The organism is Flavobacterium sp. HJ-32-4, assembly GCF_022532105.1.
GTDB lineage: Bacteria > Bacteroidota > Bacteroidia > Flavobacteriales > Flavobacteriaceae > Flavobacterium.
Map to the genome: position 1 here is coordinate 288,358 of NZ_CP092832.1, position 57,671 is coordinate 346,028.

Genomic DNA, 57,671 nt, shown 5'->3' on the forward strand with positions numbered 1-57,671 from the left:
CGATGACCTGGCGCGGTTCCAGCGACGACAACATCGTCCGGGCGATGCCGGCACCAATGCCCGAAACGGAGAGCAGCAACCGGAAAATCTCGCGTTCCGACTTCTCCATAAAGCCGAAAAGTGTATGCGCGTCCTCCTTCACCTGGAGGTGCGTATACAACTTGACGTTCTCGTGGGAAGGGAGCAGGGAAAATGTATGGAGCGAAATGTGAACCTCGTAGCCCACCCCACCGCAGTCGATTATGACCATAGTGGGCGATTTCTCTACCATCCGCCCCTGTAACTGTGCAATCATCAGGTGTTAAGTAAAGGCCAAATGTAACAAAAAACTTTGACTTGCATTTGGCATCAGCCTTCGGCCATCCGGCGGCGTTTTTCCTTTTCCTGCGCATCGACCACAGCGACTGCCGCCATGTTCACCATCTCTTCGACACTGGCACCCAACTGGAAAATGTGTACCGGTCGGTCCATCCCCATAATGATAGGTCCGACGGAATCGACGTGGTACAATTCCTTCAGCATCTTATAGTTGATATTTGCCGACTCTAAGTTCGGGAAAATGAGGGTGTTGACCTTCTTACCCGCCAGTTTTGAAAACGGGAACTTCTTGCCGAGCATTTCCGGGTTGAGGGCAAAGTCGGCCTGTATCTCACCGTCTACAATCATATCCGGATAGTATTTATGGAGGTATTCGACTGCCTGGCGCACCTTGGCGGCACTTGGGTCGGTTGACGAACCGAAGTTTGAGAACGATACCATGGCGATTACGGGCTGCATACCGAACATCTTCACCGTTTTGGCCGTCATCAGCGCGATTTTCGCGAGGTCATCGGCTGACGGATCGGGGTTGATCGCGGTATCCGACAGGAACATCGGCCCCCGGTTGGTCATCATCATGTTCGTGGTGGCGAAGAGAGAAATGCCGGGTGCTTTATCGATCAACTGCATCATCGGCTTGATGACCGACGGGTAGTTGCGGGAATACCCGGTGACCAGTGCATCGGCATCGCCGAGGTTAACCATCATGGCCGCGAAATAATTGCGTTCGCGCATCCATTTTTGGGCGTCGAGCAGGGAAATGCCGCGGCGTTGGCGCGACTTCCAGTAAATGTCGGCGTATTTCAGGCGGGTGGCGTCTTCCTCTTTGGTTTTGGGATCGAGGATTGGCACTTCGGAATCGAAACCGAGTTCTTCCTTCAGTTCCAGGATGGTGTCGCGGTTCCCCAGCAAAATAGGCAAGCCGATCCCTTCTTCGTGGACGATTTGCGCTGCTTTGAGTACGTCGAGCTGGTCGGCTTCCGCGAACACGATACGCTTCGGATCCATTTTGGCGCGGTTGGTCAGCAAACGCACCATTTTGTTGTCGGAGCCGAGTCGTTCCAACAGTTCCTCTTCATACCGCTCCCAATCGTGGATAGGGTGCGTGGCGACACCTGATTCCATTGCCGCTCTTGCCACGGCGGGCGCCACGGTAGAGATCAGGCGTGGATCGAAGGGTTTTGGGATGATATACTCACGTCCGAAGATGAGTTTGGTTTCGCCGTAGGCAATGTTCACCTGCTCCGGAACCGATTCTTTTGCCAGGGCAGCCAGGGCTTTCACCGCCGCCATCTTCATTTCTTCGTTGATCTTGGTCGCGCGAACGTCGAGGGCGCCTCTGAAAATGTAGGGGAAGCCTAATACGTTGTTCACCTGGTTAGGATGGTCGCTGCGTCCGGTGGCCATGATGATGTCGTCGCGGGTGGCGATGGCCAGGTCATAATCGATTTCCGGCACGGGGTTGGCCATGGCGAACACGATTGGATTGGCGGCCATTCCCAACAGCATTTCCGGCGTGAGGATGTTCCCGGCGGAAAGGCCAAGGAATACATCAGCCCCTTCCAACGCTTCCGACAGGGTGATACCGGCCTGGGTGGTCGCGTAGCGCCGTTGCAGGTCGGAAAGGTCGAGACGGTCGTTTGACAACAGTCCGTCTTTATCAAACATGATGATATTCTCAAGTTTCACGCCCAGCAGCACATAGAGATTGGCGCAGGCGAGTGCGGCGGAACCGGCGCCCGATACGACGATGCGCACCTTCGAAATGTCTTTATCCGCCAATTCGAGGGCGTTCAACAGCGCAGCCGACGAGATGATCGCGGTTCCGTGCTGGTCGTCGTGCATGACCGGAATGTTGAGTTCTTCGATGAGGCGTTTCTCGATGACGAACGATTCGGGTGCTTTGATATCTTCGAGGTTGATGCCCCCGAAGGTGGGTGCGATGTTTTTTACGGTTTGGATAAACTCTTCGATATCCTTCGTTCCCACTTCGATGTCAAAGACGTCGATATCGGCGAATATTTTGAATAAAAGCGCTTTTCCCTCCATCACCGGCTTCGACGCTTCGGGCCCGATGTCGCCGAGTCCGAGTACGGCCGTACCGTTGGATATGACGGCTACGAGGTTGCCTTTTGAGGTGTATTTGTAGACATTGTTGACGTCTTTTGCGATTTCCAGGCACGGCTCGGCTACTCCCGGTGAATAGGCGAGCGACAGGTCACGCTGGGTTGCGTATTTTTTCGTCGGGACAACCTGTATTTTACCCGGCTTGGGTTTGGCATGGTAAAGAAGGGCTTCACGCCTCCTGTTGGACTTCTTCATAAAAACGGTTTTTTTCCGGAAGTACAAAGGTAGGTTTTCAGGTCGGAACTCACGACGGTAAAACGATGCGAAATCGATTTTTGGGTGGGGCGGGTATTAGTGGTTGGTGGTCGGTGGTCAGTGAGGGGAATCGCTTTCGTACCCGAGGACTCTTTTACTCAGTTACTGTGGTACTCAGGGACTCACGGACTCACGGACTTAGGGACTTAGGGACTGACGGACTCCTTCCCAAAAAACCTTCACCCCTTTCCCCTGGATAAAGATGTATTCGTTTCCCGTTCGCTGGGAGTAATGATGGGTTCTGTCGTGCGTTGAGATATAAGTACATATTATATAAATACGCTATAAACACGACATATATACGACATATATACGACATAAATATGCTATAAAGGGGTAGATGACCCGTCCTAAAGCATCCTTTATCCCCAAAAACACATCGCGAGGACCGCTTAAAGCAATCTCTGGCTCCGACTGAAGAGGTTCTTGGTTTCGGGTTTTGGGTTGTGTTTTGAGTTGGGGTGTATCGCGAAATGATTGGCCCTATAGTGGGCATTGTACTTGCTAATTGGTTCTCGGTTGGGGTGGCCTTGGCCAAGAAACCCGTCATTTTTTAGCAGACAGTCCTAACACACGGAGGACCGAGCCTATTGTCTGTCATTACGGCTTAGCTACCCGGCCTGAAGGTTCAACGGGGTATGTTTTTTAGTTGTGAATCGAGCCTGCCGATGGATCGGATTTGGGCGATATTGTTTGACAAATCAACACATCTGGCACATTACCTACTGTTTGTAAAGTGTATACTAAAAATACTTATTTATGTCCATAACCTAGATCCAACACCTCCCACCTAATTGAAGTCAAACCTATAAATTCGCTTGAAGTCCCAGTAAGCGCCGTTGATCGGAAAACTCTTTTTTAGATAGCGGCCCATTCAGTTTTTGGTTCTGGGTGTCTATGATCCAGTAGACTTTTGATAAAGAGAAAATCTTCTTTTGGATGGGATTATTGGCAATTATGCTATCCGCAATTTTGCGTGCAATCCTCTTATCTTTAGCGGAATTCGCCAGAGACACGCCCTTGGACTTAAATATCCTATACAACGTGCTATCGCCCACAATGGCCTTTCGCTCTGAATTGTACTTACTGTCAAGAGAATCGTGGAAGTAAAAATTATAGAAGTAGTAACGGCTACTCAAGTCGTCTGCAAATAGATCAGAATATAGGAATCGATGTGGCTTCTGAAGAACTAAAATGTAATGATCCTCCACTTTATAGCGTATGATATCCGGATATATAGTCTGAGGTCCAAATATCATATGGTATCTTCTTCCCTCTGAGGCATAAGAGTATCCTCCAGGCAAATCGACATCATAATCAGACATGTTACAGGCCCCACACATTAGTGCAGTGATAGTGTATAAATAAAGGACTTTCTTATTCATATTGAAATTTTCCATTCGTTGCGCGTGCGCGTTAGCAGTCCAAATCGAATTAGAATGCGCTCCTATGTTTCAGTGTAAATCCCGATGGCGCGGATTTCCTTCGGCAGTCGCTGCGCTCGTGTGCAATCCGTGCCTGCTCTACCAATCCAAGTGCTTACATAACTAACTCCAAAACCGTTAGCTCAAACCCATTCGACAGCAACGCGTAATTCCCTGCCGAACTAAAGTACTAAACCACGGGCACGGATTGCAAATCCGCCGTTACCATTTTGTTGAGATAACTTCTTACGTTACCTAACCTTCTTTTGTCTTGACACAAACCGAGGATCAAGCAAATAATCTATCGCTGCAAATTATTGGCCGGGCCCGAAGGTTCAGCAAAGCTAAAAGAAGCAAAAAGTCAAGCGCTTGGTTCGTTCGGCGACCCGCCTATCCCTTGTTCCGGAAATAAAATAAACCCGCTGGCGCTCAGACAGTATTTTATTTCTTCGGAACTGCAGGATGGCTGCTGCCCGCCTGCCACGAACCTATGCGCAAGTCTACGCATTGGCTATGTTTACTAATTTCAAATTTAGGGGTTACGAATGAAAGCCGGAGCAAGCCTTTTCAGACAGAAATACAAAATCTCAGGAAAAAACACTCTTATTGTAATGAACGAAATGCGGTTGCAAGATAGTCAGCAGCATCTTTGCAGTCGTTGAAAGACAAAGTTGCTATGTTGACACGTATAAATTTGCGAGTTAAAATGTTTTGGTTTTTACCATAGAATGCGCCATCGGGGGTTAGCCACATATGCTTGTATCTAATTACTATGAAAACTCACTATTTTGCAAAAAAATTATATATCCCAATATCGTTTAATCACTGCCACAATTAAAGCGATGATACCAATTATTATCATCACGAGTAGTCTGTAGAATCTTGAATTAGAATAAAAGTCATACACAGTTTTCGTTGGTTTGGGTCGAAATTGCGAAAGCAGAAACAAAGCTACTGCAATCAATAAAATAATAATAACCGAATAATAAACCATATTAATTAGAGACAGACGATTTAACTGCGTCATTACAAATTCCAAACACTTGGTCGTTTACGAATTGTTCTCGTGTGGTAAACTGCCCTGACATTCCAAGCCCTTCGCCAGCTGCTGTAAAAGCAAAATCTACGGCAAAACGTTTAGCCGAAAACGATCCTTCACAAAGAGCATTGAAATGCTCAAATGCTGCGCCGCCTAACGACGCATAGCGGCCCGCCGCCATCATACCCACTCCAAATTCTGATAAAATTCCCGTCTGCGCCAAGACAAAGCCAGTACGTTGCATCCAAGCTCCTGCAAAACTCAATGCCTCGGGTTTTTACCATAGAATGCGCCATCGGGGTTCATCTGTATAACTTTCCAGACATTAAGACAAAATTGCTCCCATTTTGATTCTGTTTCTTAGTGCCGAACATGATGGTGTCGTTTTTTACATCTGCCTTATTTACCCCCATTTCCAAACCTCCGACATCATCCACCAGAAAAAAAACGAATTTCGTCGCCCTGACTTTTCCCGTTATTTTTTTCCCGGACTTCAATTCCCGGATATAGGTATTTCCCTCAAAAAGGATCGTGCAGTTTTGATCTTCGTACTCCCGCTCAAAGTGCATAACGTATCTACCTGTAAACGAATTCTCCTGACTGATGGTAAATAACAGAAAGATGTGTATCAGAACTCTCATCATAAATGATTTCTTTGGGTAAAAAGAGATATTATAAAAGCTAAAACTAAGCCTGCTATTATAAAAGCTAAACAGTAAAATCGAGAGTTATGATAAAAACTGTCAAAATCAGAACCTTTTTTAAATTTAAACTTTTTTAAGAAAAAGACACTTATAATAACAATCACCAGAAGGCACCCGGCCCAAGTTAGTTTTTCATCAAAATAGTTCATAATCGCTAATTAATTGGCCCCGATGGCCCGGACGTCCCGTCCGTGCCTTAAAATAAATCCAGACCCATTTCTTCAAATTCATTTTCGGGTCGGGCATAATTTCGGGCTGAGCTAAAGTAGTACTCTTCCGGGCACAAAACGGTTTTCTCCCTAATAGGATTGTTGTGAACGTAGTTGATCTTCTGTAATGAACGTATTACGGTAGATTACTTCGGCGTGGTTCCCGTCCTGTCCTACTTTGTATGTTTAGTTTCTTTTCAAATGGGCACAGGCCTTTTGGAAAAGTTCAAGCATCCACTCCCGCCTGCTTTCAGATCTGTCGATGACGTTCTTCAAAATCATCTTTGACGTAAAGGTCTTGAAATCGCGAATAACCTCAGACAAGGGCTGTTCACCCGCTGCTTTACAGAGGATGTGTATATGACTCGACATGATGACATAGGCGTATATTTCAAGCCCTTTTGCTTTTTGGCAATGATCAAGCGATTTTACGATAAGCTCTTTCTGCTCCAATCTCAACAGCACGTCGACCCATGCGATCGCCGTTATCGTGATAAAGAATGATTCGCCGGTGGTTATGGCTTTGTATTTTGTTGACATGCTTAAAAATAAAAAATCGTAATGTGATGGCATTACGGTTTTTCCGTATTTCAGAGGGCACGGACGGGACGTCCGCGCCATCGGGTTATATCAACATATCAGTGCATCACCCTAATTAATCCTTTTCAATTTGCCTGAATATAAAATTAAATCATCTTCATCTGCGGCACCGTGTTTCTTCGTACGAAAATAAAAGGCGTCCTTGCCTATGTCTTCTTTTTTGAACTCCATTTCTAAGTCGGAATTTTTGTCTTGAAGTATGACTAAATCTTCTTTGAAAAAAATCTGCCCTCTTACTTTTTTACCATCGCTTCGGCACCTAATATATTTAACATCATTAAATGTAATCGTTCCGTTTTGACCGCTATATTCCCGTTCAAACTCAATTTTGAAACTTCCTGTCATGCTTTGAGTCTGTTTTGAAACAAACGACATAAAAACAATTGTAATTACTAACCATTTCATTTGCTTAAAAATATTTCATTAACAAAATCACTATTACTGCCAATATCACGATAAAGGGGCGTAGCGTATACATTTTATCTTTATCGTTTAGCTCTTGCCAGTTTTTGAAGTTCCTTTTGCTTGTCCAGAAACTGATGAACAAAGCTATGATTAATATGGCTATTGTTGATGGTATATTCATATTAGTCTCTGTATGGCCCGGCTTTTGCACTCCTCATTTCATCGAGTAGGTGATCTGTGCCCATCGTACCAAGATTAAACAGTTCCCCCGCCGCTGGAGCGCCCAGACTCTTAAAAGCAGCGTTACATCTTAGAGGAATTACTTGAACTGCGATTTTCGTAATAACTTTTTCAGCAGTAAGAGTTCCTTTATTAGCATCATCAGCTAAATCCATTACCGTACCGGTCGTTGACACGTATCCCCCAATAGTTATTAGACCAACCCCTAAAGGGGCGCCAACTCCCGAAAGCACCAATAAGGACCCCATAACCACGGCGGCATCGCCCGAATTAGAAAAAAGTGGCGCCAATTGAGACAATGCACTCTGATTTGCATTAATAGTCGCGTAGCCGTTAACCATGTAAGGTTGTTCAGCAGGATTTATTGGTGCACTCCCATTAACAGTATAATTTCCGTCCGCTTGGAGTTGGATTTTGTCTCCGTTGAGTTTATTGGTAGCACTGGCGTCCGAAACGACTCTTTTTACATCTGTGTAACCTTTTGCATTTGCTTGTTCAACTGTTTTTACTTCAGGATCATAGGTAATGCTTTGTTTTCCGTCGTTGGTTTTATATTCGATCCGATCATCATTATCCCCTTCTCCCACCTTCTGATCGTCATCTCCAAATCCGTCTCCTCTATTTTTTGAGGCAATAATCTCCAGTCTTGTCATGTTATCGGCATACGGATGGGCACGCATTCCGTCGGGGTCTACGAAACGTAGCGGGCCGTTATAACAATAGTTATAAGGCGTCCATCGCCGTGAGGTTTCCGCTAACGGATCCATATTCATCCACCTTCCCAACGCTGCATCGTAATTCCGTGCGCCATAATCATAAAAATTCAGGCCAAGTTCATCCTGAAATTCCTTCCCATTGTATTTATACTGATACCCCAACCGTACCACCGGCGCCAATACAATCAAATTCCCACCTGTTTCATCGCGGTCGTAATCTACTTTGTCCGTGTTATAGTTCTCGTGTTTGAGACCAAAAGGGTAGTAATTGTTTTCCTCCATGATCGTCAACGCCTGCGTACTTTTATCCCAGGTGTAGCTCAGGCGGTTGTTGCCCAGGTGGTCGGTGTAGTTGTAGACGTAGTTGAACGCGCTTTCGGTGTGTTTCACATAGCCTTCCGAAGTGGGGAAAAACGACAGTTCGCCATCCTGGTATTGGAAGCCGTTCAGGTAGTCGGTTTTCGTAGTGGTAGAAGCATTGCTGTCAATGACCGTCTTTTGCAGCTTTGTGCCGCTGCCATCGTAAAGTCTAAGGAGCTTATGGCGGGCACGGATTGCAAATCCGCGCCATCCGGTTTTGACTTATGAATATGTTCAGGCCCTGTATTTGTTGGGATGGCCGATGGTGTTTTAGTAAATCAACACATCTGGTACATTACCCATAAACTATTTATTACCTGTTGAAAGATAGGATTTTAAACTAGAATCAAAATCACTATACATACCGGAATGCAACTTATAGCGCCATCCCGTGAGCGTTGAATTGGCATAAAAAGTATCGCGGGAAACAACGAATGCGTACTTATAAATTCCAAACTTCCTCTTATCGACATCTAGTTCAGGGCATTTGACCAATGAATCCTTAATCAATGAGAGTTGACCTATCAACAAATTCCTGTTCCGGATTCTCAGTTTCTTAATCCTTTTATTTCCGTTAAAAAAGTCGTCCATCCTAAATGCGAATACGTCATCTTCACCTAACCGCGGATCAGATTTATATATCATAATCGGCTTACTGCATGAACTACAGAAAAACAGCACAATGGCAGCCAGTTTCAAAATAAATTTTTTCATACTATTTGTTTATTCTCCATGTAAAAGCGGAATCGGGCCAAAGGGTCGCGTAGTAGTAACGCCTTGAGTAGTATAAGGCACAATTCCATAATTTGTGCGAGCGTCCTCTCGTAAGTTGGTGCTTACCCGATTAGCGAGCATGGTAGTATGCTGCTCTTCAGCATTAGTAAAGCTAAAATCCTGACCATAGTCACTAACTATTTGACCTTGAGTGGTAATATCATTTACGCGTGTTCTCCACTGTGGATCATAAAACTTGTTAAACTGATGAATAAGTTCGTGACTCAGTGCATTGGAAGGTGAGTTATATCCAAAATTTGCTGTCGGTTCATCCTTTGAGTCTTTACCATATTTATTATTGATGTCGGTAAAAAATGCAATTCCCATATTTGGATTAAAAGTTATCTTGTTTTTTTTATAATCAATTTTCGTATCGCTCCCCTTGCAAATTTTTACTGTATTTTCTTTGTCATTAACAAGCTCTTCCAAAATATTGACTTTCTTCGCATTTTCCCCCTCTCCAATAGTAATTTCCATTGCCTTAGAAGAATACAGATAATCTAAAGCTCTGAATGTTTCTCGTTGAAAATCATTTTTTATTTTGTCGTAATCTCTGTTTTCTTCATATGTGTATACATGTCCACCTACTTTGATTCTCTTACCATCAGGATCAATGAAATATACAGGGTTATCAACAGCATATGCGTAAGTTGAAAACCTCCTTGATTTCTCCGCCAAAGGGTCAATATTCATCCACCTCCCCAAAGCCGCATCATAATTCCTTGCCCCATAATCGTAGAAGTTAAGCCCCAACTCATCCTGCCAATCCTTCCCATTGTATTTATACTGATACCCCAACCGTACCACCGGCGCCAATACAATCAAATTCCCGCCTGTTTCGTCGCGGCACTATCTATGACACAAATAACTCAATATCCTGTATTGTTTGTTTTATAATCGGCACAAGACGTTCATTATCAATGGAATTTAGGGCCTGCAATACACGACTTTTTTCCAAATACTTGTGTATCCGTGCAATATCTCCAAATCCGTTTATGGCCGCTTTCGAAACCCAAAAATCTCTGTGATTGCAAAAACGTAGACATAACTCTTGCAACCATTGACCATCATCTATTCCGTTTACAGCTCCGATGATTGCGCTTACAACCTCTTCATTGCTGCCGTTGGCTAATATTTTCTCAACCTCTTCTTTGGTGTCGAAAAAAAAAGATTCGTATTCCATTTACAAAATTTTACCTTTCTTGTTCACGAGCTTTGATTTTATTAGGACATTCTTCATTTCTTGCGTGAGTTCGTCCCAAGTTCGTACGTGCCCATGGAACTTATTCTTTGAATGCTCATCAAAAATATTGAATTCTTGATTTTCCTTATCCACCCCTATCCGTCGAGTGGTTTCTCCTGGTAGTTCAATAGAATTGTCCAGAACTTCCTGGGGATTTCTGGGAGCAGCAGACGCCTCTCCCCGTTTGGTGCGACCATGCTTAGGATTATCCTCATATACGCGTTTGACAACGGTTTCTTCGATCGATTTTTCCTCAAGTTTGTTATCTCTAACCCTCAATTTTTCCTCCATACCGTACAACCGAAGCAAGTCGCCGGTATTTTCAGGATGGTTTGAAAAATCAGACGTCATGGTGTCCGATAACAGAAGTACTCCCCAACCTAACACTCTACCGACAACACCCAGAAAAGCACTTCCGGCTCCATGTCCAGCAGTCTTTGCTCCGTTTTCTGCTACGGTGGTTGCTGTTTGCTGAACTACTCTAGGCATTGCTGTAACGATGTAACCATTGGTTGTTCGTCTTTCTACCTTTATAGGTTCATGAGCAGCTCTATCTTTACCTTGCGTTTCCTTGCCTTCCAGTCCCTCTAACTCTATTTTCCAAACAGGATTATTATGTGCGACTTGATAAGTTGAAATTGACATAAACTCTTCTGCAATTGGATCAACATCAAAGAAACGTGCAAGAGCATAATCATAATTTCTGTGTCTAAAGGAATCCCAATTTAGTCCGAGCTCGTCCTGTCGCTCTTGTCCCAAAAACTTATACTGATACCCCAACCGCACCACCGGCGCCAACACAATCAAATTCCCGCCTGTTTCGTCGCGGTCGTAATCTACTTTGTCCGTGTTATAATTCTCGTGTTTCAGGCCGAACGGATAGTAGTTGTTTTCCTCCATGATTGTCAACGCCTGCGTACTTTTATCCAAGGTGTAGCTCAGGCGGTTGTTGCCCAGGTGGTCGGTGTAGTTGTAGACGTAGTTGAACGCGCTTTCGGTATGTTTCACATACCCTTCTGAAGTGGGGAAAAACGACAGTTCGCCATCCTGGTATTGGAAGCCGTTCAGGTAGTCGGTTTTCGTAGTGGTAGAAGCATTGCTGTCAATGACCGTCTTTTGCAGCTTTGCGCCGCTGCCATCGTAAAGATACGAAATTACCCCGCCGTTGTCGAAGGTGATTGTTACGGGCAGATTGAGGTGGTTGTACGTAATGGCTGCAATGCCTTTGTTGGCATCGGTTGTCATATTGCCGTAGGCATCGAAGCCATATTCAACCGAGCTGTGTGCCCCGTCTTTAAACCCGTTGCTGAAACCGGTGGCGTCTTCTACCGCGCGGAGTTGGTTGGTGTTGGCTTCATACAGGTAGGTCAGGTCATCAATTGGCAAGGCAAGCTGGTCGTCGGCATCGCGGTAGCCGTTGCGGTCGAGCGAGAGGATGTTGCCGTTGCGGTCGTAGCGCAGTCTTTCGTTGTAGGCATTGGTCACGGGGCTGACGGTGTTTTCCGGCCGGATATAGGTGGCCCCTAGCAGGCGGTTCATCCCGTCATAGCGATACCCATATTCGCGGAGCACGTTGTCGCTGGCCGAGCGCCAGTAGGTTTCGGAGATGTTGCCGTTGTAGAGTGGTTTCTGTCCGTAATCGTTTCCATAGTCGGTACCCGGTTGGTTGTAATTGATATGAAAGGAAAACAGGTCGCTGCCCAGACTCGCCACATCATTTATGTCGGTCATCCAACCGCGGATGTTGTAGCGGTAGGTCTGGGCTACCCCACTGCGACTGGGACTGCGACTGAAGAGGGCGTTCCGGCGCCCACTGCCTACTGCCACTGCCCACTGCTTACTACAACGGCGCCGTCGGGCTATCCGTTACAAGTCCTCGCTCGTGCCTCGCTGTGGGCTTTCCACTGCTATCCCTAACGCAACGGTTCTTCTATCAACTGCAATCGTCTTGAGAACGTTTGTGCATTCTTATTATGGGCTTCACCCACACATCTGTAACACCAAGTCAAATCTGAGGTCATTTTTCTGGTTGTAAGCGTTTAAAAATAAGAAAACAGCCTTCGGGCTGTTTCTGTTTTTGAGGTGTGAATTTACCCAGACACCGTATTTGTTGGGTTGGACGTTTGTTTTTTGGAAATCCAACACATCTGGTACATTACCAGTTTATCATTTCTGGTCAGTTATGTAAAAACCCCTTTGGGAACACGTGATCGCGTTCTCACAAAGGGGTTTATGCAAATGTAGAAATATTTGTTAAATTAACAAATTAAGCTAGGTATTCTTGAAACTACGTGAAATAGAATAGCTCAATTATCATCTGATTGTTCTTTTGCCATCTAATCCAACCCGTTTCAGGGTTTGCATCCCCACCCCATTTGACCTGTAACCAATCGCCATCAATTTTTACAGGCATATAAAACTCTTCCTTATCATACGGAAGGGCCGCCGCGTTGTCGGATGCTTCCTTCTTAATTGGATTCTTTGCCGAGTTAAACTCAACTGAGAAAGCTGTTAGAATATGTTCTGCTTTTGTTTGAAATTTAAAATTAGAATCATCAAGCCTGATGTACTTTATATCCTGCGTTTTTTCATTGGAGATAACCTTGTATCCTTTGTCAGTCTTTCCGACACATCGAAATACCAAAAGATAGTAGTCAGGGTGCCAAGCAAAGGGCTCGATGGTTGTTAACGGCTTGGCAAAAGAAAAAGTTGAAACATTCTGATTTGAATCGTAGAGACTAAATATTTGACTATTACCCGTCTTCTCTTTGGAAACTACAAAACCGATGAAATCCGACTCTGATTTGTTTTCAAGTAAAGGGGCGATAACGTCAGCTGTCTTAGTTTTCGCAACCGTTTGTGTTGTTTCTTCGATTTTCGTCTTCTCTTTTGTCGTGCAAAAACAAAGCGGCATCATAAGAAGGGTGGTAAATATTCTAAACGTTTTCATAATTAAAAGCCTGATATTAATGATGGGAATGATGATGCTCTCGATGTCGGTGCGGATGGACTATATTTCCAATTCATAGATTTATATTCTAAGCCAATATGCCCATGGTCATTGTGTCCACCTACTTTTGTGACACCCGAAATACTGCCTGTCGTGCCTTGATAATTTTTAGTGAATCCATAGGTTTTTGCTGTTTCATAAACTAAGGTATTATTTGTCGAGCTAAAATTCGAATCCGTCATCGCTGTTTGGCTTTGGAAACTATTTCCATCAGTACCAATGTATCGGAAATCGACATTGGTACCACTTTGTTTGCCATTGTGTCCATGTCCCGCATGATGCTTACTTCCTGGCTGCCACGGGTCGGAACCATTAGAGGACGACATATCGCCCAAAGATATAGTAATACCACTTTCACGAAGTGTACTAATTACGCCAAATAGGGCTGCTGCTGCTTCAGGTTTCAAATAGTGGTCGCCTTGCCCAACTTCTTCAGCTGGTGCGGTTGAAGTCCCACCTTTATCTACGCCCCCATATCTTGAGTAGCCATCACCACTTGCAGGAAAGTTGACTAATCCTGCATCATTTTTCTCTAAGGTTGCCTCCAAGGTGTAGGTGCCGTCACTATTTTGTGTGTAAAAGCTATCGGTGGCATCATCAGTCTTCACTGTAGTTATCGAACCGTCATCATCAATATAATGATTATCTGGCGGGGTCGCCGACATCCCATCAGGGTCAATAAAGTAAACAGGATTGTCCATTGCATAAGCGTATGTTGACCATCGTCTACTTTGCTCCGCCAACGGGTCAATATTCATCCATCTACCAAGTGCAGGGTCATAATTCCTCGCTCCGTAATCGTAGAAGTTAAGCCCCACCTCATCCTGCCACTCTTTCCCATTGTACTTATACTGATACCCCAACCGTACCACCGGTGCCAATACAATCAAATTCCCGCCTGTTTCGTCGCGGTCGTAATCCACTTTGTCCGTGTTATAATTCTCGTGTTTCAGGCCAAAGGGATAATAGTTGTTTTCCTCCATGATCGTCAACGCCTGCGTACTTTTATCTAAGGTATAGCTCAGGCGGTTGTTGCCGAGGTGGTCGGTGTAGTTGTAGACGTAGTTGAACGCGCTTTCGGTGTGTTTCACATAGCCTTCCGAAGTGGGGAAAAACGACAGTTCGCCATCCTGGTATTGGAAGCCGTTCAGGTAGTCGGTTTTCGTAGTGGTAGAAGCATTGCTGTCAATGACCGTCTTTTGCAGCTTTGTGCCGCTGCCATCGTAAAGATACGAAATTACCCCGCCGTTGTCGAAGGTGATCGTGACGGGCAGATTGAGGTGGTTGTAGGTAATGGCTGCAATGCCTTTGTTGGCATCGGTTGTCATATTGCCATAAGCATCGAAGCCATATTCGACCGAGCTGTGCGCCCCGTCTTTAAACCCGTTGCTGAAACCGGTGGCGTCTTCTACCGCGCGGAGTTGGTTGGTGTTGGCTTCATACAGGTAGGTCAGGTCGTCAATCGGCAAGGCAAGCTGGTCGTCGGCGTCGCGGTAGCCGTTGCGGTCGAGCGAAAGGATGTTGCCGTTGCGGTCGTAGCGCAGTCTTTCGTTGTAGGCATTGGTCACGGGGCTGACAGTGTTTTCCGGCCGGATATAGGTGGCCCCTAGCAGGCGGTTCATCTCGTCGTACTTATATCCGTATTCCCTTAATACGTTGTCGCTGGCCGAACGCCAGTAGGTTTCCGATATATTGCCGTTATAGAGCGGTTTCTGTCCGTAATCGTTTCCATAGTCGGTACCCGGTTGGTTGTAATTGATATGAAAGGAAAACAGGTCGCTGCCCAGGCTGGCCACATCGTTGATATCGGTCATCCACCCGCGGATGTTGTAGCGGTAGTCGACGGTTTGGTAGGGTGCGCCGTTATAACTGTTGCCTCCTACTTGTTTGCTCACCAATTGCCCGAGGGCATCGTATTGACTTTCAGAAAGCGTTTCGGTGTTCATCGCGTCAATGGTGTGGGTATGCCGGAAGGGGCGTTCCTGAGCCGTGTAGGTGATGGTATCGGTGACCGTCAGCGTCAGGTCATTGCCCTCCCGCTGGTGTTGGGTGCGGGTGTAGCGGGGTTTTCCGGTAAAGTCGAGCTTCGTCGAGACCGTTTGCACCCCGCCCAGGAAATTCGTTGCCTCCGTGCGCACTACGCGGCCTTTGGTGTCGTAAAAGGTGGTGGCCTCATGACCGTCCTGTTGGCTGGGGTCGGTGAGCACGCGGTTCCACGTATGGGTCGCGAGTCCCTTCACGTTGGTAGCCACCGACTGCGCTTCCACCGACGTCGGAGGCGTTGCCGCATTCGGGTAGTCGTAGTCGTCGTAATGCTGCACCGTCAGCAGTTCCATGGTCGTAGGGGCACTCAGCGAGGTGTAGCCCTGTACGGTTCCATATTTGTCACGCGACTCAAACAGTTGGGTGTTGCTACGCTGGTTGCCGACCCCTACCCGGGCGTGGGGCCAGTCGTTGAGCGTTTCCAGTTGCCAGCCGGTATAGGCCACCCGGCCAAAAGGGTCGTATTTGGTGATGAGCCATCCCTGGGTGCCTCCATCAAATGGGTTTAGCGCAGGCCCTGTGGCGATCACCCGATCCAGTTTGTCGTACGCCAAATATTCCCATTGTTTACCGGGGAGTTTTTTGGCTGCCAACCGGTTGCGGTGGTCGTAGGCATATTGGTAGCCGTATCCGTTCAATTTATCGTTTGACAGGCTCGTTGCTGCCATCGGTGGAATCACGTAACTGAGGTTCCCGAACTGGTCGTAGACGTAGTAAGTGTCGTTGCTATCGTGATCCGACTTGACCCAAATACGTTTGAGTACGATCCGGCCTTCTTTGTCTTTGAATTCTACCGTGGAACCGTCTTCTTCGGTAGGATTGGCACCGGAATTCTCGTCATAGGTAATGGTTTTGTAGAGTTGGCCCGCTGCATAGAAGCCATTGTTGGTCAGTGTGGGTTCGTAGTACTCTTTGGCCCCTGACCACACGGCGTTTGCGGAGAACCATTTCACTTCGTTTGCGGCGTTGGTCTGGTAGTCAAACTTGATTTCATGTCCGCTACCCAATGCCCAGGCATCGCCGGGGGCCGCCTGTTTGAGAACGCGGTTGAGCGGAGAGGCTTCGAACAACTTTTCGCTGAACGGATTCGACTGGCTGTAGGCCGTTGCGTAATAAGACAAAGCATCGGAACGCACCGTGTCAGGATCTATGAATGCCTGGTTATCCTGTTGGGTTGGTAATGGCAGCCATTCCTCGGTTTGTCTTCCAAAACCATCATAGCGGATAGGAGTTACCAAGTCTTTTCCGTCACCCGACATACGGCCCGCGATCTGTTCGATCGGGCGGCCGAGTCCGTCGAGGTAGGTGACGTTAATCTGCGCTTCCTCTGCGGTGGGATTGGCGATAGGGGTGGTCGTCGCCACTTTGTAGGTTTTGGTTTTCACCCAGTTGGGGAATCCGTAGTAGTATTCATTTTCGGATAGGATGTTGCCCTCGTGGTCCTGCACCTGTGACAGCCGTCCGAACGAATCGTAGATGTAACGGGTGGTGTAGCCCCTTGGGTCGGTAATGGTGCTGACCCCCACGCCTGGTTTGTAGGTGAGGGTGGTGACCATGGCATTGGCCATCGAAGCATCGGCACGGAGGGCATCAAGCGCGCTGCCGATAGTGACAGGCGTCGCGTTTTCGATGGCGGTGATCAGGTTAGAAGGAATGTCCTGATAGGCCATGTTGTCGATTTTAGCGACGGGGTAGGCTTTGTTGTAGCCGTAGAGGTAGGTGATTTTGGCACCGCCTTCCATTTGAACTTCCTGTATCGCCCCGGTGTCCAAATCCACTCTATTGAACGAAATCCTTTGTTCGATGTCCTGACTTCCCTTTGCAACCCCAACCTTTTCCGTTGCTATTACATTGCTACCATAATCTTTATACAGTGTTCTCTGTCGGGATAAAAGTTGTCCGTTTCGAAATACATCAGTTTGAATCTGCTCCGATATCCGATATTGCGCATTTGCCTTCATCATGTTCAAGGCGGTCATTGACGCAGTTGAAAACGCCGGTCCAGGGATTGTGAGCGCTGACGTGACATTAGATGGATAATAATAATCTGTTTTCAATACATTGCCTGTATCCAAAGTCGTTTCGATACTCTTTGGCCGTCTATTGACTGCATAATAGTCATAGTCCGTTGATATTGTTAGCTGGTTTGCGGGGGTATTGATGCCTGTGTAAAAGTACTTTTTCTCGACCGTGGATGACAGCTTCGCCCAACCGTACACTTTTTCGATCGGCCACATATTTATATAATGGGAAGGGTAGCCACAGCAGAAAATTTTGAAATCAAAATGCAGACAGTTGCAATTAGTTATTGGAACCAACTTCTGTTGGTCTTGATCCCACACCCAAGGAATCGTCGGCAAAGGGGAGTTGGTACCCGCTGAACATACAGCGCCCGGACTCGCGCCCCAAGTACCGTATTGCCCGTGATTGAAGATAACTGTAAAATTATTGTAAAAGGCTGATTTAAAGCAAGGGTCTTCCGTGTGCAGCCTAACGCCAACCAGTAACTTTTGTTCTTCATAGTCGTATACATTTTCCGTTGACTGCAAGATTCTATCTGTACTATCAAAAACCTCCTCTTTTAGCAGCAAACCACGACGATAATCACGTTCAAGGACATTCGGATTCGGGATGGGGCCAATCATCGGGTCGGAAATATCGATTGGTGATTGATAGGTAAACCGGCTGTATCCTAACTCTTGGGCATCGTGCGAACGTCTTGTCACCTGTACGTGTTTATAGCCCACGTCAGCCCCTTTGGTTTTGGTTATATGATAAATGTTCTCACTACCACTTACATCGTAGTCAAATACCGCTGCCCCATCAAATGTATCGTTGTTAGGAACATACGGTCTGTCAATTATTCTATATGAATAGGCGGGCTTTGGATAGGAGAGCGACCCGCTACTGCGATTCGGATAATTTGGGAAAGAGTAGTCAAAATTAGTCTCAAAATCAGCTAGAACATCGTTATTATTTATGGGACCCGAACCATGTACGCCACCCAAACCCATCAATATATTCTTATAATAATCTGCTGCAGCGTTTCCATCTGCGAAATATCCGATGTTATTTATTCGGAGACCTCCACCGTAAAGGTATTCCTTGTTATCTATTGCTTTTTTATATGAAATCTCGAGGTTATAGGAGATGGGGGGAAAGGAAATATTGAACCCCTCCTCAAACAAGACAATATACCCTCCTTTTTGAAGATTGATGGCGAAACTACAGGATACCGCAGTTTGTTCACTGCAATCTGCCCCATTCATTAGAATTGCCGGACGGGTGGTGTCAACGGTGTAACCCGAAACCGAGTTTGCCAATGGGTCAGAGAAGGTAACCGGCACCAGTTTGAATTTCCATGGCGGACTTGATGCATTTTCCTGCCAGTCGTATGGAATGCTGGTTGTCAACTTGTACTTTCCCTGATGACTTTTATCTATATGAATATACTGCTTAACAGAATTGTTTGCGTCAGCTAATCCGAAATAGTTCTTAGAAGATGTTTGCCAAACAAAGTTTTCCTCATTATCGAAAATGAAGCCCGGCTCAGGGCTATCTCCATTACACCCCAGTTCGCCCGTACATCCCAAATACTGCTGACCGGCATATGAGAAAGTGTTAGGTCCAAAGTCGAACACGTAACACCCGCCAGTCGGTAATGTCATTTTCCTCAACACACCGGTAGTTGAATACATTTTGTCTGTAGTGTGCTCATTTGCGAGTATTCCGGACGGTTTTCTGGCGTAACCCCAACTATCAAGTTCGTCGTTTCGGGTTGGATATTCTCCTTCCAAAAGTCCATTCTTTTCATACTCCAGTTCGTACGCATAATCGGAGCCCGGCAGCGCACCAGAGACAATGACTTTATTTAAAAAGAGTTTTTCGTCTCCACCCGTTTCAAAGTACTCGTTCCGAATATTTTTAAGAACGTTGTCATAAGCATCTTTGTGAACAATTCCCTTTAGACGTACCGATGTGGAATTTGGTTCAAACCCTCCCCTTGACTCGGTGATAAATTCCACACGGCCATGACCCGGGACGATGATCGAACTGAGCTTTTTAGTCTGCATCTCCCGGTACGAACTGGTAGTCTGGAACTTTGGCAATATTGATTTGTAGGTCGGCGCAGGGTACAATGGGTTGTAGTACATACCCATAACAGGACCTAAAACTTCACCGTCCTGTGGTCCAACGTTACGTACCCAAGAATCATCTTTTGTTATCTCGGTTGAAGTTTGGTAGTTGTAGTATATTAGGTCTTTTCCAGCAGGCGACTTGACCGTCGTAAGGTGGTACGTGCTCTTGAAAATTTTCTCTTTCCCTAATATCCAATCATCCACACTGTTAAAGCCATAATATTGGGTATGCGTTGCTGAATACTGTTTAGTTAGCTCAGGATCATTGAAAAAAAACGCAACTCCGTCATCACGTGTTATGACAAAGTTGTCATCGGTCTTGTTGTATACAATTTTTACCGCATTTGCATTGAATAGTTTTACTGTCTGTCCATCTGATTTTATGTAAAAGCTCCCCGATGCGCCCGGAATAGCAAATGTGTAGATATCATATTGGGTATCAACATACCCTTTCTCAAATGCTTCCCACAGAAACTTTTCCCGGTTGTAGTCGCTCCCCGGCTCATAATACGTCGAGAAAATAGATGGGTCGGCGAACACCGACTCGAAACCATTCACCGTGTTCCACATACCACGATAAATGGCATCACCTGTTTCCGCGTAGTAGTCGTCCGGTAAGTCCCGGACAGTACGGGAAACGTAGCTGTCACCTTCTAAAGACCAGCCGGCTCCGGTCCAGCCAGGTACGATGTTTACCTGAGCACCACTAGGGTGATACTTTAGTCCCAGGTTGACCGAAACGTTTGGGTATGAAGACTGAATGTTTACTAATGGAATACCTATATCGGGTACTCCTGTGTAGTTACTTACCGGTATCTCTTCAAATTTCAAAAGGGCAGCAATCGTCGGCGAAGGAGGAATCACTTCCGGTAATGAAATAGGCTTTGGGCCAGTCTCGTTTGATGTATTAGTTGTAGTTTGTCCGAAGCCTGCGAATGACGCGATAAGAATGACAAAACGTAGTAATTTCATTTTCGTAGTATTTAGTTAATCCCCTTCATCACTTTCAAACTCCCCTCCCCCTTATCCGTCACCACCGAAATGATGTAAATGCCTTCCGGATAGGCGGCGAGGTTCACCGGCACGGTGCGTTCGGTGACGGGGAAAGTTTGCAGTTGGTGGCCGCCGAGGTCATAGACCGAGAGGCTGCCTTTGGTGAAGTCGAAGCCGACGATCACGTTGGTGTATTCGACCACCGGGTTGGGGAAGGCTTCGATGGTTTTCTTGTCTTTGATTTTCTTGTCTTTGTCTTTGAGTTTTACTACCCAGAAGTCGCGGTTGCCGTAGTTGGCTTTTTTATCGCGACTTTGCTTGGCGCCGGGCTTTATTCCAGTCGCAGTCGCAGGGTTGGAGCGTGAGGAAGTCGCAGTCGCAGTGTTGGGGCTTGAAGACAGTGCCGTAGAAGGGGCTAGTTGTCCGCCGACTTTGAGTCCTCCGAGGTCTTTTTCTTTGTTGAGGCCCAGACCGTCGGTTTGGTCTTTGATGAAGTCATTGGCCTGGGTTTGGGCATCATTTACCGTGCTGTCCATTTCATTCTGCAGGCGGTCGGCACCGGCCAGGTTGCCGTCGTTGCCGACGGTTACGCCACCTTTACTGGCTTTTCCCTTTCGTGACGACTGCGACTGTGACTGCGACTGCGACTTCTCCGGGTCACTCGTTCCGGCCAGTACATATCCGCCATCCCTTGTCTCAATGGCTTTTTTGAGGATGTCTTCGCCGTCGCTGCCTACGCTTTTGCGCCACAACTCATCGCCTTTCGCATCGATCTTTATGGCCACGAAATCACCGGTGTCATTTTCGGACTTTCCGTCTTTCTGACTTGCCGACTCTGCTTTCGCGTATGCTCCCACTACCAGCGTTTCATCATCGTTCTCAACGATGCTCGCCAGGAAGTCGGCGTTACCTATGTCGTACGTCTGCTGCCAGAGGATGTTGCCTTTGGTGTCGAGTTTGAGCAGCCAGATGTCGCTGCCTTTTCGGTTGGTTTGGCTTTTGTTGCCGGACGGGCCTGAGGCGGAACTACCGCCCACCAGGTAGTTACCGTCTTTGAGTTGGAGGGCGGAAAAGAGTTGGTCGTCTTTGTCGCCGCCGAGGGTGCTTTGCCATTCGATGTTGCCGTCAGCGTCGAGTTTGAGTATCCAGTAGTCGCCGCCGGTGCCCCAGGGGTCTTGGTTCTTGTCGGGTTTGCTTCGGCTGGGGTTGCTTCGGCTGGGGTTGCTTCGGCTACCGCCTCGCAAGGACGTTTTGTTATTTGACGTGGTTTCTGGGGAGGTGCTTCGCGGGGACGCGTTGCTGTCTGAGGGGCTGTTCGAATAGCCCGCTACTAGAAAGCCGCCGTCCGAGGTTACTTCGAGAGCGCGGAGCAGGTCGGCGTATCTGCCGCCGAAGGTGCGCTGCCATTGGAGGTGTCCGTCTTTGTCGAGCTTGACGATCCAGTAGTCCATATTGCCGCGGCTTTTCTCGGTTTTGTCGCCATTGGCATCGGACGCCGACGAACCACCGGCAATGTAGCCACCGTCGCGGGTGGGGAGCACGGCCAAAAGGTCGTCTTGCCCGATACCGCCGAGGGTTACCTGCCACTCCTCTACCCCTTTGGCGTTGAGCTTGATGATCCAGTAGTCATTGCCGCCGCGGCAGGCGTCTCTCTTATCGCCATCGGGTTGTTCTAACTGCTTACTGCCCCCTGTTGCCTTCTGCAACTGCGACTGTGACTGTCCACTATCCGACGTCCCTCCCAAGATAAATCCGCCGTCGCGCGTGTTGCGGATGCTCATGAGGAAGTCGGAGCCGCTGCCCCCGAACGACTTCTGCCAGTCTTCGGCGCCGTGTTCGTCCATTTTCCATATCCAGAAGTCGAGGTCGCCTTTGGCGTCGGCCTGTTTGTTGCCGCTTTTCTGCGACAGCGAGCTGCCTGCTACTATAAAGCCATAATCGGCCGTGGGTTGCAGGTCGAAGAGATAGTCGGCCTGTCGACCGCCGAAGGAGTGTTCCCATTGGACGTCCTGGGCGGAGAGCGCGAAGGGAAAGAGAAGGAGAAGGAGGAGGTGTTTCATATGTTAAGGAGGAGTTAGGTGGTTGGTTATTGGTCGTTGGTTGTTGGACAGTAGCGTCAGGGATGGCACGATACGCTACGGGCGGATGAGAGGGTTTGCGAAACTGTAATCTAGCTCTCTTTTTGCAAGTAGTGAACCGTATCAATAAGAACGTGGGCGACGGGACGAAATCGTCCTGCGCTGGGGGTATTACGAAATGTCAATAGTATCCCAGTTGCGACGTACGCAAGGGTTGGTTTACGTCTTCGCCTTCCGAGTAAAAACGTAAACCGGGCATCGTCCTGGGGTTGACTAAGGGAGGATGCGCTCCCGGCCGAAGGCCTGCCGTATCTCCAAAGTGTGATTTGGGAGACTCGTGCGGTATATGAACGCGAAGATAGGAAAATATATTGTAGGAAGGTTAGGAAATTATTAACACGTAGTAATGATTACGGAATGGGGGCCTGGATTCCTGCTCCTTATTTACCGGAGCCGTTCCGGGCCGTTTACTCGGTTCCAGACACGAATTGGATATTCCGTGCCAATCCGCTGTATTTCGTCCGCTTGACGGCGGAATTACGGAATACCTTGCGAAAGGTCTCTTCGGTGATTTCTTCCCAGTCGCGTTTTGACATGCCGAGCAGGTCAGGATGGGGGTTGAAGCCGGGTTCGTTGTGGGGTGTGGCAAAGCGGTTCCAGGGGCACACGTCCTGGCACACGTCGCATCCGAATACCCAATCATCGAAGGTTCCCTTCATTTCCATGGGGAGGTTGTCTTTCAATTCAATGGTGAAATACGAGATGCACTTGCTGCCGTCGACTACGTAGGGCGTGATGATGGCGCCGGTGGGGCACGCGTCGATGCAGGCGGTGCAGGAACCACAATGATCGGCAACGGGCGTATCGTAGACCAGATCGAGATCGACGATGAGTTCGGCGACGAAGAAAAAGGATCCTACCTGCTTCGACAGGAGGTTGCTGTTCTTGCCGATCCAGCCCAAACCGGATTTGGCGGCCCAGGCTTTGTCGAGTACGGGGGCTGAGTCGACGAACGCACGACCGTTTACCTCGCCGATTTCCGACTGGATGCTATGCAGCAACTCCCGTAGTTTGTCTTTGATGACAAAATGGTAGTCTTCGCCGTAGGCATATTTTGAGATGTGGTAGGAATCGTCGCGCTGCGTCTGTTCAGGAAAGTAATTGAGCAGTACGGATATGACGCTCTTCGCACCGTCGACTAGTAACGTGGGATCGAGTCGTTTGTCGAAATGCTGCTCCATCCAGGTCATCTGTCCGTGACGGCCCTCCCGCAACCACTTCTCTAGTCGCGGCGCCTCTTCCTCGAGGAAGCCGGCTTTGGCTATGCCGCACGACAGGAAACCGAGCCGTTTGGCTTCGGCTTTGATGAAGGCAGTATGGGTAGCCCTTCGATCCAACGATCAGTGGTTGTGGGTTCGGATCCAGTCGATGATGGCGCTGAGGTTCTGCGCTTCGTACTCGGGATTGTTCATACCGGCGTCGTGTGCCGACCCTTCTCGAATCTCGAGTTTTGCGTCGACCTTTAACTCTTGCAAACGGGCAAACAAGGCCTTGGAAAGTTCAACGGGGACGAGTGGATCGGCGTCTCCGTGGATGAGCAAGGTGGGAACGTCGGTTATACGGTTGTACGGACTGATGCTCTCGAACGCCGGATTGGGTCCGGTCTCGTTGAACTTCGCGCCTGCCACTCTCTCGATGATGTCTAAATGCCCGTTCTTCTTAATGAAGGCGATAGCTTCGGCACCGTCCATGCGGGAAGGGGCGCACAGTGCGCTGATTGAAAGGATGCCGGGGTGGGTATAGCCATACAACAGGGCGAGATGGGCACCGGCGCTGATACCCCCGATGTGGATTTTCGTCTTGCCGAAACCGTACTCTTTCGATACAAATTTCAGGAAGGTGATGGCGCTGTCGATGTCGTCGATCAGGTTCTTTCCGCTTATGGCATTCGATACATAGCGGTAATCGACATTTGCCACGATGATGCCCCGATCGCGCAGGTCACGCGCATGTTTGTCGGTATACTCGTTCCCGCCCATCGACCAGGCGCCGCCGTGCAGCAGTACGAGCACAGGGGTGTCGCGTGTGACCGTTTTCGGAAGGAAGAGGTCGAGGTAGTGCTGTTTTTCTCTTCCGTATTTCAGTGCCCTGACATCGCGTTGGCCGAAGACGACGGTGGATGCCAACAGGGCCAGTGTGAAAACAAGTGCTCTCATAGGGATGCGTTAAAATAGTCCGCCCTGATAATCTGTCCGGATTTTACCCAAGTGTCGGTAGGCTTTCTCCGTCACTTCACGTCCTCTTGGCGTGCGGGTGATGAAACCCTCCTGGATGAGGAACGGCTCGTACACCTCTTCGATCGTTTCTCCGTTCTCGGATACGGCCGTGGCGAGCGTCGACAGACCGACAGGGCCTCCTTTGAACTTCTCGATGATGGTCAAGAGGATTTTGTTGTCCATCTCATCCAAGCCGTGTGCATCGACATGCAGTGCCTTCAACGCATACCGGGCGATCTCGATGTCGATGCTGCCGTTTCCTTTCATCTGGGCGAAATCGCGCACGCGACGAAGGAGTGCGTTGGCGATACGCGGTGTACCCCGACTCCTACCCGCGATTTCGATAGCGGCTTCCATGGTGATACCCACATTCAGGATGCTGGCGGAACGCTCGACGATGGTCGTCAAAAGTTCGGTTGTGTAGTATTGCAGTCGGCTTTGGATACCGAAACGTGCCCGCATCGGAGCCGTCAACAAGCCCGAACGGGTGGTGGCACCGACCAGCGTAAACGGATTGAGTGTAATCTGCACCGACCGTGCATTCGGACCCGATTCGATCATGATGTCGATCCTGAAATCCTCCATGGCCGAATAGAGGTACTCTTCCACGACCGGGCTCAACCGGTGGATCTCATCAATGAACAGCACATCGCGTTCTTCGAGATTGGTGAGGAGACCTGCCAGGTCACCCGGTTTGTCGAGTACGGGCCCTGAGGTGATCTTTATGCCGACACCCAGTTCGTTGGCGAGGATATTGGCCAGTGTTGTCTTTCCTAAACCAGGAGGACCGTGAAAAAGCGTATGGTCAAGGGCTTCGCGTCGTAGGTTTGCCGCGCCGACGAATACCTTCAGGTTCTCGAGCACCTGATCCTGGCCGGCGAAATCGTCAAATGACAGGGGCCGTAGCTTGCGTTCGATGTCGAACTCTTCTGGGTTCTTGGACGGATCGAGATTCGGATTCATATTGACAAAGATAACAGAATCGGCTGATGAAAGCCGGATCGACGAATCCCAAATTCCCGAGGCGTCAAATGAAAAAAGCCTCCTGGTGAGGAGGCTTTTGCTATTAGTGTGCGAGGTGTTCCTCGCCTGGTTTCATGGGTACGTTCTGCGGAACGAAGTCTTCATCGTGCCCTGGCTTACTGTAGTCATACGCCCAACGGTGTACTTCCGGAAGTTCGCCTGGCCAGTTACCGTGGATGTGTTCCACCGGCGCGGTCCATTCGAGCGTGTTCGAACGCCATGGGTTCTGAGGCGTACGCTTGCCGTAGAACATGCTATAGAAGAAGTTGAACAGGAATACCAACTGGAAGGCGCCTCCGATCAGGGCAAACGAGGTGATTACCACGTTTACGTTCTGAAGGTCATCGAACAGTGGGAAGTTCGAGTTGGTATAGTAACGACGTGGCAGACCCGCGAGTCCGATAAAGTGCATTGGGAAGAATACCCCATACGCACAAATCGCTGTTACCCAGAAGTGGATATACCCCATCGTTTTGTCCAACATACGGCCGAACAATTTTGGATACCAGTGGTAGATTCCGGCGAACATTCCGTACAAGGCTGAGATACCCATTACCAAGTGGAAGTGGGCTACAACGAAGTAGGTGTCGTGTACGTTGATGTCAAGCGTACTGTCGCCAAGGATGATACCGGTAAGACCACCTGTGATGAACGTCGAAACGAGTCCGATAGAGAACAACATCGCGGGGTTCAACTGCAGATTTCCTTTCCAAAGTGTGGTGATGTAGTTGAAGGCTTTTACCGCAGACGGGATCGCGATCAACAGCGTGGTGAAGGTAAAGACCGAACCAAGGAACGGGTTCATACCTGAGATGAACATGTGGTGACCCCATACGATGGTTGACAGGAATGCGATGGCCAGGATAGAGGCGATCATCGCACGGTATCCGAAGATCGGCTTACGTGAGTTCGTCGCGATTACCTCAGATGTTATACCGAGTGCCGGCAAGAGTACGATGTATACTTCCGGGTGTCCGAGGAACCAGAAAAGGTGTTCGAACAATACCGGTGAACCGCCCTGGTTGTGCAATACTTCACCCGCGATGTAGATATCGGAGAGGAAGAATGAGGTGCCAAAACTACGGTCCATGATGAGCATCAACGCTGCTGACAACAGTACCGGGAATGAGATAACACCAATTACCGCCGTGATGAAGAACGCCCATACGGTAAGCGGAAGGCGTGTCATTGACATTCCTTTTGTACGGAGGTTGATGACCGTCACGATGTAGTTCAGTGATCCCATCAGTGACGACGCGATAAAGATCGCCATCGACACCAACCAAAGGGTCATACCCATTCCTGAACCCGGGATCGCCTGTGGCAGCGCGCTCAATGGTGGATAGATCGTCCAACCTGCGGAGGCGGGTCCTGACTCAACGAAAAGTGAGCAGACCATTACCACGCTCGACAGGAAGAAGAGCCAGTACGAAATCATGTTAAGGAAGCCGGACGCCATATCACGGGCCCCTACCTGCAGTGGAATAAGCAGGTTGGAGAAAGTTCCGCTGAGGCCTGCCGTCAGTACGAAGAATACCATGATCGTACCGTGGATGGTCACCAATGCGAGATAGATGTCATTACGCATTACACCTCCAGGTGCCAGCCTTTCTCCAAGGAAGAATTTGAACGCACCGAAAGATTCTTCCGGCCACGCCAATTGCATCCTGAAGAGAAGCGACATACCTACACCGATGATACCCATGACAATACCTGTAATGAGGTATTGTTTGGCGATCATCTTGTGGTCAATGCTGAAAATGTACTTCGTTATGAACGTATCCTTGTGGTGATGTTCATGCTCATGCCCGTGGTCGTGTGCATGGTCATGTGCATGGTCGTGTTCGTGGGTGTGAGCTAATGCTGACATACGTTAGTTCGGATTTATAAAGTACGTTATTTTTTTCTGATAAGTTGGGCAGTGACAGTCGCCTTCTTCTCGACTGGAGCCGGTTTGGCTGTCGAGTCGGCAGGTGTAGAAGGCGCTTCAGATGGGGCAGGTGCTGCTTCAGCCGCTGCTTTTTCTTTGTCTTCTTTTACGGCCTGTGCAACTGTTTTCTGTCCGTCAAGCCATTTGCGGAAGTCAGCCTCGCTCTCAACCACGATTTTCATCTGCATGTTGTAGTGGGAAGCTCCACAAATTTTATTACACAGCAAGAGGTAATCGAACGTATACGGATCAAGCGGCGACTTTCCTTCTGCCTGCAATTGCATGCTCTTCTTGCTGCGGATTTCATTGATATGCGCCACTTTCTTCATGATGGCACCGTCTTCGCGCATCTCTTGCGTGGTCATCGTCGGGGTGAAGGCGAACTGCGTCACCATACCCGGCACACAGTTCATCTGCGCGCGGAAGTGCGGCATGTAGGCCGAGTGCAATACGTCCTGCGAACGCATCTTGAACAGGATCTTTTTGCCTTTCGGAAGGTGCAGTTCGGATACTACTTTGTCATCCTGCGCATTCGGATCGGTCATATCGACACCCAGGGTGTTCACACCTTCGATAAGGCGTACGTTCGCTTTACCGAGTTTGTTATCGTTACCCGAGTAACGCGCTTCCCACTGGAACTGCTTTGCGTATAACTCTACAACAATGACTTCTTCCTCTTCCTCATCCACAAACATGATATTACGCCATGCATATAGACCGTAGATGATCAAACCAGCCAGCACGACTGCGGGGATAACCGACCAAACAAACTCAAGCTTGCTGTTGTCCGCGAAGAACAGGGCCTTTCGATCTTTATTACCGCGGTACTTGAACGCGAAGTAGTGGAGCAACACCTGGGTTACGGCCTGTACGATAAAAATCAATACAAGCGAGATTCCCATCAGACGATCGATCTCCGGACCGTGTGCAGATGCCGACTTGCCCAATACAAGTCCACCCCATGCATACATCGAATAGATCGTAAAGATGTAAATGAACGCCAGGAAGCCAAACATCAGGTAGCCCTGGATGTTATTGTCCTTGTCGTTTGCCACCTGGGAGTCGTCCTTTTCCTTCCCGGCGCTGACATGCGTGAGGTCGAAAATCTTGGTCAGTTGCCACAGGGCAATCGCCAAAAGGACTAAAACAACAATCACCAACAAACTATTCATCTGTATCTATACTTTAGGGATATTAATAATGAAAATGTTTACTTTCCTCAATAAACGGATTCCGTTTTGCGAGCAGTGGTGCCTTCGTCAATGCGGTGAACACCACAAAGATGAAGAGTCCGGCGAAGAAGGCCAACGCCCCGATTTCGCCTGCGCCCATGAACCAACGATCGCCTACCGTAGCCGGCATGATCATGTTGTAGAAGTCTACGTAGTGACCGAACAGGATGATGATACCCGCCATCACGACAATCCACGTAAGACGTTTGAAATCGCTGTTGATGAGGATGAGGATCGGAAGGATGAAGTTCAGCGCGAACGCACCCCAGAAGGTGATACCGAAGTGTTCGATACGCACTTTGAAATACGTTACCTCTTCTGGAATGTTGGAATACCAGATCAGCATGAACTGAGAGAACCAAAGGTAGGTCCAGAATACGCTGATACCAAACATGAACTTGGCCAAGTCATGGATGTGGCTGTTGTTCACGAATGGCAGATAGCCTTGTGATTTCAGGATGAACGTCACCATCGCAATCATGGTGATACCGCTTACGAAGAAACTCGCGAACACATACCATCCGAAGAGTGTACTGAACCAGTGCGGATCAACCGACATGATCCAGTCCCACGCCATGATGGATTCTGATACAATAAAGAATACCAGGAATCCAGCCGACAATTTGAAATTGCGCTTGTAGTTGCTGTCATCGTTTGCCTCGTCCTGCGCCAACCCGTTGCGACGGGACAGCCAACGATAGGCGTTCCACCCTGCAAGGAAAATAGCGGCACGAATCAACCAGAACGTTGCGTTCAGGTAGCCCGACTTACCGGCAATCATCTCGTCATAGTTCGGGCTCTTCGGATCGGTGATACCATCCTGCAACCAAATAAACAAATGGTGTTTACCCATGGCTGCCAAGATCAGCAATACGAAGAAAATAATAGAACCCACCGGCAAATAGGCCGTGATACCTTCCATCACGCGGAACAAAACAGGAGACCATCCTGCCTGCGCCACTTGTTGTATACCGTAGAACGCGAGAACGCCCAGTGAGATCAGCATCATGAAGATACAACCCACATAGAGGGCCGCCCAAGGCTTGTTCTGCAATTGGTGCAATACATGCTCGAGGTGCTCGTGGTGTTCTTTTTCCGCATCCGCAGCCGATACCTCATGTCCGTGCGCTTCCGCGTGAGCAGGCTCCTCAGCGTGTGCTGTTTCGGCTACTGCCGCATGCTCGGCCGCAGGTGCAACAGAATCTGCTTTTGCTTCTGTAACGGTAGCGGTTCCTTCTGCTACTTCCGGAGCTGTTGCTTCTGCTTTTGTTTCCGCCGGAGCGCTTTCATGGGCAGGTGCCGCACTTGCTTCATGGCCTTCATGTGCTTCCTCAGCCGGCATAAGTCCGTTTACGGTACTGGCAGGCGTCACTTCATGCCCGCCGCCATGTCCACCTCCGTGGTGTGCCTCTTCTTCAGACAGTATTTTCTCTACGTCCTCGATGCTCTTGGGAGCAGTCAAAAAACCGTATCCGATACCAAGTGCACCAAGCACCATCAGTACGAAAGCGAGGGTTTTCAATTTGCTTGAAAATGTATACATATCGAAAATCTGTTTTATTTAAGTTCGCTTTTGAGTTTCATGACGTAGGCCGCCACCATCCAGCGCTCTTTTTGGTTGAGCTGGTTGGCATAGGAACCCATCGAGTTCAATCCGTAGGTTTCTACGTGGAAGACGCTACCCACCGTGATGTTACGGTCCTTGTAGCTCGGTACACCCGCAAATTTCTCGCGCTTGGCCAGGTTTCCTTGTCCGTCGCCTTTCTCACCGTGGCAAATACCGCAGTACACATCGAAGAGTGCCTTTGCTTTCTCCATGTCGACCGCCGTTGTATCTTTTGGCAAATTGGCCATTGAGGCTGTTTTACCTTCCGGTGTATTTGGGAATTCGTATACTTCGAAACCGCGCTTCACGGTGTTGGCCGGTGGTACCAAACCTTCACGTCCGTCTCCGCGGAATGCCTTGGACTCTGAATATGTCTCGTATGCGACCGACTCATACATGTTGGGCATGTACTGGTAGTTCGGCTCTTGTTTGTCATGGCATGAAACCGCTGTTGCCGCGAGGCCGAGCATCATCCCTATCTTGAAAAAGCTTTTCATATCTGGTCTTAGTGCTTTTCGATTACTTTAACTTCAACCGCGCCTGTGTTCAGGAAGAACGAAACCAACGCATCCTCGTTGTCGTGCACCGGCACCTCCATCAGGAAGTGGTCATCCGTGGTACGAACATCCGGGTTCTCCGCCTGTTTGAAAGGCCAAAGGCGGCTTCTCATGTAAAACGTGATTACCATTAAGTGCGCGGCAAAAAATACCGTCATCTCAAACATAACCGGCACGAAAGCTGGCATGTTCTGGTAGTAGGCAAAACTTGGTTTACCTCCAATGTTCTGAGGCCAATCGCTGATCATGATGTTCCACATCATCCAGGTTGCGAATGACAATCCGCAAAGTCCGTAGATGAAGGCACAAATCGCCAGACGGGTATGTGGAAGTCCCAACGCCTTGTCAAGTCCGTGAACCGGAAACGGCGTATACACTTCTTCAATATGGTGATGGGCAGCGCGCGTCTTCTTGACGGCGTCCATCAACACATCGTCATCGTTGTAAATGGCGTGAATGACTTTGGTACTATTCATGATGCGAATCGTTATTAGCTTCTCTTATTCTTTTATAGTTGTCACCAGACGACTTCAGGATGGTCTTCACCTCCGCCTGTGCAATAACCGGGAACGTACGGGCATACAACAGGAACAATACGAAGAAGAACCCGATCGTTCCGATGAAGATACCGATGTCGACGAAAGTTGGAGAGAACATCGTCCATGATGATGCGAGGTAATCGCGGTGAAGCGACGTTACGATGATTACGAAACGTTCGAACCACATACCGATGTTTACGACAATCGAGATGATGAACGAGAACATGATGGACGTACGAAGTTTCTTGAACCACATGAACTGTGGCGAGAACACGTTACATGTCATCATCGCCCAGTACGACCACCAGTAAGGTCCGGTCGCACGGTTGAGGAACGCGTACTGCTCATACTCCACTCCTGAATACCATGCGATGAACAACTCGGTGATGTAGGCAACACCTACGATCGATCCGGTGATCATGATGATGATGTTCATCAATTCGATATGCTGGATGGTGATATAGGCTTCGAGGTTCGATACTTTCCTCATGATGATGAGGAGGGTGTTTACCATCGCGAATCCGGAGAATACCGCACCTGCAACGAAGTACGGAGGGAAGATGGTGGTGTGCCATCCCGGAATAACGGAGGTGGCGAAGTCAAAGGATACAATCGTGTGTACGGAAAGTACGAGTGGCGTTGCGAGTCCGGCCAGAACCAACGACACTTCTTCGAAGCGTTGCCAGTCTTTGGCGCGACCTGACCAACCAAATGAGAGTATGCTGTAGATACGTTTTGTGAACGGCGTGATAGCGCGGTCGCGTAGCATGGCGAAATCCGGGAGGAGACCCGTCCACCAGAATACCAGTGATACCGAAAGGTAGGTCGAAATCGCAAATACGTCCCACAAAAGCGGTGAGTTAAAGTTTACCCACAGGGAACCGAACTGGTTCGGGATCGGAAGTACCCAGTAAGCGAGCCACGGGCGACCCATGTGGATGATCGGGAACAAACCGGCCTGAACTACCGAGAAGATGGTCATCGCCTCTGCCGAACGGTTGATCGCCATCCGCCACTTCTGACGGAAAAGAAGCAATACGGCAGAGATGAGGGTTCCGGCGTGACCGATACCTACCCACCAAACGAAGTTGGTGATATCCCATGCCCAACCGACGGTTTTGTTCAATCCCCATGTACCGATACCGGTCGAGATCGTGTAGGTGATACATCCAATTCCCCAGAGGAAGGCTACCAGGGCTATGGTGAAGACAGTCCACCACTGCTTATTGGCGCGGCCCTCGACGGGAGCGGCGACATCGACGGTCACATCGTGGTAGGTTTTATCACCTAAGACCAGCGGTTTTCTAATGGGTGCTTCGTAGTGCGACGACATATCCTAATAGGTATTTCTTAATAATTTCTTGATTAGACGTTGCGAACTTTGACGTGGTAGAACACATTTGGCTTGGTTCCGACGTGCTCGAGGAGGTGGTACATCCGCTCGCTTTTCTTCGCTTCGTTGATGCTGTCTTCCGGATTGTTTACGTTTCCGAAAATCATGGCACCGCTCGAACAAGCCGCTGAACATGCCGTCTCGAACTCATCTTTTCGAACCTCACGCCCTTCGCGTTTGGCCGTCAATATCGTAGATTGTGTTTTCTGGATACACAATGAACATTTCTCCATCACACCACGTGAACGGACGTTTACGTCAGGGTTGAGTACCATACGACCCAAATCATCGTTCATGTGGAAGTCAAACTCGTCGTTCTGGTTGTAGAGGAACCAGTTGAAGCGACGTACTTTATACGGACAGTTGTTCGCGCAGTAACGTGTTCCAACGCAACGGTTGTATGACATGTGGTTTTGTCCCTGACGGCTGTGCGATGTAGCGGCAACAGGACATACCGTTTCACACGGCGCGTGGTTACAGTGCTGGCACATGATCGGCTGGAACGCCACTTGTGGGTTATCGGCAGGGTGCTCCAATTCGCCGAATCCGCCGAGTGAGCCTTTGTCGCCCCACAGACCGTCGAATTCTTCTTTCTTCTTATCATCGCCCGCGAAGGTGTCTTCAGACGAATAGTAGCGGTCGATACGCAACCAGTGCATATCGCGGCTGCGACGTACTTCTGTTTTACCAACCACCGGAACGTTGTTCTCTGCGTGACAAGCGATGACGCACGCGCCACAGCCTGTACAGGCATTCAGGTCAATCGACAGGTTGAAGTGCGGCCCCAGGGTATCGTCGAATGACGCCCAAAGGTCTACAGACGTAGCGGCCACTTCTTTGTGGTCAAGCGACACCATTGGTTGTGGGTTCCACACCTCGGCTTTTTCACTCTTGAACACATCCAGTGTGGTTTCCTTCACGATATCACCGCGGCCCATGAGGGTACGCTGCAACTGTACGCAGGCAAATTCGTGCGTACCATCGGTCTTCGTAATCCTGGCCGATTGTGTATCGTTGAAATTCTTATACAGTGTGTAGGCATTTACTCCTACTTGCATTTCTTCTTTGAGGGCCGCTTTCTTGCCGTAACCCAACGCCAATCCGAGCGTCCCTTCTGCCTGGCCGGGTTGGATCAGGGCCGGTACGTTCTCAAGTTTGGTTCCGTTGACTTCGATCGTCACATAGTTTCCGTCGAGTGCACCGTTGGCTACATTCCAGTTTTCGATTCCGGCCTTCTCGGCATCCTTACGCGAAATCGTTACATAGTTGTCCCATGATACACGTGTGATTGGATCCGGGAACTCCTGCAACCATGGGTTGTTGGCCTGTTGGCCGTCACCCATTCCGGTTTTGGTATACAATACCAACTCGAAGCCTTGTGGCTTGGCGGCACCCGCCAGTGTAGACGCGGCACCTGCGAAGTTGGCCGCACCTCCTGCAAGTCCGATGGCCGGAGTGCCGTATACGCCGTCGTGCAATACCTGATTCCAGCTGGAGCCCGCGATATAGGAAGCGGAATTCGCTTTGATGTAATCATAGAAAGTTCCCGGTTTACCCATCCATGACAACAGGGCGTCCTGGAATTGTTTGGTGGCAGGGAAAATAGGACGGATGGTAGGCTGTACCAACGCATAGCTACCTTTTACGAACATGTGGTCGTTCCACGCTTCTAGGTAGTGCGGCACGCCGATCGCGATGGTTGAAGCCGATGCGGTTTCGTCTTCCTTAAGAGAAAACGCCACCGACAATTTTGCTTTCTTCAGCGCGCTTTCGAATGCTTTTCCGTCTGGCAGTGAATAGGCAGGGTTTACACCGTTCATGATGACCGTGTGTACGCGACCCGCGTTCAGGTCGGCGAGGAACTGCGTCACCGCTTTCGTAGATCCTTTGCGGATGTAACGAACGGTTGCATTTGCCAGCGCTTCGCTGTTGAGTTTTTGGTTGATGGCCAACACCAACAATTGGGCATTGACATCCTGGATTCCGGACACAACGAGTGCTTTTGAACCCGCGGCCTGAAGCTGTTTGATCGCTTTGCTGACTTCTGCGTCAACTTTACCGTCAAGGTTCGCTGTTGCACCGCCACCCACAATCGCGTTGTAGATTTTCACCAACGCCATTTTCTGTTGGTAGGGAGACGCCATCACGCGCTTGTCGGCTGCCGCCCCGGAGAGCGTCATGTTCGACTCGAACTGTATATGTTTCGACATATTCCCTTTGTTCGGGATACGTCCTTGTGCGTAGTCTTTATCATATCCGCCTCCTTGCCAGTCGCCCAGGAAGTCGGCACCGATCGATACGATGGTATTTGCTTTGGAGAAGTCGTAAGACGCCAATCCGCGCTCGCCGTATACCATTTCAAATGCATCAAGCGCTTCTGACGACGAAACGGCATCATATACGACATGCTTCGCGGTCGGGTTGGCGGCGATGAACTCAGCAATGAGCTTATCGGTTGACGGACTCGCGGTTGTGCCTGTAAGGAGTACAACCTGTTTTCCTGACGCTTTGGCTTCGGCCAATGACGCCGTTACTTTCGCACTCACGTCTTTCCAACTAGCGGCTTGCTTGTTGATTTTTGGCTCTTTCAGACGCATACTGTCGTATAACGACAATACCGACGCGTGCACGCGGGCATTCGCCGCGAACTCTTTGCCTGTCAGTTTGTTATTTTCAACTTTGATCGGACGGCCTTCGCGCGTCTTGATCAGGATATTGGCGAAATCAAAGCCGTCGAATGCGGATGTGGCGTAGAAATCCCACACCCCCGGAATGATCGACTCAGGCTGCACCACGTAGGGAATCGATTTCTTGACAGGTCCCTCGCAGGCAGCAAGCGAAGCTGCGGCTGTACTGAATCCAACGAATTTGAGGAAGTCACGACGGGTAGTAGAGGAAGCCGCGAGGGTTTCTTTGTCCCCCAGGAACTCCTCGACCGGAATCGGCTCGACGAATTCATTATTTTTCAGCGTCTCAACAACAGAACTGTTTCCGTTCAGTTCTTCAACACTTTTCCAGTATTTCTTGTTTGATGACATATCTATAGAAGCTTCTTAAATTCGAATTAATAATGGCACTTACCGCATTCAAGGCCTCCCATTTGGGCGGCGGTCAGCTTGTCAACGCCGTATTTCTTGGACAGTTCTTCGTGGATCTTCTCGTAGTACTTGTTGCCTTCCATCTTGACTTCTGTCTCGCGGTGGCAGTTGATACACCAGCCCATGGTAAGCGGGGCGAACTGACGTTGGATCTCATAGGTCTGAACCGGTCCGTGACACTTCTGACATTCGATTCCGGCCACCGACACGTGTTGTGAGTGGTTGAAATAGGCGAAGTCAGGAAGGTTGTGGATGCGCACCCATTTCACTGCGTGCGTCTTGCCTGTATATTTCTGTGCCGATTTATCCCAGCCTACCGCGTCGTATAGTTTCGCGATCTCGCCGGTATAGAATTCTTTCGAGTAGTCGTAGATGGAGTCTTTGTCACCTGCAAACTCCGCAATGTTCTTGTGGCAGTTCATACAGATATTCAGGGATGGAATACCGGCATTCTTGCTCACACGCGCTGCAGAGTGGCAGTACTTACAATCGATTGCATTATCACCTGCGTGGATTTTGTGCGAGAAGTGGATGGGCTGCACCGGCATATAGCCTTGGTCAACGCCGATCTGCATCAGGTATCCGTATACGAAATACCCACTTGCCAACAACAGCGCAATGGACGTCACTAACACCAGGAACTGGTTCTTAGCGTAGGCCTTCCAGATTGGCATGGTAACTTCTTTTTCAGGAAGAGTGATGCCATTTGATTTGGCGATGCGCGACAAGGTGCGGTTTACCAACCACAGCATGATGACCAGGATACCCATTACGATGGCCAACGCCACCAGGATGATGCTATTCGAAACGCCATTTGCGTCAGACGAGCCTCCTTTACCTCCACCCGCAGCTGCCGTTGCCGTTTCTACCGGCTTCGGCTCGGAGGTGTAGGCGAGGATATTGTCGATATCCGTAGTTGACAGCTGTGGGAAAGCCGTCATCAGCACCTTATTGTTGTCATTAAACAACTTCACTGCATCGGCGTCGCCAGACGCAATCAGCGCGGAACTGTTATGAATCCACTTATACAACCATTCGCGGTCACGACGCTCGGCCACCCCTCTCAGGGCCGGCCCCGTCATCTTGGCATCAAGTTTGTGACACGCCGCACAGTTGGCATTGAAAAGCGCTTTTCCCGCCTTGGCATCGCCCGCGCCCGCAGCAGGGGCCGCGGCTGCAGCCGCACCATCAGCAGACGGAGCCGCCATTGCAGGCGCCGCCGCAGGAGCTGGTGGTTGCTGGGCCGAAACGGATAAGGAGAAAGTCAGCAGGAAGGCAAGACTGAGGACAGTTCTTGAAATCGAATTAGGGTGACCCTTTTTCATATTATTTTACTGATTATCGACTGGTTTTGGCACGTTTTTTTCCGCATGAGCGTTGAGAAAACGGCAGTTTTTGAAAACTTGCACAAAAATAAGACATCCTCACTATTCCCAAAACCTTAATTATATCTTAAGAAGCAATTTATACCGATTCTAAATTAATTTTTTTGAATTGTTTCCGTACCTTACTTGTACATTTGTTTCACTAACACACTATTATGACTTTTTGCACTCGCTTCGGCTGCCTTACTACCCTTGTAATCGGCGTTTTTTTTAACGCGCGTTTATCCGCGCAGGAGACCGCGTCCGTCACGGTTACGCAAGACCCAAAAATTGAGCAGTTATTAAAGGAAAAAAGGCGTATAAATCCGTCAATTACAGTCAATGACGTCTACAAAATCCAAATTTATAATGGCGAAAGTGAGGCCTCGAAAAAGGTATTGGCCGATTTTCGGAAACAGTCGCACAATCTCGACGGAACCGTGATCTTCAACACCCCCTTTTATAAAGTGTGGGTAGGCAACTTCAAGACGCGGGTGGAAGCGGAACGGAACCTGGCTGAATTGCGTAAAACGTATCCGCAGGCTCTCATCATCCGTCCGAACAAATAATCGTCCTTCTTCGCCTTTGAAGGGTTACAGATCCAATGTATATCCAAAAAAAATCCCGGGCACTTACCCGGGATTTTCTATTGTGATCCTTTCTTACAATTTCTTCTTCACCGCTACCTCCTGGAAGGCTTCGATGATGTCGTATTGCTCGATATTATTGTAGTTCTTGATCTGAATACCGCAATCGTATCCTTTCGACACTTCTTTGACGTCGTCTTTGAAGCGTTTGAGGGTAGCGAGTTCCCCGGTATAGACCACCACGCCTTCGCGGATGATACGGATCTTCGAATTCCGGAAGATCTTGCCATCGGTAACCATACAACCGGCGATTGAACCGACTTTCGAAATCTTGAAGATCTCGCGGATTTCGGCCGTACCGGTCACTTCTTCCTTCATCTCTGGCGACAACATGCCTTCCATCGCATCCTTAAGGTCGTCGATGGCATCGTAGATGATCGAATAGTGACGGATGTCGATTTCTTCCTTATCCGCCAATTGCTTGGCGTTTCCGGCAGGACGCACGTTGAATCCGATGATAATGGCATCGGAGGCCGAAGCAAGCATTACGTCGCTTTCGGTAATTGCCCCTACTCCTTTATGGATGATGTTGATCTGGATTTCGTCGGTCGACAGTTTCGAGAACGAGTCGGAAAGCGCTTCAACCGAGCCGTCCACGTCACCTTTAAGGATGATGTTGAGCTCTTTGAACTGGCCGAGTGCAATACGACGTCCGATTTCCGCCAGCGTAATGTGACGCTGTGTACGTACCGACTGCTCGCGTTGCAACTGCGTACGCTTCGCCGCGATTTGCTTGGCTTCGCGTTCGTCTTCGAATACGGTAAACTTGTCACCTGCCGTAGGCGCACCGTCGAGTCCGAGTACCGATACCGGTGTCGCCGGTCCTGCTTCTTTTACTACGTGTCCGCGTTCGTCGTGCATCGCCCGTATCTTACCATGGTTCTTACCGGCCAGCATGTAATCGCCGACGCGGAGTGTACCATTCTGTACGAGTATCGTCGCCACGTATCCTTTTCCTTTGTCAAGGAAGGCTTCTACGACGGTTCCGGATGCCACACGGTTCGGATTGGCTTTCAAATCGAGGATTTCGGCCTCGAGGAGTACTTTTTCCAACAAGTCTTTCACACCCAATCCGGTCTTGGCCGAAATGTCGTGTGACTGTATTTTTCCACCCCAGTCTTCTACGAGAAGGTTCATACCAGCGAGACGCTCTTTGATCTTCTCTGGATTCGCCGTCGGTTTGTCGACTTTGTTGATCGCAAAGATGATCGGAACGCCGGCCGCCTGCGCGTGGCTGATGGCTTCTTTGGTTTGTGGCATGATATCGTCGTCAGCCGCAATCACGATGATGGCGATATCGGTCACCTGTGCACCCCGCGCCCGCATCGCGGTAAACGCTTCGTGGCCCGGTGTATCGAGGAAGGCGATTTTCTGTCCGTTGTCGAGTGTCACACCATACGCACCGATGTGCTGCGTAATACCTCCTGATTCCCCGGCAATTACATTCTCTTTACGGATGTAGTCGAGAAGCGAGGTCTTACCGTGGTCGACGTGACCCATGACGGTGACGATCGGCGCGCGGTTGACGAGGTCTTCCGGACGGTCTTCTTCGACCAGGATGTTCTCTTCGATATCGGTAGTGATGAACTCGACGTCGAATCCGAATTCGTCGGCTACGATGGTCAGCGTTTCCGCATCCAGACGTTGGTTCATCGTTACCATGATACCCAGCGACATACATGCCCCGATGACTTTGGTAATCGGCACATCCATCATGGTCGCGACTTCCCCAACGGTAACGAACTCCGTCACCTTCAGTGTCTTGCTTCCTTCTTCGATCGAGCGCATTTCGTCTTCCGACTTCTGGCGGTGGGATTCCCGCTTGTCGCGACGGTATTTCGCTGCTTTGGATTTTCCGCCTTTACCCTGGAGTTTTTCGAGGGTTTCGCGGATTTGGTTTTTGACTTCCTCTTCGGTAGGCTCTACTTTAGAGGCTACAGCCGGACGGTTGCCTTTTGCCTGGCCCGGGCGATTATTTCCCCCACGGGCGTTGGCACCGCCTGCTCCCTGGCCTGGCCCGAAGCCTCCTCCGGGTTTAGACGGGATGCGTTTGCGTTTGCCCTTGGCTCCGGCGTCGCCACCAGCAGGCTCTTCTTTTTTCTTTTTGGCGCGGTCGAACTGCGAGAGGTCGATCTTCTGTCCGGTAAATGTGGTTCCGGAGAGTTGCACATACTTCGTTTGGATGGTATCTCCTCCCTCGGCGGCCGGTTTGGCTTCTTCCGGGGCGGCTGCTACAGGCGCAGGGGCGGCGACTGGGGCCACCGGTTCTGCTACCGGAGCGACCGGTTCCGCCACAGGGGCAGCGGCTGGAGGCGTCTCAACGGGAGCCGGCGCTGGTGCCGACGCGGCGGGCTTCTTCGGGTTCAGGTCGATCGTACCGACCTGCTTTGGACCCGACACCACGGCCTTCGCCTTGATGACTTCCTGTTGCTTCTGCCTTTCATCATCCTGACGTTTCTTTTCTTCGAGCTCCTTCTCACGTTCCAGGCGCAGCGCTTCCTTTTCCTTGTTCTTTTCCCGGCTGATCTCAATGGAGGCTTCTTTGTTGCCCCGATCACCCGCGAACTCATTCAGGAGAAGGATGTATTCGCTGTCGGAAACTTTGGCATTCGGATTGGACTCGATCACGATTCCCTTTTCCTTCAGGAAGTCGCGCGCGCGGTCCAGGGAAATGTTCAGTTCCCGTAAGGCTTTGCTTATTCTTATTGTTCTCTCTTCAGACATAAAGTGTTTTTGTATTACCTAAAGTTGTGTTGCGGGGTGGCTTAGTTGCTGAACTCTTCCCGTAGGATACGCATGACCTCGAGGATGGTTTCCTCTTCAAGGTCGGTACGGCGCACCAAATCCGCCACGTCCTGCTTCAATACGCTACGTGCCGTATCGAGGCCGATTTTCGCAAACTCGTCGATGACCCATCCTTCGATTTCGTCGGAGAATTCGCTGAGTTCCACATCGTCTTCCTCTTCCGGCGTTGCGCCTTCGCGGATGACATCCAATTCATACCCGGTCAGCATTCCTGCCAGTTTGATGTTGTGTCCGCCCCTACCGATTGCCTTCGACACTTCGTCGAGTTTGAGGTAGACTTCCGCCCGTTTCGCATCTTCATTGATTTTGATGGACGATACTTTGGCCGGACTCAACGCCCGTGTGATATATAATTGTGTGTTGTTTGTATAGTTGATGACATCGATATTTTCGTTGCCGAGTTCACGGACGATACCGTGGATACGGGAACCTTTCATACCGACGCAGGCGCCGACCGGATCGATACGGTCATCATAGGAATCAACGGCTACCTTCGCTTTCTCTCCCGGAATCCGGACGACATTCTTCACGGTGATCAGTCCGTCGAACACTTCCGGAATTTCCGTTTCAAAGAGTTTCTCGAGGAACTTCTCTGAGGTGCGCGACATGATGATCTGCGGTTTATTGCCTTTCAACTCTACATTTTCGATGATACCGCGTACGTTATCTCCTTTACGGAAGAAGTCGGAGGGTATCTGTTTTTCTTTCGGCAATACGATTTCGTTTCCGTCGTCGTCCACCAAAATTACGACTCTTGGGCGAACGTGGTGTACCTCAGCGGTATAAATTTCACCAATAAGGTCTTTAAACTGCTTGTAGAGGTTCGTATTATCGTGTTCGTGTATCTTCGAGATCAGGTTTTGGCGAAGCGCAAGGATGGCACGGCGTCCGAGGTCGATCAGCTTCACTTCTTCCGATACTTCCTCACCGATTTCAAAATCGGGTTCGATTTTACGGGCTTCACTCAGCGTTATTTCGAGATTTTCGAGGTCGAGGTCGTCATCGGCTACGATGATCCGACGGCGCCAGATTTCCATATCCCCTTTGTCAGGGTTGATGATGATGTCGAAATTCTCATCCGAACCGAATTTCTTCTTCAATGCACTGCGGAAGACCTCTTCCAGGATGGCCATGAGCGTTACGCGATCGATCAACTTGTCGTCCTTGAACTCCGAGAAGGAGTCGATCAATGCCAAATTTTCCATATCAACTCGTAATTAAAACGTTATTATAACTATTGCTTCTTTGATGTCCCCGTATGGGATGTGTTCGATTTTGTGTACGGTTTCTTTTCCTTTTCCCACTTTCTTCGGCTCACGGGCGTCCCACTCGAGGGTGATACGCGTGTCGTCAGCATCGGTAAGGGGTGCTTCGACGATCGAGCCGTCTGTTCGGGTCACCCGTAACGTACGGCCTACGTTCTTTTTGTATTGGCGCACGAGACGCAGGGGCGTTGACACCCCGGCAGAACAGACGTCGAGTGCGAAATCGTGTTCCTCGCGGTCGAGGTTATGCTCTACGGCCCGACTGATATCGATGCAATCCTGCAAGGTCACCCCGTTATCGCCATCCAGCACCACAGTGATGCGGTTGCCATCGGCAACCGTGAGGTCAATAAGGAAAAGCGACGGATGTTCGGCGAGCCCTTTTTCTACCAATTCGGAGACTTTTTCCCTGAATGTCATACTGTATAAAAAGAGGGGAGCCGTGCTCCCCTCATCATTTAAATGCATAAATAATGCCGCAAAGATACGCTTTTTTTTTAAAATCCAAAATGCAGGACGTCAGCCACCACGTAGACAGTTTTTCGTAATTTTAACGTATTGAAAAAACACTTATTCCCTCTAACCACATGAAACGTATTCTTGTACCCACCGATTTCTCTGACCACGCCGAATATGCCCTCAAAGTAGCGGCCCAGATCGCCCGCGAAAACGACAGCGAGATCATGCTTGTCCATATGCTTGAACTACCCCACGAAGCCAGTGATGCGGTAGGTTCTGGAAGTGATATCCCGGAAATCATGTTCTTTAAGAACAAGGCGATCCAAAACCTCGACGACCTGATGGATGCGCCGTATCTTGACGGACTCAACGTATCGGAAGCGGTGCATTTCAGCAAGGCAAGCGAAGGGATCACTGCGCTGGCCAAGAAACACGAAGCCGATTTCATCGTAATGGGATCACATGGTGCGAGTGGGTATAAAGAACTGTTCATCGGATCCAACGCCGAAAAAATCGTACGCACCTCTGAAGTGCCGGTATTGGTCATCAAGAACGAGATTCCGGAATTCCGGGTACACAATATGGTCTTCGCATCTGATTTCTCTGCTGAAATCCGCAAACCGTTCACACAGTTGCTGGCCCTTGCCAAAGGTTTCGGCGCCAAACTGCACCTGGTAATGATCAACACGCCGAACAGCTTCAAGCCGACCCACGTGGCGGAGCGCATCATGACGGAATTCCTCGACGGGTTCGAAGTAGGCGAACACAGCCGTCATATCTATAATGACATCAACGTGGAAAAAGGCATCATCAACTTTGCCAACACGATGAACGCGGACCTTGTCGGAATGTGTACACACGGTCGCACCGGTTTCGCCCATTTCTTCAACGGAAGCATCAGCGAAGACCTGGTCAACCATACGGTACGCCCGGTAGTGACGTTCAAAATCTAAACAACGACTTTCGAGTAAAAGAAAAAGCCTCCCGAACAGGAGGCTTTTTCGTTGGTCCACTAGGACTCGAACCTAGAATGACTGAACCAAAATCAGTAGTGTTACCATTACACCATGGACCAATTGGTTCTTGCGGGTGCAAATGTAATGCAAAAAACACTATTTGCAAATTTTGGAAGATTTTTTTTGGAGGGAAGACGCACTGTCAATGGTGTGGCGGTAAAAGCAGGCGCGCAATTCCCGTCCAACCACGCTTTCAACTTTCGACCTTCGACTTTCCACTCTCCACCCACCCCTGAAAAAAGTGTTAACGGTTGAAGCTATGGACAAAAAAGTAGTTTCTTTGTACCACAATCAAAAACTCGACTTCTTTATGGAGCCATTCAATTTCCGGAAATGGAATACGATCCTGGGCTGGGTTGCGTTCGCTATCGCGCTCATTACCTACTCACTGACCGTTGAACCTACCATGAGTTTCTGGGATTGCGGCGAATACATCGCTACTTCCGCCAAACTGCAGGTAGGCCACCCACCGGGAGCCCCGCTTTTTCAGATACTGGGAGCCTTCTTCGCCACGTTTGCCTTTGGACACAAAGAATACGTAGCGCTGGCTGAGAACATGCTGTCGGTATTTTCGAGCGCCTTTACGATTCTCTTTATGTTCTGGTCACTGACGTTGTTGCTCCGGAAAATCGTAGACGACCTCAACAAGTCCAATTCCATTATGGTGCTGGGCGCTTCGATGATGGCATCGCTTGCCTTTACCTTTTCCGATAGTTTTTGGTTCAGTGCCGTTGAAACGGAAGTGTATGCCATGGCGTCCCTTTTCATTGCGGCGATGTTCTGGATGGGCCTCCGCTGGGAACAGGAAATGTTCACGCCACGTGGCAACCGCTGGTTCTTACTTATCTCTTTTATGATCGGTCTTTCGTTCGGCGTGCACTTTATGGCGTTGCTGACGATTCCGTCAATCGGACTTCTCTATTATTTCAAGCACTATGAAAAGGTAACCGTCAAAGGTTTTATTGTGGCGAATATCATCGTAGTGGCCGTACTGCTCTTCATTTTCAAATTGCTGCTTCCCTGGACGATGGCGCTTTTTGGTGTGACGGAGGTTTTTATGGTGAATACATTCGGACTCCCGTTTGATTCGGGTACGATATTCGTCACTTTATTGCTGATTGCGCTATTCTGGTTCGGACTTCGCTATACCCGCCAAAAAGGGTATGTACAGTTGAACACCATGCTGCTCAGCATCCTCTTTATCCTCGTTGGGTTTTCGTGTTGGATGATGTTGCCGATCCGCGCCAATGCCGATGTGGTCATCAACGAAAACAGGCCGTCGGATGCCCGTGAGGTACTCGCGTATTACAACCGCGAACAATATGGTTCCAACCCTTTGTTTTATGGACCCCAGTTTTCGGATGTATATGCCGGACTCGACAAAGACGAGCCGTATATCGACAAGGCACCGAACTATGAACGGGACTATAAAACCGGAAAATACGTCATCACGAACGACTATAAGAACGCCGAACAGAACGGCGACAACAACCACAAGGCCCTCCTACCGCGGATGTGGAGTACCGAGCACAATGTGAATTACATGCATTTCACGAAGCCGCTGGAATTCCGCGTCAATCCGGAGTATTCGGAAGAATCGGAACTGATGGACATCGTGGCCGAGTTCCGCACCGGTTTCGAGGAAGGAAAGTTCGACCTCAACGACTACGACAAGTTCCTGCGCACCTATGGCGACTACCTGATCATCGAAAAACCGACGGCCGGTGACAACCTGAAGTTCATGTTCGAATACCAATTTGGTTACATGTATTTCCGTTACCTCTTCTGGAATTTCATCGGTCGCCAAAACGACATACAGGGTAAATACGACGACACGGACGGCAACTGGATGACGGGCATCAAAGCCATCGACGAGTGGCATGTGGGATCACAGGAAAAACTTCCGGATGATGTCAAGAATAACAAAGGAAGGAACTTCTATTATGCCATTCCCTTCATCCTGGCGCTTATCGGCATTTACTACCATGCCAAGAAAGACCTGAAAGGCTTCTGGGTGTTGATGCTGTTATTCCTCTTCACCGGACTGGCGCTGAAGGTATACCTAAACGAACGCCCGTTTGAACCGCGGGAACGTGACTACGCGTTGGTAGGATCTTTCTACATCTTCGCGATGTGGATGGCTTACGGAGCCTATGCTCTTTACGATATGTTGAAAGACAAAATCAAGCCTTCCACCGCCGGACCTGTTATCATAGGGGTTACCCTTCTTGCGGCGCCGGTTTTGATGGCGGCCCAAAACTGGGACGACCATGACCGCTCTGGACGCCGTACGGCCGTGGCGATGGCGAAAGCGTACCTGAGTTCTTGTGATAAGGATGCCATTCTCTTTACCATTGGGGACAACGACACCTTCCCGCTTTGGTATGCCCAGGAAATCGAAGGCTTCCGAACCGACGTACGGATCGTCAACACCAGCCTGTTGATGACCGACTGGTATATTGACCAAATGAAACGGAAAGCGTATGAGTCGGAACCGATGCCGATTTCATTTAAACACGAAGACTATGTTGGTGACAAATTGGACTACTCGGCTTATACCGAAAAAAGCAAGAACCGTTGGTACCTGAACGACTTCCTGAAATTCCTGAAGTCGCGGAACCCAGAGGCGTCGCTTAAACTCCGAAATGGCCACACCATCCAGTCGTATCCGACCAATAAAGTGCGGATTCCGATCGATAAAGCCGCCGTGCTGAAAAACGGTATCGTCAGTGGCAAGTATGCCGATTCGATCGTACCGTATATCGACGTTGACATCAAAGGAGGCGCGCTCTATAAAAACCGCCTGATCATGCTTGACATCGTAGCCCAGAACAACTGGAAACGACCGGTATATTTTACGGGTGGCAGTTTTGGCGACGACGATTACCTCTGGATGAAAGATTACCTGCAACTCGACGGTATGGTGTTCAAACTCGTACCGATCCGGACGCCGGTCGACAAAGAAGCCGCGCCGCTTGATATGGGCCAGATCGATTCAGACAAGATGTATGACATCGTCATGAAGTGGGATTGGGGTAATGGCGGCAGTCCGAATATCTACCATGACCCTGAGACGCGTAAAAATTGTATTTCTTACCGCGCCAACCTGTCGCGTCTGGCAGATCAATTGATCAAAGACGGCAAACGGCAGAAAGCGCTTGACGTGCTCAACCTGGGCATGAAAGAAATGCCATTCGAGTATTATGGGTATTATTCCCTGCTTGAAGACTTTGCGAAATACTATTACCGCGCCGGCGATGCCGCAAAGGCACGTGACCTGTTGCACAAGCTGATTGGAAAATACCAACAGAACCTTACATACTATAAAACGCTGAAGTCATCCGACCAAACATTTATGTATTGGGACATCGTGTCGGATATCGAGCGTTACCGCAGCCTGCTCCTTCTTATGAAGCAGGAAGGCGACCTTAAAGAATATGAGGCGGCGAAAGGCATCTTTAACAGCTATAACGAGAAGTTCTCGCGTTTCGATCGCGAAAACGAATAAGCAGTAAAGCGGTCGAAAGGCCGCTTTTTTTAGCATGAAAATCACGTGGGTCAAAACAGGAAAATGGATCCGGAGGCTCTTCCCGGACTTCGTCTGGCATGTGCCGGAAGCGACGCAAGCGGTCTACCTGACCTTTGACGATGGCCCCGTGCCGGAAGTGACGCCCTGGGTACTTGACCTGTTAGCGGCGCATGGCATCAAAGCGACGTTTTTCTGCATTGGCGATAACATCCGGAAACATCCCGACATCTTCCAACGGATACTCGCCGAGGGTCACGCGGTAGGCAACCATACCTTCCACCACCTCAACGGATGGAAGGCGGATACAACGGCTTACATCTCCAATATCGAAGCCTGTGATGCGATCATCGGCACCTTTCTTCCCAACGGAACCCCGCTTTTTCGGCCACCCTACGGCAAGATTACGCGTCTGCAAAAAAAATGGGCCCTACAACAGGGCAAACAGATCATCATGTGGGATATCCTTACCGCTGATTTCGATACGACCATTACGCCGGAGCAATGCTTGCATAACGCCACCCATAAAGTAGAGGGCGGCAGCATCCTGATCTTCCATGACAGTGTTAAGGCCTGGAAAAACCTTGAATATGCACTTCCACCCGCCCTTGATCGGATCAAGGCGAAAGGACTTGGTTTTGCAAAATGGGATTTTTAAAGGTGCTCCTGTACGAGACTGATGATGCTGTTGGCATCGAGTTCGCCTGATTGCCGCCATACCATTTGCCCGCTTTTGTAAATCATCAGCGTAGGCAGGCCTTTGATGCGAAGGGCATCGGCCAGTTCCTGGTTTTTGTCGACGTCAATCTTGATGACTTTGGCTTTGTCTCCCAGCGCAGCCGCCACATCCCGGATTACCGGATGCATCGACACCGACTGTTCGTTCCAATCGGTATAGAAGTCGATTAAGACCGGAACGGGTGCGCTGATAAGCTCTCCAAATTTTGACATACGAAGCGTTTTATGCGTACACTATCTTACAAATGTACTATTTTTAACGGATTACGAAAATCTCTGCCCTTTTTTTAGCTCGATGACCGTAATTTCAGGCCAAATGCCCGTACGCCCCGAATAGGCATGGAAACCGAAACCGCGGTTCACATACACATAACGTCCTGCGTTTTCGTAAAGGCCTGCCCATTGTTTGTACATGTATTGTGCAGGGCTCCATCGTATTACACCCGGAATCTCGATGCCGAACTGCAGTCCGTGGGTGTGTCCCGACAGTGTCAAATGAAAATTCCCTGGATGCTGCTTCACTTCATACTCCCAATGTGAAGGATCGTGTGACATCAATACTTTAAAGTCGTCCTTCTCCAAACCAGCAGACGCTTTCTTGAGGTCGCCCGCCTGCTTGAAGTGTTTGCCCCAGTTTTCGACACCGACGAGTGCGATGCGTTGCCCGTCTTTTTCGATCCAGCGGTGTTCGTTCAGCATCAAATCGAAACCGATACGCCCGTAGAGTTTCTTGATGGCCTCAAAGTTCTCGTCTTTGGCCCGCTGGGACGGCCAGTCGAGATATTCACCATAATCATGGTTCCCGAGTACGGAGAACTTACCGTATTGAAACGACTTGATGTTACGGAAGGTATCGATCCACGGATCCATTTCCGTTGCGAAGGTGTTGACGATATCGCCGGTAAACAGCATCAGGTCGCCTTTTTGTTCGTTTATGAGGTCGATGGCATACTGGATTTTCTCTTTATTGTCGAAACTCCCGCTGTGGACATCGGAAATCTGTACGATCCGGAAACCGTCAAAGGCATCCGGCAGGTCGGGAAAGAAGACCGGTTGGGTGATGACACGGAAATTGTACTTCCCAAAGAAAATACCATGGAGGAGGCCCGCAAACGGAAGCGCGGCCAGGGCAAGAGCGATCTGTCCGACGAACTTCCGACGACCGGGCAGGGGCACCGGTTCACCCGCCGTACGACGGAAATGCCCGACGAGCCAAAGGAACTCGCGCACCACATCCTGGCCCAGCATGATCGATGCAATAACCATTTTTGGGATGTAGACCAACAACAGTACACTCAATGCGATCAGGCTCTTACGGGTTTGTCCGACGGCCCGGTCAAACGACAGGATGGACCCCACGACATACAATAACACAACCGCCGTAATAATCCAATACGCGATACGCGCCTGACGGCTTACTAAAATTGCCGAAAAACCTACATAGGAATAATACTCGACCAGCACGATCACAAACAGCACGACCTGTAGCGGGTAGAGTACGTAACGGGAAAGTTCTTTATCGGGAAAGGCCCTGAAAAGGAATAATTCGGCTACCAGAACCAGCAGCGCCAAGAGTAACCAACGGAACATCCAAATGATTTTGAGCAAAGTAACGAAATAGTTGAACGCACTTGAAAAAGCATTGTCAAATATTTAACGTGCCGGATGCCGTTCGCGAAACTTCCGTATTTTTACCTTCTTTACTTTACCGCCATGACGCCACAGAAACGCCTGTTCCTTCTCGATGCTTATGCCCTTATTTTCCGCGGCTATTACGCCCTGATCAAGAACCCGCGGGTCAATTCGAAAGGAATGGATACCTCGGCCATTTTCGGCTTTATGAATTCGTTGCTCGACCTGATCAAACGGGAAAAACCCGATCATTTGGCGGTGGCGTTCGACAAAGAAGGCAGCACCGTGCGAACGGAAATGTACAGCGCCTATAAAGCCCATCGCGACGAAACGCCGGAAGCCATCCGGATTGCCGTTCCGTATATCCAGGAAATCCTGAAAGCGATGCACATCCCCATCATCGAATTAGCGGGCTGTGAGGCCGACGACCTGATCGGCACGATCGCCAAGCAGGCTGAAGCGCAGAACTACCAGGTCTTTATGGTGACGCCCGATAAAGACTACGCGCAGTTGGTAAGTGAGAACATCTTCATGTACCGCCCGGCGCGCCTTGGCAACGGCATCGAAATCTGGGGCATTCCGGAAGTGCAGGAACGCTTTGGGGTGGAGACGCCGATGCAGGTGGTCGATTTCCTTGGGATGATGGGTGATGCCGTTGACAATATTCCCGGTCTGCCCGGTGTGGGTGAAGTCACTGCCAAGAAGCTATTGCAGGAATTCGGCTCGATGGAAAACCTTCTGGCGAACACCGATAAGCTGAAGGGAAAGATGAAGGAGCGGATCGAGGAAAACAAAGCCCTTGGCATCCTGTCGAAACAACTGGCGACCATCATCTGTGACTGTGACGTGACGTTCAATGAAACCGATTACGAACTGTCGAAACCGGATGCAGCCAAAGTGGAAGCGCTTTTCCAGGACCTGGAATTCCGTCGCATGGCCGAGCAGTTCAACGCGTTGTTCTTCTCGCCTAAAACGGGCTATGATACTACAGACACACAAGGACTTGCGCCGACCAAAACCATCACGCGATCGGACCAATTCGATTTGTTTTCGGTGGAAGGGGAAGAAGGCGAGCGCATTTCCTCGCATTATAAAACGCTGGCCGACACCGACCATTTGTATCAATCTGTGACCGGTAATCTTGGTATTTCGCTATTGCTTACCGACCTGTTGAAGCAACCGTCGGTCAGTTTCGATACGGAAACCACGGGCATCGATCCGCTGACGGCCGAACTGGTGGGACTCTCGTTCTCCTGGGAAAAAGGCAAAGGGTTTTACGTGCCGGTGCCGGCAGACCGAACCGAAACCCAGGCCATCGTCGACAAATTCAAACCCTTCTTTGAAGCGGAGCATATTGAAAAAGTGGGCCAGAACGTCAAATACGACCTGAAGGTATTGTCGAATTACGGGGTAACGGTAAAAGGCCCGTTATTCGATACGATGATCGCCCATTACCTTATCAATCCGGATATGCGCCATAACATGGACGTGCTTTCCGAAACCTATCTGGGTTACTCGCCCCAATCGATCGAAGAATTGATCGGGAAGAAAGGCAAAGGGCAGAAAACCATGCGCGACGTGCCACTCGACGCGGTAAAAGAATACGCGGCCGAAGATGCCGACGTGACATTGCAATTAAAAGAACAGTTCGCGCCCATCCTGACCCAAACGGGCACAATAAACCTATTCGAGACAATCGAAATTCCGTTGGTATCCGTGTTGGCGGATATGGAAATGGAAGGCGTCAACCTCGATGTAGGCTTCCTGCAATCGCTATCAAAGGAACTCGACCAGGAAATCCGCGCACTCGAAATGAAAATCTACGAGACGGCCGGTGAAAAGTTTAACCTGAGTTCGCCCAAACAATTGGGTGACATCCTCTTCGAAAAAATGAAGATCGGGGAAGGCAAACAGAAAAAAACCAAGACGGGGCAATATGCCACCGGTGAGGAGGTCCTCTCCTATCTTGCCCTAAGCAATCCGTTCGTGCAGGACATCCTCGACTGGCGCCAGATGGTCAAGCTCAAAAGCACCTATGTCGACGCGTTGCCGTTGCAGGTAAGCAGCCGAACCGGGCGCGTGCACACCGACTACATGCAGGCCGTGGCGGCTACGGGCCGTCTTAGTTCGAATAACCCGAACCTGCAGAACATCCCGATTCGCACCGAACGCGGACGGCAGATCCGGAAAGCGTTTATTCCCCGGGACGAGCACCATACGCTGCTTTCCGCCGACTACTCGCAGATCGAACTTCGCATCATTGCCGCATTGTCGGGTGAAGAAAAACATGATCCGGTCGTTCCAGAATGGCGAGGACATCCACCGTTCTACCGCGGCGAAGGTCTTTAACGTGCCGGCTGAGGAAGTAACGCGGGAACAACGTGGTAATGCGAAGACCGTCAACTTCGGTATTATATATGGTGTATCCGCGTTCGGGCTCAGCAACCAAACGTCGTTGTCGCGAAGTGAAAGTGCCGACCTGATTGCCGCCTACTACAAAACCTATCCGCGACTGCGCGACTACATGAACGACCAGGTGGCCTTCGCACGGGAAAACGGCTATGTACAGACCATCTCCGGACGGCGCCGCTACCTGAAAGACATCAATTCGGCGAATGCCGTGGTGCGGGGGGCAGCGGAACGAAATGCGGTGAACGCCCCCATACAGGGAAGTGCAGCGGATATCATCAAGATCGCGATGATCAACATCCACAAACGGCTTACGTCAGAAAACTGGAAGAGCAAGATGTTGCTGCAGGTGCATGACGAATTGGTGTTTGACGTCTACAACGACGAGCTTGAGAAGATACAGCCGATGATCCGCCATGAAATGGAAAATGCCTGGCAATTGGCCGTGCCGCTGGAAGTCGACATGGGTATGGGCCGCGACTGGCTGGAAGCACATTAAAATAAAGAAGGGCGATCTGAGAAGACCGCCCTTTGTTTTTTATCCTTTACAGGAAGAGTTACTCGACGATGAGTTTCTTCCATGCGTTCTCGCCCGCGTTTACCAATTCGAGCAGGTAAATACCTGATGACAGTCCGTCGACGCGCACCTCAGTAGCTTCCAACGCCTTTACTTCAACCGTTTTCACGAAGGCTCCTGTTTGCGAGTAGACATTAATCCGCTCAAGTGCCGTCTTCGTTTTCACCGCGAACCAACTTTGTGATGGGTTTGGATAGACAACGGATGCCGCCAAGGACAGGTCTTCAACACCGAGTGTAGTAAAATTCTGGTTTAGGGCTTCTCCACGGTTGGTACTGCCGTGATTGGACAAGCTATAACTGGCTGAACTTGAACGCGCCCAGGCCATGTCAATATTGGCCGCACTGAACGTAAAGGTAAAATCGTTCGCATCACCAGTTGAAAAAGCGCGTGTTGCTACGATGGTTCGTTGTCCATTTGCAGGTGAATTGTTTGTATTCGATACGACCGTCCAGTTGTTGGTGCCATCATTTGAAGGCGTATTTCCCTGCCCGTTTTGTTTGGCGTCAACGAGTGTTACGTTGTTCCAGTATACCAAATCGGTTCCATTCGCCATTCCGTTCGTAAAAGAGCCTAATGCGAGGGCAAACCAGCGGTCATTGGGGCCTGAAAGAGTGAGTGTGGCGGTCGACGTGTCGTTGTCGAGGTCCAGCTTTGCTTTTACATTGGCTGAAAGATTCACGGTTCCGGTCGTCTTCACTTGTGCGAAGGCGAAGACCGGCGCCAATATAAAAAGCCAAAAAGTAGTTTTTCTCATGTGTATTTGTTTTTGATGTTACTTCAATAAATTAATGGTGGCTTCATCGCCTGAAAAGACCGCATACTCAAAAGCCGTTTTACCCTGTGCATCTTTGGCGGTTTTGTCGGCACCTTTCGCCAACAACGGCTTTATCAGCGACGCGCTGCGAAACATAGCCGCATACATCAACGCCGTCATACCTTTATCGTCTTTCAGGTTTGGGTCGGCTTTGTGATCGAGCAAATATACCGCCATTTCTGTATTTCCTTTGACAATGGCCGCCATCAGGGCTGTTCCCATACCGGAACTGGCATTGACATCCGCGCCGTTATCGACCAGGAACTTCGCCACCTCGTTATTCGATCGGTAGACCGCCAGAATGAGGGGCGTGAATCCGCTTTCGTTACGCTGGTTGGCCGCCGTCGACTCCTGGGCCAGGATGCGCTGCATATCCGCTTTGGTGCCGGTACGGGCTACGGAAAAGACATCCTGTGCAGACACCGATCCGAAGCAGGTGCAAAGCATGAGTGTGACGATAAACGAGAGGTATTTTTGTGTCATATATATAGGTTACGATGCGACAGGCTATAACTTCCGTCGTTCCCATTGGTGGTGAGATGCTATTTTCCGCCGTCGGTTGCGCGAAAAAAGGCCAACTAGCTGACTTTTTTTGTCGAGTCGCGCTGGCGCAGTTCGGTTTTGACCACTTTCGTCTGCGATGGCAGATGTTCCTCCTTGCTTTCCAACCGGTTGATCAACAGTTCGGCAGCGGCAGCACCGATTTCGGGTCCGTGCTGGCTTACTGTACTGAGACTTGGTGTCATACGGCGCGACCATACACCGTCGGCAAAACCAATCGCCTGTAAATCGTCAGGGATCCGGATGCCTTTCTTGATCGCGATTTTGAGTGCCATGGTCGAGGCGTGCTCGTCGAGGCCGAATACGCCGTCAATGGTTTGGGTATCGAAAAGGTGCTGGGCGCGGGTGTTGAAATCGTCTTCCGATTCGCAAAGCACTACCAGATTCTCATCGACTTCGATGCCGTGCGCCTGCAGGGCCTGGCGGTAGCCTTTGGCGCGGAGTTTCCCAACGCTCAGGTTGTCGATGGCTGAAAAAAGGCCGATACGACGACATCCTGTCTTTATAAGGTGTTCTACGGCATAGACGGCCGAGTCAAAATCATCAACGATGACCTTGTCGCAATCGACCTGTTCGGCAATACGGTCGAACATCACGATGGGCGTACCGTCGTTGATGACGTCTATGAAATGCTGGAATTCATTTTGCTTCTGTGCTTCTTCCGAAACTGAAAGAATGAAACCGTCGGCCGTGCCGTTGCTCAGCATGTCGAGCGCGTGCAGTTCCTTTTCAAGCGATTCGTTCGAAATACACGTAATGAGATTATAGCCTTTCTCATCCGCCTTCATCTCAATGCCTTTGAAGACCTTGGCGAAAAACGGGTTGAGGATGTTCGGGATGATGACCCCGATGGTTTTGGTCTTGCGGTTCTTAAGGTTAAGACCGATGACATTGGGTTTGTAGTTCTTCAGTTTCGCGAATTCCTGGATCCGGATCTTGGTGGGTTCACTGATCTCCGGGCTGTCGTTCAGCGCCTTGGACACGGTAGATACCGACACGTGCAATTCCTTGGCAATCTGCTTGAGCGTGGCTTTCGATTTCATGGGTGGCGTCTTTAAGAATCAAACAAATATAGGTAATTGTGTAGGATTAAATCCGGCGGCGTAAATCAAACGCTACAAAATTTAAACGAAAACGGTAAAGAATCGGGCAAAACGAAACCAACGGCGTACCCTTACGAATAGATAACGGCATCTGAATGGTTTTGGTTATGGGAAGAGACGGAATGTATTTTCACGAAAACCGGTGTTCGGAAGACCCTTTGGGAAGGCTGATTTCCAACGGAAAAGAATTTTTGGACGCCATTTGTATTTATAGATATTAATCGTACTTTTGCAACCCCTTTTATTGGGGATGGAATGTTTAATTTAAATAAAGTATTGTGAACACACTAAGTTACAAGACGATTTCAGCCAACAAGGCCACAGTCACCAAGGAGTGGGTTGTGGTAGACGCTGAAGGTCATAACTTGGGGCGTCTCGCGTCGAAGGTGGCGATGATCCTTCGTGGCAAGAACAAACCGAGCTATACCCCTCACGTCGACTGTGGTGATAACGTGATCGTGATCAACGCAGAAAAAATTAACCTTACAGGCAACAAGCTGGAAGACAAGACGTATGTACGTCACACCGGCTATCCTGGAGGACAACGTGTCCTTTCCGCCAAAGTAGTACAGCAGAAAAACCCTGCTATGCTGGTAGAGAAGGCCGTAAAAGGAATGCTCCCGAAGAACAAACTCGGCGCTGAGCTTTTCCGCAACCTGAATGTAGTAGTAGGTCCTGAGCACAAACACGGTGCACAGAAGCCTAGAACCGTTAACCTTAACGACCTGAAGTAATGGCAGTAATCCACAAAATCGGAAGAAGAAAAACAGCTGTTGCCCGTGTATATGTTTCTGAGGGATCAGGAAAAATCACGATCAACAAGAAAGAATTCGCTACCTATTTCCCTACGGCTACGCTTCAGTATAAAGTGATGCAGCCGTTGGCAATGACCGACAATGCCGCAAACTTCGATGTGAAGGTAAACGTGTACGGCGGTGGCACCAACGGGCAGGCGGAAGCCATCCGTATGGCGATCTCCCGCGCGATGTGCGAAGTAGGTGAAGGCAACAGGGCGATCCTGAAACCGGAAGGCCTCCTGACACGCGACCCACGTATGGTAGAGCGTAAGAAATTCGGACAGAAGAAAGCACGTAAGAGATTCCAGTTCTCTAAACGTTAATCGTTTTGTCCCACTGATTACAGAATCGAATTAAAAACCAAAAAAGTGTTGTTACCCGGATGAAACCGGGGTTAGTTTAGCATCTAAATGAATCGAGATTACCCGTTAATTGAGAGGTTCATTGCTAGTTATACAACAGAACGTAAACTATTACAAAAATGGCAAATAAAGTAGACGTTAAAGAACTACTCGAGGCAGGTGTCCACTTCGGCCACATGACCCGCAAATGGGACCCGAACATGGCTCCCTATATCTATATGGAGCGTAACGGCATCCATATCATCAACCTTTACAAAACGGCTGCCAAAATCGAGGAGGCCAACGAAGCCCTGAAGAAAATCGCCGCTTCCGGTCGCAAAGTACTCTTCGTAGCAACCAAAAAACAGGCTAAGGACATCGTAGCGGAGAAAGCCGCCGCGGCCAACATGCCGTACATTACGGAAAGATGGCCAGGTGGTATGTTGACGAACTTCGTCACCATCCGTAAAGCGGTTAAGAAAATGACGTCTATCGACAAGATGAAGAAAGACGGCACGTTCAACACCCTGTCTAAAAAAGAAAAATTGCAGATTGACCGTCTGCGTGCGAAGCTCGAGAAAAACCTCGGCTCGATCGCTGACATGTCAAGGCTCCCAGCTGCCCTTTTTGTCGTTGACATCAAGGCAGAGCACATCGCGGTGAAAGAAGCGCAAAAATTAAACATTCCAGTTTTCGCAATGGTAGACACGAACTCTGACCCACGTGAGGTCGACTACGTGATCCCTGCCAACGATGACGCTTCAAAATCGATCGAAAAAGTGCTTTCACTGGTGACGGCTGCGATCATCGACGGACTCAACAACCGTACGTCTGATAAAGAAGCTGACGAAACCGATGAAGCAGAAGCTATGGAAGTAGCGGCTGCCCCGGTAGCGGAAGCACCTGCTGTTGAAGCGGAAGTAGCCGAACAAGCGGCTCCTGAGGCTGACGCACAGACAGAAGAAGCATAACAAAAATTTAAAGATTGAAGGATTGAAAGATCTAAAAATTCGCTTCTATTTGCGGGTTGTCTTTCAATTTTTCAATCTTTCAATCATTAAATCCATTTACAGACTATGTCAACTATAACTGCTGCAGACGTAAACAAACTCCGCACCCAGACCGGTGCCGGTATGATGGACTGCAAAAAAGCCCTCGTAGAAGCTGAAGGCGACTTCGAAAAAGCGGTAGAGATCCTTCGTAAGAAAGGACAGAAAGTAGCCGCCAACCGTTCTGACCGTGAGTCAACAGAAGGTGCTGCCATCGCGGCGGTAAACGCTGAC

The 57,671-nt window shown here is 49.4% G+C and carries 41 protein-coding genes, 1 tRNA gene and 1 pseudogene (2 of these 43 only partly in view); 9 read left to right on the plus strand and 34 right to left on the minus strand.

Annotated elements, in window-relative coordinates; all coding sequences use genetic code 11:
- The 25 genes from ruvA to MKO97_RS01205 all read right to left on the minus strand — a co-directional run.
- Nucleotides 1-295: the 5' portion of a Holliday junction branch migration protein RuvA gene (gene ruvA, locus MKO97_RS01085; protein WP_241104232.1), read on the minus strand. Its footprint begins 287 nt before the window's first position; the window shows 295 of its 582 coding nt (coding positions 1-295); it begins with the start codon at nt 293-295; its stop codon lies off the left edge, out of view.
- Nucleotides 296-348: 53 nt separating this feature from the next.
- Entirely contained in the window at nt 349-2,640 is a 2,292-nt protein-coding gene (locus MKO97_RS01090; protein WP_241104233.1) for an NADP-dependent malic enzyme, read from the minus strand.
- Nucleotides 2,641-3,506: 866 nt separating this feature from the next.
- Complete coding sequence (locus tag MKO97_RS01095; protein WP_241104234.1) at nt 3,507-4,085, minus strand: DUF3997 domain-containing protein; 579 nt, start codon at nt 4,083-4,085, stop codon at nt 3,507-3,509.
- Nucleotides 4,086-5,119: 1,034 nt separating this feature from the next.
- Entirely contained in the window at nt 5,120-5,428 is a 309-nt protein-coding gene (locus MKO97_RS01100) for a hypothetical protein (RefSeq protein WP_241104235.1), read from the minus strand.
- Between the two features lie 834 nt (nt 5,429-6,262).
- Nucleotides 6,263-6,616 (minus strand): transposase, encoded by a 354-nt coding sequence (locus tag MKO97_RS15085; protein ID WP_319800035.1) that lies wholly within the window; start codon nt 6,614-6,616, stop codon nt 6,263-6,265.
- Between the two features lie 111 nt (nt 6,617-6,727).
- Nucleotides 6,728-7,081 carry a hypothetical protein gene (locus tag MKO97_RS01110; protein ID WP_241104236.1) on the minus strand — a complete coding sequence of 118 codons (354 nt, stop codon included), beginning with the start codon at nt 7,079-7,081 and terminating at the stop codon, nt 6,728-6,730.
- A gap of 182 nt (nt 7,082-7,263) precedes the next feature.
- Nucleotides 7,264-8,427, minus strand: coding sequence for an RHS repeat-associated core domain-containing protein (locus tag MKO97_RS01115; protein ID WP_241104237.1), 1,164 nt, complete (start codon nt 8,425-8,427; stop codon nt 7,264-7,266).
- Between the two features lie 276 nt (nt 8,428-8,703).
- On the minus strand, nt 8,704-9,111 hold the full coding sequence (locus MKO97_RS01120) for a hypothetical protein (RefSeq protein ID WP_241104238.1): 408 nt from the start codon (nt 9,109-9,111) through the stop codon (nt 8,704-8,706).
- Nucleotides 9,112-9,120: 9 nt separating this feature from the next.
- Nucleotides 9,121-9,996, minus strand: a complete 876-nt coding sequence (locus tag MKO97_RS01125) for an RHS repeat-associated core domain-containing protein (RefSeq protein WP_241104239.1) — start codon at nt 9,994-9,996, stop codon at nt 9,121-9,123.
- Between the two features lie 28 nt (nt 9,997-10,024).
- Nucleotides 10,025-10,354 carry a hypothetical protein gene (locus tag MKO97_RS01130; RefSeq protein WP_241104240.1) on the minus strand — a complete coding sequence of 110 codons (330 nt, stop codon included), beginning with the start codon at nt 10,352-10,354 and terminating at the stop codon, nt 10,025-10,027.
- Nucleotides 10,355-12,145 (minus strand): RHS repeat-associated core domain-containing protein, encoded by a 1,791-nt coding sequence (locus MKO97_RS01135; RefSeq protein WP_241104241.1) that lies wholly within the window; start codon nt 12,143-12,145, stop codon nt 10,355-10,357. It abuts the gene before it with no gap.
- Nucleotides 12,146-12,701: 556 nt separating this feature from the next.
- Complete coding sequence (locus MKO97_RS01140) at nt 12,702-13,364, minus strand: hypothetical protein (RefSeq protein WP_241104242.1); 663 nt, start codon at nt 13,362-13,364, stop codon at nt 12,702-12,704.
- Nucleotides 13,365-13,366: 2 nt separating this feature from the next.
- A complete protein-coding gene (locus tag MKO97_RS01145; RefSeq protein WP_241104243.1) occupies nt 13,367-20,578 on the minus strand; it encodes a DUF6443 domain-containing protein in 7,212 nt (2,403 codons plus the stop codon).
- An 11-nt stretch (nt 20,579-20,589) separates the two neighbouring features.
- Nucleotides 20,590-22,659: a T9SS type A sorting domain-containing protein gene (locus MKO97_RS01150; protein WP_241104244.1), complete on the minus strand. Its 2,070-nt coding sequence runs from the start codon at nt 22,657-22,659 to the stop codon at nt 20,590-20,592.
- A gap of 485 nt (nt 22,660-23,144) precedes the next feature.
- Nucleotides 23,145-24,074, minus strand: a complete 930-nt coding sequence (gene queG, locus MKO97_RS01155; protein ID WP_241104245.1) for a tRNA epoxyqueuosine(34) reductase QueG — start codon at nt 24,072-24,074, stop codon at nt 23,145-23,147.
- A 3-nt stretch (nt 24,075-24,077) separates the two neighbouring features.
- The gene (locus tag MKO97_RS01160; protein ID WP_241104246.1) at nt 24,078-24,893 is read right to left on the minus strand and encodes an alpha/beta hydrolase; all 816 of its coding nucleotides are present in this window, start codon (nt 24,891-24,893) and stop codon (nt 24,078-24,080) included.
- 9 nt (nt 24,894-24,902) lie between these two features.
- On the minus strand, nt 24,903-25,916 hold the full coding sequence (ruvB, locus tag MKO97_RS01165; RefSeq protein WP_241104247.1) for a Holliday junction branch migration DNA helicase RuvB: 1,014 nt from the start codon (nt 25,914-25,916) through the stop codon (nt 24,903-24,905).
- A 103-nt stretch (nt 25,917-26,019) separates the two neighbouring features.
- The gene (locus MKO97_RS01170) at nt 26,020-27,846 is read right to left on the minus strand and encodes a cbb3-type cytochrome c oxidase subunit I (protein WP_241104248.1); all 1,827 of its coding nucleotides are present in this window, start codon (nt 27,844-27,846) and stop codon (nt 26,020-26,022) included.
- A gap of 26 nt (nt 27,847-27,872) precedes the next feature.
- Nucleotides 27,873-29,078 (minus strand): cytochrome c oxidase subunit II, encoded by a 1,206-nt coding sequence (locus MKO97_RS01175; RefSeq protein WP_241104249.1) that lies wholly within the window; start codon nt 29,076-29,078, stop codon nt 27,873-27,875.
- 22 nt (nt 29,079-29,100) lie between these two features.
- Nucleotides 29,101-30,681 (minus strand): quinol:cytochrome C oxidoreductase, encoded by a 1,581-nt coding sequence (locus tag MKO97_RS01180; protein WP_241104250.1) that lies wholly within the window; start codon nt 30,679-30,681, stop codon nt 29,101-29,103.
- Between the two features lie 14 nt (nt 30,682-30,695).
- Nucleotides 30,696-31,241: a cytochrome c gene (locus MKO97_RS01185; RefSeq protein ID WP_241104251.1), complete on the minus strand. Its 546-nt coding sequence runs from the start codon at nt 31,239-31,241 to the stop codon at nt 30,696-30,698.
- Nucleotides 31,242-31,249: 8 nt separating this feature from the next.
- Nucleotides 31,250-31,777, minus strand: coding sequence for a DUF3341 domain-containing protein (locus MKO97_RS01190; protein ID WP_241104252.1), 528 nt, complete (start codon nt 31,775-31,777; stop codon nt 31,250-31,252).
- On the minus strand, nt 31,770-33,173 hold the full coding sequence (gene nrfD / locus MKO97_RS01195; protein WP_241104253.1) for an NrfD/PsrC family molybdoenzyme membrane anchor subunit: 1,404 nt from the start codon (nt 33,171-33,173) through the stop codon (nt 31,770-31,772). Before nrfD ends, MKO97_RS01190 begins: the two co-directional genes overlap by 8 nt.
- A gap of 32 nt (nt 33,174-33,205) precedes the next feature.
- Nucleotides 33,206-36,271: a TAT-variant-translocated molybdopterin oxidoreductase gene (locus tag MKO97_RS01200; protein WP_241104254.1), complete on the minus strand. Its 3,066-nt coding sequence runs from the start codon at nt 36,269-36,271 to the stop codon at nt 33,206-33,208.
- A gap of 26 nt (nt 36,272-36,297) precedes the next feature.
- The gene (locus MKO97_RS01205) at nt 36,298-37,656 is read right to left on the minus strand and encodes a c-type cytochrome (RefSeq protein ID WP_241104255.1); all 1,359 of its coding nucleotides are present in this window, start codon (nt 37,654-37,656) and stop codon (nt 36,298-36,300) included.
- A 215-nt stretch (nt 37,657-37,871) separates the two neighbouring features.
- On the opposite strand from MKO97_RS01205, the gene MKO97_RS01210 reads away from it, so the two are divergent.
- A complete protein-coding gene (locus tag MKO97_RS01210; protein WP_241104256.1) occupies nt 37,872-38,264 on the plus strand; it encodes an SPOR domain-containing protein in 393 nt (130 codons plus the stop codon).
- 93 nt (nt 38,265-38,357) lie between these two features.
- Here MKO97_RS01210 and infB read toward each other — a convergent pair whose 3' ends face one another.
- The 3 genes from infB to rimP are packed head-to-tail and all read right to left on the minus strand — an operon-like array spanning nt 38,358 to nt 42,832.
- Entirely contained in the window at nt 38,358-41,066 is a 2,709-nt protein-coding gene (infB, locus tag MKO97_RS01215; RefSeq protein ID WP_241104257.1) for a translation initiation factor IF-2, read from the minus strand.
- 41 nt (nt 41,067-41,107) lie between these two features.
- Nucleotides 41,108-42,352: a transcription termination factor NusA gene (gene nusA, locus MKO97_RS01220; protein WP_241104258.1), complete on the minus strand. Its 1,245-nt coding sequence runs from the start codon at nt 42,350-42,352 to the stop codon at nt 41,108-41,110.
- Nucleotides 42,353-42,364: 12 nt separating this feature from the next.
- Complete coding sequence (gene rimP, locus MKO97_RS01225) at nt 42,365-42,832, minus strand: ribosome assembly cofactor RimP (RefSeq protein WP_241104259.1); 468 nt, start codon at nt 42,830-42,832, stop codon at nt 42,365-42,367.
- Between the two features lie 167 nt (nt 42,833-42,999).
- Here rimP and MKO97_RS01230 point away from each other — a divergent pair, with 167 nt between their 5' ends.
- Entirely contained in the window at nt 43,000-43,824 is an 825-nt protein-coding gene (locus MKO97_RS01230) for a universal stress protein (RefSeq protein ID WP_241104260.1), read from the plus strand.
- A gap of 51 nt (nt 43,825-43,875) precedes the next feature.
- Here the strand turns inward: MKO97_RS01230 and MKO97_RS01235 are convergent.
- Nucleotides 43,876-43,946, minus strand: a tRNA-Gln gene (locus MKO97_RS01235).
- 251 nt (nt 43,947-44,197) lie between these two features.
- On the opposite strand from MKO97_RS01235, the gene MKO97_RS01240 reads away from it, so the two are divergent.
- Both MKO97_RS01240 and MKO97_RS01245 read left to right on the plus strand, forming a co-directional pair.
- Entirely contained in the window at nt 44,198-47,395 is a 3,198-nt protein-coding gene (locus MKO97_RS01240) for a DUF2723 domain-containing protein (protein ID WP_241105481.1), read from the plus strand.
- Nucleotides 47,396-47,429: 34 nt separating this feature from the next.
- Nucleotides 47,430-48,071, plus strand: a complete 642-nt coding sequence (locus MKO97_RS01245; RefSeq protein ID WP_241104261.1) for a polysaccharide deacetylase family protein — start codon at nt 47,430-47,432, stop codon at nt 48,069-48,071.
- Here MKO97_RS01245 and MKO97_RS01250 read toward each other — a convergent pair.
- The gene (locus MKO97_RS01250) at nt 48,068-48,364 is read right to left on the minus strand and encodes a co-chaperone YbbN (protein ID WP_241104262.1); all 297 of its coding nucleotides are present in this window, start codon (nt 48,362-48,364) and stop codon (nt 48,068-48,070) included. The genes MKO97_RS01245 and MKO97_RS01250 overlap by 4 nt on opposite strands.
- A gap of 51 nt (nt 48,365-48,415) precedes the next feature.
- A complete protein-coding gene (locus MKO97_RS01255) occupies nt 48,416-49,741 on the minus strand; it encodes a metallophosphoesterase (protein ID WP_241104263.1) in 1,326 nt (441 codons plus the stop codon).
- Between the two features lie 123 nt (nt 49,742-49,864).
- Between MKO97_RS01255 and polA the strand changes: the two are divergent.
- Nucleotides 49,865-52,691 (plus strand): annotated as a pseudogene (gene polA, locus MKO97_RS01260) (DNA polymerase I).
- A 58-nt stretch (nt 52,692-52,749) separates the two neighbouring features.
- On the opposite strand, the gene MKO97_RS01265 reads toward polA, so the two are convergent.
- The 3 genes from MKO97_RS01265 to MKO97_RS01275 form a co-directional block, all read right to left on the minus strand.
- Complete coding sequence (locus MKO97_RS01265; protein ID WP_241104264.1) at nt 52,750-53,526, minus strand: T9SS type A sorting domain-containing protein; 777 nt, start codon at nt 53,524-53,526, stop codon at nt 52,750-52,752.
- Nucleotides 53,527-53,544: 18 nt separating this feature from the next.
- Nucleotides 53,545-54,069 carry an ankyrin repeat domain-containing protein gene (locus MKO97_RS01270; RefSeq protein WP_241104265.1) on the minus strand — a complete coding sequence of 175 codons (525 nt, stop codon included), beginning with the start codon at nt 54,067-54,069 and terminating at the stop codon, nt 53,545-53,547.
- A 95-nt stretch (nt 54,070-54,164) separates the two neighbouring features.
- A complete protein-coding gene (locus tag MKO97_RS01275) occupies nt 54,165-55,190 on the minus strand; it encodes a LacI family DNA-binding transcriptional regulator (protein WP_241104266.1) in 1,026 nt (341 codons plus the stop codon).
- Nucleotides 55,191-55,528: 338 nt separating this feature from the next.
- Between MKO97_RS01275 and rplM the strand changes: the two genes are divergently transcribed.
- The 4 genes from rplM to tsf all read left to right on the plus strand — a co-directional run.
- A complete protein-coding gene (gene rplM, locus MKO97_RS01280; RefSeq protein ID WP_241104267.1) occupies nt 55,529-55,984 on the plus strand; it encodes a 50S ribosomal protein L13 in 456 nt (151 codons plus the stop codon).
- Nucleotides 55,984-56,370 carry a 30S ribosomal protein S9 gene (gene rpsI, locus MKO97_RS01285; protein ID WP_241104268.1) on the plus strand — a complete coding sequence of 129 codons (387 nt, stop codon included), beginning with the start codon at nt 55,984-55,986 and terminating at the stop codon, nt 56,368-56,370. Before rplM ends, rpsI begins: the two co-directional genes overlap by 1 nt.
- Nucleotides 56,371-56,528: 158 nt before the next feature.
- Nucleotides 56,529-57,359 (plus strand): 30S ribosomal protein S2, encoded by an 831-nt coding sequence (rpsB, locus tag MKO97_RS01290; RefSeq protein ID WP_241104269.1) that lies wholly within the window; start codon nt 56,529-56,531, stop codon nt 57,357-57,359.
- A gap of 105 nt (nt 57,360-57,464) precedes the next feature.
- Nucleotides 57,465-57,671: the 5' end (the start) of a translation elongation factor Ts gene (gene tsf / locus MKO97_RS01295; RefSeq protein ID WP_241104270.1), read on the plus strand. Its footprint extends 618 nt past the window's final position; the window shows 207 of its 825 coding nt (coding positions 1-207); it begins with the start codon at nt 57,465-57,467; its stop codon lies off the right edge, out of view.

What these genes read in the sequence shown, in the direction of transcription:
- MKO97_RS01090 (WP_241104233.1), bottom strand. Translation starts at nt 2,640, where the DNA reads ATGAAGAAGTCCAACAGGAGGCGTGAAGCCCTTCTTTACCATGCCAAA.
- MKO97_RS01095 (WP_241104234.1), bottom strand. Translation starts at nt 4,085, where the DNA reads ATGAATAAGAAAGTCCTTTATTTATACACTATCACTGCACTAATGTGT.
- MKO97_RS15085 (WP_319800035.1), bottom strand. Translation starts at nt 6,616, where the DNA reads ATGTCAACAAAATACAAAGCCATAACCACCGGCGAATCATTCTTTATC.
- MKO97_RS01110 (WP_241104236.1), bottom strand. Translation starts at nt 7,081, where the DNA reads ATGAAATGGTTAGTAATTACAATTGTTTTTATGTCGTTTGTTTCAAAA.
- MKO97_RS01120 (WP_241104238.1), bottom strand. Translation starts at nt 9,111, where the DNA reads ATGAAAAAATTTATTTTGAAACTGGCTGCCATTGTGCTGTTTTTCTGT.
- MKO97_RS01130 (WP_241104240.1), bottom strand. Translation starts at nt 10,354, where the DNA reads ATGGAATACGAATCTTTTTTTTTCGACACCAAAGAAGAGGTTGAGAAA.
- MKO97_RS01135 (WP_241104241.1), bottom strand. Translation starts at nt 12,145, where the DNA reads ATGACCGACATAAATGATGTGGCGAGTCTGGGCAGCGACCTGTTTTCC.
- MKO97_RS01140 (WP_241104242.1), bottom strand. Translation starts at nt 13,364, where the DNA reads ATGAAAACGTTTAGAATATTTACCACCCTTCTTATGATGCCGCTTTGT.
- MKO97_RS01145 (WP_241104243.1), bottom strand. Translation starts at nt 20,578, where the DNA reads ATGAAATTACTACGTTTTGTCATTCTTATCGCGTCATTCGCAGGCTTC.
- MKO97_RS01150 (WP_241104244.1), bottom strand. Translation starts at nt 22,659, where the DNA reads ATGAAACACCTCCTCCTTCTCCTTCTCTTTCCCTTCGCGCTCTCCGCC.
- MKO97_RS01160 (WP_241104246.1), bottom strand. Translation starts at nt 24,893, where the DNA reads ATGAGAGCACTTGTTTTCACACTGGCCCTGTTGGCATCCACCGTCGTC.
- ruvB (WP_241104247.1), bottom strand. Translation starts at nt 25,916, where the DNA reads ATGAATCCGAATCTCGATCCGTCCAAGAACCCAGAAGAGTTCGACATC.
- MKO97_RS01170 (WP_241104248.1), bottom strand. Translation starts at nt 27,846, where the DNA reads ATGTCAGCATTAGCTCACACCCACGAACACGACCATGCACATGACCAT.
- MKO97_RS01175 (WP_241104249.1), bottom strand. Translation starts at nt 29,078, where the DNA reads ATGAATAGTTTGTTGGTGATTGTTGTTTTAGTCCTTTTGGCGATTGCC.
- MKO97_RS01180 (WP_241104250.1), bottom strand. Translation starts at nt 30,681, where the DNA reads ATGTATACATTTTCAAGCAAATTGAAAACCCTCGCTTTCGTACTGATG.
- MKO97_RS01185 (WP_241104251.1), bottom strand. Translation starts at nt 31,241, where the DNA reads ATGAAAAGCTTTTTCAAGATAGGGATGATGCTCGGCCTCGCGGCAACA.
- MKO97_RS01190 (WP_241104252.1), bottom strand. Translation starts at nt 31,777, where the DNA reads ATGAATAGTACCAAAGTCATTCACGCCATTTACAACGATGACGATGTG.
- nrfD (WP_241104253.1), bottom strand. Translation starts at nt 33,173, where the DNA reads ATGTCGTCGCACTACGAAGCACCCATTAGAAAACCGCTGGTCTTAGGT.
- MKO97_RS01200 (WP_241104254.1), bottom strand. Translation starts at nt 36,271, where the DNA reads ATGTCATCAAACAAGAAATACTGGAAAAGTGTTGAAGAACTGAACGGA.
- MKO97_RS01205 (WP_241104255.1), bottom strand. Translation starts at nt 37,656, where the DNA reads ATGAAAAAGGGTCACCCTAATTCGATTTCAAGAACTGTCCTCAGTCTT.
- MKO97_RS01210 (WP_241104256.1), top strand. Translation starts at nt 37,872, where the DNA reads ATGACTTTTTGCACTCGCTTCGGCTGCCTTACTACCCTTGTAATCGGC.
- infB (WP_241104257.1), bottom strand. Translation starts at nt 41,066, where the DNA reads ATGTCTGAAGAGAGAACAATAAGAATAAGCAAAGCCTTACGGGAACTG.
- nusA (WP_241104258.1), bottom strand. Translation starts at nt 42,352, where the DNA reads ATGGAAAATTTGGCATTGATCGACTCCTTCTCGGAGTTCAAGGACGAC.
- rimP (WP_241104259.1), bottom strand. Translation starts at nt 42,832, where the DNA reads ATGACATTCAGGGAAAAAGTCTCCGAATTGGTAGAAAAAGGGCTCGCC.
- MKO97_RS01230 (WP_241104260.1), top strand. Translation starts at nt 43,000, where the DNA reads ATGAAACGTATTCTTGTACCCACCGATTTCTCTGACCACGCCGAATAT.
- MKO97_RS01240 (WP_241105481.1), top strand. Translation starts at nt 44,198, where the DNA reads ATGGAGCCATTCAATTTCCGGAAATGGAATACGATCCTGGGCTGGGTT.
- MKO97_RS01245 (WP_241104261.1), top strand. Translation starts at nt 47,430, where the DNA reads ATGAAAATCACGTGGGTCAAAACAGGAAAATGGATCCGGAGGCTCTTC.
- MKO97_RS01250 (WP_241104262.1), bottom strand. Translation starts at nt 48,364, where the DNA reads ATGTCAAAATTTGGAGAGCTTATCAGCGCACCCGTTCCGGTCTTAATC.
- MKO97_RS01255 (WP_241104263.1), bottom strand. Translation starts at nt 49,741, where the DNA reads ATGTTCCGTTGGTTACTCTTGGCGCTGCTGGTTCTGGTAGCCGAATTA.
- MKO97_RS01265 (WP_241104264.1), bottom strand. Translation starts at nt 53,526, where the DNA reads ATGAGAAAAACTACTTTTTGGCTTTTTATATTGGCGCCGGTCTTCGCC.
- MKO97_RS01270 (WP_241104265.1), bottom strand. Translation starts at nt 54,069, where the DNA reads ATGACACAAAAATACCTCTCGTTTATCGTCACACTCATGCTTTGCACC.
- MKO97_RS01275 (WP_241104266.1), bottom strand. Translation starts at nt 55,190, where the DNA reads ATGAAATCGAAAGCCACGCTCAAGCAGATTGCCAAGGAATTGCACGTG.
- rpsI (WP_241104268.1), top strand. Translation starts at nt 55,984, where the DNA reads ATGGCAGTAATCCACAAAATCGGAAGAAGAAAAACAGCTGTTGCCCGT.
- rpsB (WP_241104269.1), top strand. Translation starts at nt 56,529, where the DNA reads ATGGCAAATAAAGTAGACGTTAAAGAACTACTCGAGGCAGGTGTCCAC.